Source organism: Pedobacter hiemivivus (assembly GCF_004331685.1).
GTDB classification, from domain to species: domain Bacteria; phylum Bacteroidota; class Bacteroidia; order Sphingobacteriales; family Sphingobacteriaceae; genus Pedobacter; species Pedobacter hiemivivus.
Genome location: NZ_SJSM01000009.1, coordinates 56,829 through 114,499, shown reverse-complemented (window position 1 = coordinate 114,499; position 57,671 = coordinate 56,829). Strand labels below are relative to the sequence as shown.

The following is a 57,671-nucleotide window of genomic DNA, read 5'->3' as shown; positions in this document are numbered from 1 at the left end:
GAAGAAACTTGACTTCAATAAATTGACCATTGGCGTTTATGCTCGTGATTTGTTTATCTGGTCTCCATGGCCAGCATTTGATCCGGAATTTGGTACCCTTGCAGGATCTGATATTGTTACCGGTTTTGAAACGGGTCAATTGCCATCTACCAGATCATTTGGATTTCGTTTAGTTGTAGGCCTTTAATTTGAAATGAAAATGAAAAATATTATAACCAAAATCAATTGTTTAATCCTGGTCGTATTGGGGACTTCACTCTCTTCATGCGACAAAGGTTTTGTAGAAACAAATACTGATCCAATTGGTGTAACTGAATCTACACCTAATCAACTACTGGCTCCGGCATTGGTGAATGTGTTGGCTGCGAATATGTCACGTAACCGCTCATTTAATAATGAATTGATGCAGGTTACTGTTGATATCAGTGATGCAGATGGTAAGATTTTTAGGTATGACGTTAGACGTAACTGGGCTGATTACCTATGGAATTCATGGTATCCGCCGTTGACCAATTTAATAGATATGGGTAAGATTGCCAGTAAACCAGAAAGTCTTAACAAATCTTACCAGGCCATCTCTCTGATTACACAAACATGGGTTTATTCTTTACTTACTGATACCTATGGTGATGTGCCTTATTCTCAGGCTAATAATGGTAAGGACGATGTGCTAGAGCCTGCTTATGATAGGCAAAAAGATATCTATCAGGGGATGTTTAAAAAATTGGAAGAAGCTAATACTTTGTTAAGCGAAGGTGTTGCTATCGTTTCTACAGGAGATCCGGTATTTCAAGGCGATGTGACTAAGTGGCGTAAATTCGGAAATTCACTTTATTTGAGGTTATTACTTCGTGTTTCGGGTAAGGCTGAAGTTTCGGCATCGGTGATTGCAAAGATTAAAGAAATGGTAGATACCAATCCGGCTAATTATCCAATTATGAATGACAATGATGATACGGCTAAAATATTATGGAATGGTACCAATAGTAGTTCGTCAGTGTATTCATCGCCTTTTATGGTGAGCATCAGACCTGTTGATTTTAGGACGCCTGCGATAACTAGTTTTTTTATCGACAATATCAGGAGTTGGAACTTTCCACCATTAAACCCTACTCTTGGCGTAGGTAATATTCCTAGATGGGGAATAGCTAAAGCTGTAGCAGGTTATGTAGGTGTACCTAGTGGTTTTGATGTTGGTGAGGGATTACTTAAGCAGTCTTATTTTTACTCTGATGATCAAAAGGTGACCACCTTGCAAACAGATAAATTTACTGGGATCATCATGAATTGTGCAGAAGTTAATTTTATTCTTGCAGAAGCAGCGGCTAAAGGTTGGATCGTTGGGTCGGCAGAAACGTATTACAATAAGGGTATATATTATGGTATCAATTATTGGCTTCCAAAATGGGCAACAGGCGTAACAGATGCCAAGTTTACCAGTTATATTACAGGCGCGGATATTGACTGGGATAACAATATGGCATTGGATGCTCCGGCAGGAAGGAGTAAAATGGAATTCATTCAATTGCAAAAGTATTATGCCATGTTCCTTGTGGATATGCAACAATGGTTTGAGTACCGCAGGACAGGACATCCGATTTTACCAAAAGGTTCTGGATTAGCAAATGGAGAAGTAATGCCTGCAAGATTGCAATACCCGGTAATTAGCCAGTCGGCCAATCCAAGCGGTTATAAAAATGCTGTAGCAGCACAGGGACCAGATGAAATTAGTACACAAATGTGGTGGCAGAAACCATAATTTAAAAAATTAAATATCAGCATCATGAGAAAAAATATAATTAGTTACTTGATATTAATTGCCGCTGTTAGTATTTGGACAGGGTGTAAACATACTGACACTTATGAAGGTGGAGAAATTAGCACCTTTATCTCTAATTTCGATTTGAGGAAAATATATAAGGGGGCTGAGGTAACATTAACTACTAAGAACATGAGAAGTGCGACCAGTCTTAGGGGCCTGGTCGTTTCAGACCATTCTGGTGGTAACATGCCGGTAGGTTTGTTGGTTATTCAAAATACCCGCCCGGTAGGGGTAATCGATTCAGTAAGGGGGATCTCGATTGCTATTGGTGCAGATGCAGCCAATTACGTTCCTGGAGATTCTGTACATGTTAAGATTGAAGGTGCTGTGCTCACAAGACGGGACGGTATTTTGCAAATAACGGGGGTGCCGAGTAGTGCTATAACCAAGGTGGCCGCCAATAGGCCTGTAATTTTAAGAGGTGCTACAAGTACCGCCATCATGGCACGACCGGAGGATTATGAGAGTACCTTAGTGACTATTGTAAAAGGCAGTTTTGAACCACTTTCTGTACCTACTGATACCTATGGCGGTGATAAAATGATCAACGACGGTTTTGATAATTTTTTAATGCGTACAGCGGCAACGGCTACCTTTGCAAATGCGACCGGAATTTACCAGAATGCAAATTACACCGGGGTAATTTTTAATAGCGTGGGTCAGGATGGAAGACTTACACCTTATACCCGTATACGGACTTTGCAAGATGTTCGCCAGAAAACCTTAACACCTGCTGCGATGGTTATCTCTGGTTATATGTCAGATGTGGAAGACGGTGATGGTAATTACGAGTACATTCAGTTTTTGGCAACAAAAGATATTAACTTTGCAACTACACCATTTTCTGTGGTAGTCAGCAATAATGCCGGTGCAACTCTTCCGCAGGGTTTTCCTACTCTAGGTTGGGCAACTGGTAGCTTGGTTACGACTGGAACCACCGTCTCGAAAACCTACAAAATGAATTTGACTTCTGGTACTGTAGTAAAGGGTCAGTACTTTTACGTTGGGGGTTCTAATAAATTTATAAATGGTTCAGGCTCTACAAGTACTTCTGCGTTAAAATGGATTAGATCATTCAATTATACAACAACGGCTGGTGATGGTTTTGGTATTAAGACTGGCGGTTTGATGGCTAATAGTGGTAATGGATGGGGGATTGCAGTTTTTACAGGGACCACGGTAACCGAAAATACGCTACCTATTGATGTTATATTTATTCACAATGGTGGGGATCTTTACAATCCTGGATCTACTCAAGGATATAGAGTAGCAAATAATGACTTTTATGATGCTGCAGATCCGATTACTGATGTACCGCAACCTTATTATTTAATGCTAGGGAATACCAAGAACTTAAAATATGCGCTACCTGCCGATGAGGGATTATGGAATATGTTAGGCGGTGTATATAATGATGTTTTAGGTAAATGGAGCAAAGCAAGGTTTCAAACTGATTTGGACTTTGAAAAAAACACCCCGGCTTCGGCACTCGAAAGTAAATGGATACGTGAATTCAAAGATGAAAATGGTGTTGTAGTTAAAACAGAAGAACTTTTTCCAACTAAGTTAAGATCGCAACTGTAATAAAACTTGTAGCCCTTTAGCCATTGTTATCGTAACAATGGCTAAAGGGTTATTTCATAATATTTATGAACCATAACCAAACCAAATTAAAAAGCTATTCTTTTTAATGATGCTAACTTATTACATCCCAGGACATGAATAGAAGATCCTTTATACAATCAATGGGCCTCATTACAGGAGGCGCATTTATCAGTTTACAAACCAATGCCTTCTCTAAACTAAGTAGAGGAAAAATCCTTATAGGTACAGTATCCGATGGCAAAAGAGGAATTGCAAATGTGGTGATCTCTGATGGCTATAGTGTTGTCGTAACAGATTCCAAAGGAAAGTATACCATTACCACCGATGATAGGGCTACCAATATCTTTATGAGTACACCTGCTGGTTACGAGTTTAAAACAGATTATAGCGTAGCCAGGCAATACGAAACCTTAGGTAGTCGCAATAGCTATGATTTTAAGCTTAAAGCCCTTAAAAGGAATGATAGTAAGCATAGCTTTATCATTTGGGCCGATCCACAGGTTAAATCTAAGAAAGATGTAAGAGAAATGATGGATACGGCTGTGCCAGATGTACAGCAATTGGTTAAATCAATGGGCCCTGATGCGCTGATCCATGGTATTTGTGTTGGAGATATTGTGTGGGATAATCATGCTTTGTTTCCAGATTACAACCAGGCGGTAGCTGATATGGGGATTCCATTTTTCCAAGCCTTGGGTAACCATGATATGGATTACAGAATGGGTGGCGATGAAACATCCGACAAAACCTTTAAAGAAGTATTTGGACCAACTTACTATTCATTTAACCGTGGTAAAGCACATTATGTCGTGTTAGATGATGTCCGTTATCTGGGCAGTGAACGTTTGTATGATGGTTATATTAGCGAAAATCAGTTATCATGGTTAGCTAAAGATCTTCAGTATGTTGCTAAAGATCAATTACTGGTGATCAATCTACATATTCCTGTACACAACTCAGTTAAAAATAATGCAGAACTGTACGCCTTGCTAGAAGGCTATAAAAATGTCCACATCATGTCTGGGCATACCCATTATAACCTCAATAAAATAACAAACGGTATATACGAGCACAATCATGGAACGGTATGCGGTGCATGGTGGACAGGGCCAATCTGCGAAGATGGTACTCCGCGTGGCTATGGTGTTTACGAGGTAAATGGAACCGACTTGAGTTGGTATTACAAATCAACAGGCTTTGATAAAGCCAAGCAGGTTAGCGTGTACGTAGAGGAGCTGACTGATCAAAAAAGGGTAATCGCCAATGTTTGGAACTGGGACCCGGAATGGAAGGTCGAGTACTTTTTAGACGATAAACCAATGGGCGCACTTGAGCAGCAGAAGGGCTTTGACCCACTGGCCGTGCAATTATATAAAGGTGATAAGATGCCAGTTACAAGATCGTTCGCAGAACCTAAAAAGATGGATCATTTATTTATGGCCCACTTTAGTCCCTCAGTAAAAAGTATTAAAGTGATTGCAACAGATCGCTTCGGCGAGAAATATACAACCACGCTTAATGCATAGGGATCATCTTAACATACAAGAACTAAATATAAATCAATGAAGAATGTAATTTGTGTAGCCGCTGCGGCTTTGTTAAGTTTGTCGGCCTGCAAAACCATGAAAAACTCCAATTCAACTGCTAACGCGAAATTTCCTGCATTTAGTACCGAAGGACACAGAGGTGGAAGAGGTATAGTGCCAGAAAATACGATCATCGCTATGCGCTACGCTATCGATTTAGGCATTACTACTTTGGAAATGGATACACACATTACCAAAGATGGCAAAGTTGTAGTTACACATGATGATTACTTGAGTCCTGCATTTATGCTAACCCCAGAGGGTAAAGAAATCCCAAAATCAGATGCTAAAAAGTATCCGGTATACCAGATGGACTATAGTACATTGAAACAATTTGATCTTGGCTCAAAACCGCACTTACTTTTTCCTGAGCAGAAAAAGATTAAGACCTATATCCCTTTACTAGCAGACTTAATTGATGATGTACAGCAGTACACCAAAGGGAAAAAACAGATGTTCTATAACATAGAAACCAAATGCAGTGCTAAGGGTGATGGTATTGTAAATCCAGGACCTGAGGAATTTGTGAAACTGTTGATGGATGTGATCACCGAAAAAGGAATTACTCCGTATGTAGTGATTCAGTCTTTCGATAAAAGAACATTACAAGTTCTACATAAAAAATATCCTAATGTGCGTACCTCTTACCTGGTGGATAATAAAAAAACTGTAGCACAAAATCTTGAAGATCTTGGTTTCAATCCTTTTATTTTAAGCCCGGCTTTTAAAATGGTAACTGCTGATCTGGTAAAGCAATGCCACGAGCGTAAGATTAAAGTGATCCCTTGGACAGCAAATACCAAGGAAGATATCGCGAATTTAAAGCAGTTAAATGTAGATGGCATCATTTCCGATTATCCAGGCCTGTTTGTCAACTAACTATAAAGGTATAACGCTCTTCAAGATAATAACCCTACTCAAACCAATACCATCAACTAACCAAAAACAATATCGACTAACCAATCTAAATGAGTATTAAATTATTTTCACCGGCTCCACATAAAGAGCTGTTACCTTTAAACAGGATAGATCCTGAATATAAAAAGCAACGTTTAAAAGTCTTTCTTGGGATATTTTTAGGTTATGCTGGTTACTACCTGGTACGTAAAAATTTTTCACTGGCTATGCCTGATCTTATTGATCAAGGATTTAGTAAAGCGCAGTTGGGCTTTGCACTTTCAGGCGTATCCATTGCTTATGGCTTAAGCAAGTTCTTAATGGGGAATGTTTCAGACCGAAGCAATGCCCGTAATTTCCTTACTGCCGGATTGGTGCTGTCTGCCTTTACCATGATTTTTATGGGGATGTTTCCTTTTGCAACTTCATCTATTGCTGTCATGTTTATCTTGTTATTCCTTAACGGATGGTTTCAAGGGATGGGATGGCCCCCATGCGGTAGGGTAGTGGTACACTGGTACTCTATAAAGGAGCGTGGTACCATGATGTCTATCTGGAACGTAGCGCATAATGTGGGTGGCGGTTTAGTAGGACCTATCGCTATTTTAGCTATAGAGATCTTTGCCGACTGGCACAGTAAGTTTTACTTCCCAGGCTTTATTGCGTTGTTTTTTGCAGTCATAGCCTATATTTTGGTTAGAGATACGCCACAATCTTGTGGATTACCGCCTATTGAGGAATACAAAAACGATTATCCAAAAAACTATTCTGCAGATCAGGAAAAGGAGTTTACTGCTAAGGAGATCTTTTTCAAATACGTATTTAACAACAGGATGTTATGGTACATCGCCTTTGCGAATGCTTTTGTATACCTGGTTAGATATGGAATTTTAGACTGGGCACCTACTTTTCTTGAAGAAGCCAAAGGTTTTTCTTTAAAAGAGTCAGGTATGGCCTATTTCTTTTACGAGTATGCAGGTATTCCAGGGACGCTACTTTGTGGTTTGATCAGTGATAAAGTATTTAAAGGACGCAGGGCTCCGGCAACGATCATATATATGGTGTTGGTACTGGTTGCCGTATTGGTATACTGGAAAAACCCACCTGGAAACATCTGGATTGACAATGCTGCATTGATTGCGATAGGCTTCTTGATTTATGGTCCTGTGATGCTTATTGGGGTGCAGGCACTAGATCTGGTACCTAAAAAAGCGGCGGGTACTGCGGCTGGATTGACTGGTCTTTTTGGTTACATGGGTGGTGCTTTATTTGCCAATATTGCCATCGGTCTAGTAGTAGATAAATGGGGCTGGGATGGAGGTTTCGAAGTGATAGTAGCCGCATGTGTCTTATCTATCTTCTTTACCGCATTAACCTGGAACAGAGAAAAAAGGAATTTAGCAGCGATGTAAATTTATTACTTTAGGAGCTTCATATAACCAAACATAAAATGAACCATTCATTTCACAAAATCATTGCAGGATTAAGTTTAATCCTGATGCTGGCCTCAGCAAGTACAAAGGCTCAGGTAGCAAAATGGGATAGCACTTACAGACCGGGTGCTTACCTTAAAAAGGTTGAAGCCTTTAAAACAGAAGGCATCAAAAAAAAGGATTACGTCTTTTTAGGGAACAGCATTACTGCCGGAACAGACTGGGGTAAATTATTGGATTTACCTAATGCTAAAAACAGGGGGATCTCTGGAGATATCACCTTTGGTGTTTTAGAGCGTCTGGATCAGGTAATAACTGGCAAACCTTCAAAAGTATTTGTATTGATAGGAATCAATGATGTGTCTAGAAATATTCCCGATAGCATCATCTTAAGGAATTATAAAAATATCATTGGCAGAATAAAAGCGGGTTCGAAAAAGACGAAGATCTATTTCTATACCCTGTTACCAGTAAACAGCTCATTTAATAAGTTCAAGAATCATTATGGTAAAGATGAGCACATTTTATGGCTCAATTCGGAGATCAGGAAGCTAGCTGATAAAAAGGTAACGATCATCGATCTGTACCCAGCGTTCTTAGATTCAGAAAGTCATTTAAAAGCTAATCTAACACACGATGGATTGCACCTGAAGCCAGAAGGTTATCAGGTTTGGGCAGAGGTGCTCAAAAAGGGTGACTATTTAAAATAGCACCCTTTATATCTTATTTTTTGCAAATGCCATAGCGGGCCTGTTCAGATATTGTTCAGGCCTGTTTATGTAAGGAGTCTCGTTATATGTTTCCTTTCCTAACCTTTTCAGCGTTTTATAATGAGACACTAAAGCTGCACTAAAAGTAGGACTCTCAATATAGCCAAGATTAAATTCGGCTGCGGTTTGTTTTACAATTGCACCGATAGCAGGGTAGTGGATATGACATACTTTTGGAAAAAGATGATGCTCAATCTGTCTATTTAGTCCCCCACATAAAAAGCCGGTCACCTTGCAGTCTACCGCAAAGTTTGCCGTAGTTTGCAGTTGATGTACGGCCCAGGCCTCTTCAATATTTCCTTCCTCATTAGGAAAAGGAAAGCTAGTACCCTCTACTACGTGTGCAAGTTGGAAAACCAGTCCCAATACAAGTCCTTGTGAAAATTGCATCACCAAAAAGCCAACTACAAATTGCCACCAGCTAATGTTCATCACCAATAATGGAAGCACAATAAAGAGGAAATAGTAAATTCCTTTATAGAAGAACAATTTAAAGTATTCTATTCTAGGGTGTGAAGAAACATGCTCTCCAATCTTTTTCTGAAAGAATTTTTTATAATCTTTCCTGAAAACCCAGGAAAGCATGGCGAAGCTGTACAGCACAAAGGCATAGTAATGTTGGTAGCTTTGTACCTTATTAACGGTTTCTGATTCTGAGAAACGAATTAATCCGGGGGCAACATCAATGTCCTCATCATGTCCTGCTATATTGGTATAAGTATGGTGAACAATATTATGACAGATGTTCCAAACATACGGACTGGCACCAATCAGGTTAAAAACAAAGCTGAAAAACTTGTTGATAGTCGGATTTGCAGAGTACGATTTGTGGATGGCATCATGGCATACGTTAAAGCCTACAAAAGCGCCAAACGTACCTAATATGGCACATAGTACAAGTGTAACCGCTGCATTAAAACCACCCAGAAGGACCATTAGATAAACAGCAACTAAACCCGTAAGGAAGAAGAGGGTTTTGAACCACATGGCCCGATTTGCATGTATTGAAATATTATTGTCCGTAAAATAAGCATCTACCCTTTTCCGCACTGTCACGTAAAATGTCGAATTATTGACATTCGTGAACCTAACCTTTTTTCTCATAAATTATTGTATTCCTCGGGCAGTGTTATGTCCCTTTTTTGATTCGGCTAATGTAACATAATTATAACGTACCCAAGATTAGCATATTGTTATTGTTTAGGTTCGTTATATGATTATTTAGCTGTTAAATCTAAATACGTTTGTATTTTCGATTATATTTACCCTAAATTAATAGTTCTCTATCAATAATTATCTAAACATAGATGCAGAACATCAATATTAAGCAGTTGGCCAAAGCGCTGAACCTGTCTACTTCAACAGTGTCCAGGGCTTTTAGGGATAATAGCGATATCAATAAGGAAACTAAGGAAAGAATACTTTCTAAGGCAAAGGAATTTAATTATCAGCCTAATCATTACGCAAGTAATCTTAGAGAGCAGCGGAGTAAAACGATTGCAGTGATTGTTCCGGAGCTGGGCAATAATTTTTTCTCGCAAGCAATACATGGTATTGAACGGGTTGCGCGTGAAAAGGGGTATCATATTCTGATCTATGCTACGGATGACGTGTATGAAAAGGAAGTTTCATTTATTCAACACCTCCATAATGGCCGTGCCGACGGGATCATCATGTCGGTATCGGGTGAGGCAAATGACCATAATTATTTGAACGAACTAACGCAAAAGCGTCTGCCACTGGTATTTTTCGATAGGGTTTATGAGGATATCATTACGCCAAGGGTAATTACCAATGATTATGATAGCAGCTTTTCTGCTACCCAGCACTTGATCAAGCAAGGCTGTAAGCGCATTGCTTACCTGGTTATTAATAAGAACCTCTCTATCGGTAAATTTAGGATGCAGGGCTATATAGATGCCTTGTTGAAATATAATATCCCCTATGATGACCGTCTTGTGGTTGATTGTACAAACAGCTACTCCAAAAATAACGGGATATTGAAGCAAATGCTGACGGAATTAAAACCAGATGGCGTATTTACTTCTGTGGAAAGGTTGGCCTTTGCTACTTATTATGCTTGTTACGATTTGAATATTTCTGTACCGGATCAACTAAAAGTAATCGGCTTTTCAAGTTTGGAGATTGCTCCCTTATTAAATCCTTCGCTAACAACAATTACCCAGCCTGCTACTAAGATCGGAATAGAAGCTGCAAACCTTCTATTTAAGATGCTGGAGAACCCAGAATCTGTAGATCCAAACGAGAAGATCGTGCTAAATTCTAAGTTGATTAAAAGACGGTCAACAGAGCTAAGTTAAGGGGCTAAAAAGACGTCTAAAATCTTTAAAATTTCGAGTCAAAAAAGAGGGCTTTTTTGGGCCTCAAAAACAGCCTGTTTTGAAAAAAAAATCTGAAGGTTTTGCGATTTCACGCAGAATTCTTCTCCCTTTTTCTTTGGACCCTATCAAAAAGTGTTGATAAGTCCGGGAACGATCCCGGGATCGTTCCCGGTAATTGAGAAAAAACACGCAACTGTAGCTAGTAGTGTAAGAAGGCTTATTTGGTTTGTATTTTATTGTATTTCAGCTTATTAGGTAATTTATAATCTATTTTTTCAGAAGATGGTATGCAAATTTTCATGCCCATTTTAGAGGTTTAGAAGTATAAAATATGGTGTTAAAAATAAATGTGATATAAAATTTTGAATTGTCGTTGCCGACTGTAAATTTACCATAAGTGTTACATACACTTAACGTTAACCAAATATTACACCCTAAAAACGAGTTTAAATATGAAAGTATTTTACCTAAAAAAGCATTACCTTTTGGTGCTTTTGGTTTTGATAGCACTTGGGGCAAATGCCCAGACCGGCTCGCTGGTTGGAAAGGTACTAGACGAAGCCGGACTACCCTTACCGGGAGCATCTGTACAGATCAAAAGTTTAAGTAGAAACACCCTTACCAATGCAGATGGTACTTACAAGATCGTTGGATTAAGTAATGGAACAGTATCGCTGTTGATCAGCTATGTTGGTTACCAGCCTAAACAAGAATCTGTAAAGATAAACGGCAGTACAGTTGCTAATTTTAGTTTGAAACCTGAAGACCAGAGTTTAAACGAAGTTGTGGTGGTGGGTTACGGTACACAAACCAGACGTGAAGTAACCGGCTCTATCTCTAAAGTAACTGGAGATAAACTAACGGCTATCCCCACCCCCAGTTTCGAAGCTGGTTTGCAAGGACAGGCTCCTGGTGTTCAGGTAACAACGGGTAGCGGATTGGCTGGTAGCGGTTCAATCATCAGGATCCGAGGCATTGGCTCAATTTCGGCTGGTGGAGACCCCTTGTATGTGATAGATGGTATTCCTATCACTTCCGACCCATTTATTGGTGGAAATCGTGGTGGTATGAATCAAAACCCATTGGCAACGATCAATGCGAACGATATTGAATCCGTAGAGGTATTGAAAGATGCCGGTGCTGCAGGTATATACGGTTCGCGTGGTGCAAATGGGGTAATTTTAGTAACTACAAAAAGAGGGAAGTTGGGTAGGCCAACCTTTAACTTATCGACTAAATACGGTGTAAGTACTTATGCCAACAAACCTAAGTTTGTTAATGGACCAGAATGGTTACAATTGCGTCAGGAAGCATGGACTAATGATGGAAATATTGGATTGGCGCCTTTACCAGGTGGTTTAACCTGGGCACAGGCTGAGCAAAATAATACAGATTGGTGGGGCTTAGTTACTCAAACTGGACATCTTAACGATCAGAGTGTTTCCTTTAGTCAGGGAACGGAGAAAATAAAAAGCTTTATCTCTGCTAATTATAGCAATAATGAAAGCTTTTTGAAAGGGAATGCTTACGAACGTTATGGTTTCCGCTCAAATTTTGATATTAAGCCTACTTCTTATTTTACAACAAGTATCAATGTTGGATACGATAGAGGAACCAACAAAAGGGTAAATGCTGCCTGGGGTGGTGGATTGGGAGAGGCCATGTCAACTGCTTTGCCTATTTATCCCGCTTTTAATCCAGATGGATCTTACTATAACAATGCAGCAAATCCTTTGAAAAATGTTGATCTGTTGGATTGGAAAACTGTGACTGATAGGTTAATCGCAGGGGTTACATTCGAATTGAAACCGGTTAAGAACTTAAGTATTAAAGCAATTGCCAATATGGATAACATGGATGTGAAGGAGAACCAATATCAGCCTGCTATCCTTAGAAACCAAAGCTCTGGTTATGCAAATGCATGGCCTGTAAAAGTATTGAACCACACATTTACCGGGACGGTAAATTATGATCTGGAATTCAGTAATAAACATAAATTGTCTTTCCTTGTTGGAGCAGAGAATCAAGAGAGCTATCGCAATTTATACAAAGACGGTATTTACGGTGATGCAAATGGCCCTTTTAATAAAGATACACAGAGTTACGATAAAGCATTGGCTGATCAAATCAAAGCTAATTCTTTGAACTATGTATTGGGGGCTGATAGAAACACTTTCGCTTCTTTATTTTCAAGAATCAACTATTCATACGACAATAAGTACTACTTACAAGTTCTAGCCAGAAGGGATGGATCTTCTAAATTTGGGCCAAACAATAAGTATGGATTTTTCCCTGCTGCCTCAGCTTCATGGTACATCAGTCAGGAAAACTTCTTAAGTGACAGTAAAGTGATCTCAAATTTAAAACTGAGAACAAGTTATGGTGTAGTAGGTAGTTCAAATTTCCCTTCCGGTCAATATTATTCTATTTTTTATCAGGGTAAATCATATAACGGAAATGGCACCGTGGCCCCGGACAACGTAGAAAATCCTGGATTAAAATGGGAAGAGGGGCGTAATTTTGATATAGGGCTTGATTTCGGCTTATTCAATAACAGAATTAGTGGGGAGTTTTCTTATTACCACAAAAAAACTAAAGGCGCGCTATTGGATGGCGGTATTTCGCCTTCAACTGGTTTCTTAAGGGGCTGGGTTAACGTTGGCGAAATCCTAAACGAAGGGGTAGAGCTGAGCTTGAATACGATAAATATTCAATCTGATAATTTTAAATGGATCACCAGATTAAATATTTCTAAAAATAGAAATGAAGTGGTTAGCCTTGGTGATTTTTCTGCTGATGCTGTACGCGGCGGAACAAATGATACCAGAATTTCCATTGGCTATCCATTGGGTGTAAACTATTTGGTGCGTTATAAAGGTGTTGATCCGGCTGACGGCTTACCAATCTGGTTAAACAAGGATGGTTATGAAACAAAAACTTTCTCATTAGACGATCGTATAAATACCGGTCAGGTATTGCCAGACTATGTAGGTGGCTTAACGAATACCTTTAGTTATAAAGGTTTTGAGCTAAACACGCTATTCACCTTCGCTATTGGTGGTAACCTTTATGATGGTTCTGCTAAACGCCAGTTAGGTATTGTAACTGACTGGAACATCCGTTCAGATATCTCTGATCGCTGGCAAAAACCTGGTGACATTGCTAAGTTTCCTCGTTTAACGATGAGCACGGGAACTTATCCTGGCTTATCAAGCGAATGGCAGTATAATTCGACCATGTTCCTGTACGATGCCACTTTTGTGAGGTTGAGAGAAGTGACACTCGCTTATAACCTACCAGCTAGCTTTGCTAATAAATTGAGGCTGCAAACTTTAAAGATTTTTGCGTCAGGCATGAACCTACTAACCTTTAGTAAATATCCAGGAGGTGACCCAGAGGTGGCCAGAGATTTTGAAAACAATCAGGATAGAAACATGAGTCCGAATGTAACATACCTGACTACACCACAGCAAAAAAGTGTGTCGGTTGGGTTATCTACTTCATTTTAATTGTTGACCATAATAGATAAGAAGATGAAATTCAATTATAAAAATATTTTAAAAACGGTTGCGATACTTGCTGTACTCGCAGGTACCGGAACAGGATGTAAGAAATATCTTGACGCACCACCACAGGATGCGTTAAATAAAGAGCAAGCTATAGGAGATGAAGCTGGGTTAACTCAGGTGATGAATTCTGCTTACCAGGTTGTAGGTGGAGATGCGATGTTTGGTGGGAAAATCCAAGCCGTGAATGAAATGATGGCAGACCAACTAAATGGCACCAATTTGAGTGGCGATTTTGGCGAGTTTTACGGGCGTAAATCATCCATTTTTGGTGACTATAAGCGGGATATGTATGTAGGAATGTATCAGGGTGTTTATCGCGCTAATTTAGTGTTGGAGAACTTAGATAAAGCTACAACCACTAAAGATAACATCGAAGGTCAGGCAAAATTTGTAAGAGCGCTTGTTCACTTTGAAGTGGTTAAGTTGTTTGCTCAGCCTTGGGGTTTTACCGCAGATAATTCTCACCTGGGTATTACAATTAGGTTAAGTACTGCAGTAGTTACCAAAAATAGGTCAACGGTCAAACAAGTTTATGATCAGATTATTACTGATTTAAAAGATGCAGAAAACAAACTGCCAGATGTAAATAATGGGTTGCCAACAAAATGGGCTGCTAAGGGTTTACTCGCAAAAGTATACTTTCAGATGAACGATTTTCAAAATGCTTACAATTACGCAAATCAGGTTATTGAAAGTAAGAAGTTTACGCTTGATGCAACTTATGCAGCTCGTTTCACTGAAACAGGATCAACAGAGAGTATATTTCAGATGATTAGTACCAGGGGAGCTTTTGAACCGGGCGCAGAATTAAGAAATCAATTCCGTTCAGACAATGGGCTACCAAATATGAGGTTTACAACTGCGTTTTATGCCATGGTAAACACGCCAAATGATGTTAGAAAAACACTATTTGATGTGGTTAAGTATCCAGGGAATATCGTGATTACGAAATACAACAAAGACAGGTTTAATGTTCCGGTGATTTACCTCACACAAATGAAGTTAATCAGAGCTGAGGCTGCGGCAGAAAACAATGCCAATCTACCAGTGGCCATTCAGGATATCAATGACATTATGAATAGGGCATATGCTGGTACCAAGAGTATCCCAGTTGGATCGACCCCTGCCTTTATCATTACTAATGCTCGCTTTGAACGCGGTTTGGAACTAGCTGGAGAGGGCAACAGACTTTCGGAGATTAAACGGATTGGAGCTAAGGGCGAGAATATTGATAAACGGGGTTCAGTTTGGAACTGTCCAGGCTTTATTCTCCAATTCCCTCAGGAAGAAATGGGTACGAATGTAAATTTCCAACGCAATCCTGAAGGCAACTGTTTTTAATCCTAAATTTTAAAAGATAAACGTATGAAACGTATTCAATATATTCTATTCGCCATCTGTATCTTCTCGATATGGAGCTGTAAACCGGAAGAGTTTCCACCGATAGGCGAACCACAAAATGTTGTGAAATCTATTCAAGGTACCTGGGGCTTAACTAAAGTGACACAAATTGATCAAGATGCTACCACAAAGGGCTTCCCTTACAAACAAATAGACATCACATCGGTGTACCCATATACCGACCTGGTTATTGCTTTTATGGGCGATGCACAAGGCAACCCATCTACTTTTACTATCACCTCAGGCAATTCACCCAAAATCGCTGACTTAACTTCAGGTAATTGGACGGTTGATGATGTAAAAGTGCCGACTACTATTTCGTTAAAAAATGGTACGGTAACTAACAGCTTAAGCATAGGTTCTTATGTAAGCCTGAAATCGGGTAAGCTATTGATAAAAAGAGATAAAAAGTTGAATGGGAAAGTAATCCTGTCTTATCAGTACGAATTCACTAAAAAGTAAGCAGATCATGAAAAAGATATTATTATTAATTATATGCTGTTTTGGTGCAATATGGGCATCTGGACAATCAAAAGTCACTTTTAGCCCTGCAACATTTACTTCCGAAGATGAGGTGACCATTACACTTGATGTAACTGGAAGTCCATTGGAGGGGGCTAATGATGTTTATATCTGGGCATTTTCTAATGATGGCGTAGGTGGCGGTAAGGATGCCAGTACAAATGGGCAATGGGGTGCTTCATCTCCAAATGCAAAAATGACTAAAACAGCGACCAATATATTCACCTTTAAGTTTACAGGGACTGTCCTTTTTGGTCAAAGTCCTGCTGAGCTGATTAATTTCGGCTTCCTTGGGAAAAGTGTAGATGGATCAAAACAAACACCCGATTATAAACCATTTAAGTTTGATCCACTCGTGTTTACGGCATCGCAGTTTAGACTATTCCCGGCAAAATTGGATAATACGGATATGGCTACAGTTTACTTTCATCAAAACCTGGCTACGGATATTAATCTGCAAAGGATGACTAACATAAAGGTGAATCTTAGCTTTTATAATGAGGCCAATAACGTAGTGGGGTCGAAACAAGGTATTGCAGCAGTAAAGGAGTCAACGATTCTATTCTCTTATTCTTTTATACCCGACAGAGTGATCACTGTTCCTGCCGGAACTAAGCTAGCTAAGTTTACTTATCAGTTTAGTGGCACTGTAAAAGATGCAGCGGGGCTCGATGTGTCAACTAGCGGCCCAGTAATAGAAGTGGTTTATACGGTGTTCAATTAATCTAAAGGCAATGAAATACAAAATATTATATACACTCCTTGTGCTTGTAGCATTTGCTTTTGGGTGTAAAGAAACAACTTTTGATGAGGCATCAAAGGGAGAGGCATTAGGTGCCTTTACTGCAACTGCACCAGCTAACAATACCATGTTGGTACTCAATTCGGCAACACCGGGTAAAACTATAGTAATTAGTTGGACAGCGGCCAAGCCAGGTGTAAATACTGCACCTACTTACAAATGGGTTGTTGCTTTAAAATCAGGCGCAATCGATCAACCGATCCTTGAATTTCCTTCAGATAATGGTGGCAAAGCGGCTACGCTTACTTTAACTCAGAAACAACTGGATGATGCATTGAAAGCAAAAGGTATAGCCGATGGAGCTAAGGCCGATTTGATTTGGCGGGTAATTGCCGATAATGGTTCCTTAAAAGTAAATGGAGAAACCTTTAATATTTCGGTAACCAGGTTTGGCGATGGGGTATCAAATTTTATACTATATGGCCCGGTTTCGAGTGCAAATGTGACTACTATCAATCCGATCTTAACCGCCCAGTCGTTGAATTTTAAATGGCAAAAATCTTTTGCAGGAAAAGTAGGTGCCAATGTCACTTATAAGGTGAAATTCATTAAGCCAGACGGTAGTTTTACAACTCCATTGTTTGAATTTACATCGAACAATAGCGGTCTGGATTCTAATTTATCCGTAAGCTATAAGGATTTTGATGCCAAGCTCACAGCTGCAGGCTTTGCAGATCAATCGGCTATTGCGACCTTAAAATGGAGTGTAGAGGCTAGTTCGGGTACATTTACTAAATTCTCTGATTATACAAATGACATTTCTGTACTGAGGGATGTGAGTTTGTTTATGGTTGGAGATGCTTCCGAGTTTGGCTGGGACAATGGTAACCCAACCCATATGTTCCGTGATGCGACCAATAGGGGAGCTTATATATATACTGGTTATTTGAATGTAGGCGACTTTAAATTTATTACTGTTGTTGGCAGTTGGGAGACCCAATATGGCAATAATGGAAGCAATGGTGTAGCGCTAAAAGCTAAAGGATCTGATCCTGATCCCGGAACTTATCATGTAGCAACGGCAGGCTTTTATACGGTGAAGATTGATATCAATGCCTTAACTTTTTCTATTGCTCCATATAGTGTTGCGGGTGCAACAACTTATGCTTCTATTGGAATTATAGGAAACTTTAATGATTGGGCTGATATCACAGCAATGAGCAAAAGTTCTTTTAACTCACATATCTGGGTAATTACGCAAACCATCGCTGCAAATACGGAGATGAAATTCAGGATTGCTTCCGGTTGGGATGTAAACTGGGGCGTAGCAGCAAATGCAGATGCTAAATATGGTAAGACAACTATAAACGCAGGCAACTTGAGTGTAAAGGCCGGGACTTATAAAATCCTATTCAACGATTTGACCGGAGATTATATATTCTATAACAAGTAAATTTTTAGCAGTTGCCAAAATGAGAAAATTATTTATTGCATTGTTTTTTAGTCTTTTGGCTTCCTGGTCACAAGCACAGCAGTTGGAGCGTATAGAACCCATGTTTTGGTGGGCTGGGATGAACAACCCTAAACTAAAACTGCTGGTGCACGGGATTGACATTTCTACAATGGATGTGCGGTTGGACTACCCAGGTGTTAAGTTGGTAAAGGTAAATAAGGTGGAGAACCCCAATTACCTTTTTATTGATCTTGAAATCGCTACGGATGTGAAGGCTGGCAAATTCCCGATTGTATTTGCAAATAAGCAGAAAAAGAAGCTGCAATATATCTATGAGCTTAAAAACAGAGAAACTGGGCCTTCCCGAATACAAGGGGTAAGCAACAAGGATTTGATTTACCTGCTGATGCCGGATCGCTTTGCAAATGGAGATGTCAAAAATGATGTGGTAAAGGGAATGCGGGAAACGAAATTGAACCGAGATTCGATGTACTATCGTCATGGAGGGGATATTCTGGGGTTGATCAATAAGCTTGATTATTTGAAGGATTTGGGTGTAACCGCAATATGGATGACTCCGGAAATTGAAAATGATATGCCATTGGTTTCTTATCATGGCTATGCCGCAACGGATCATTATAAGATTGATCCGCGTTATGGTACACTAGCACTTTATAAAACCTATGTAGATAAAGCCCATGAGAAGGGGTTAAAAATTGTAAAGGATATTGTGCACAATCACATGGGTACAGGGCATTGGCTCTATACGGATATGCCTATGAAAGATTGGGTAAATCAATGGCCTGCTTACACACAAACTAGCTATCGTGATGAGCCGGTAATGGATCCACATACTTCCGAAGCCGATAAAAAGAAAATGCTTGACGGCTGGTTTGTACCTAGTATGCCCGATTTTAATCAAAGAAATCCGTATGTACAGAATTACCTTACCCAAAATCACATTTGGTGGGTAGAATATGCCGGGATTGACGGATTGAGATTAGATACTTATCCTTACAATGATCCTGACTATATGAAAGACTGGGCGCAGAAGATTAAAGCCGAGTTTCCAACACTTTCCATTTTTGGCGAAACACTGGTACATACCGCTGCGGCGCAAGCCTTTTTTACCGGTGGAAATACCGTAAACCGTGGTTTTGATACGGAGTTGCCTGGTATTACCGATGCGGTTATCAAGAATGCCATTTATGAAGCTTTGAATGGAAAATCGGGTTGGACGGATGGTGTATTTAGATTGTATTCAACTGTTGCACAGGATTTCCTTTATCAAGATGCAGATCGAAATGTAGTGTTTTTAGATAATCACGACATGAGTAGGTTTTATTCCATGGTAAATGAGGATCTGAATAAGTTTAAGTCAGGTATGGCTTTGCTGTTGACCATGAGGGGCATCCCACAATTGTACTACGGTACGGAGATCCTGATGAAGAACTACTCTAATCCTGATGGTTTGGTACGCTCCGATTTTCCGGGAGGATGGGTAGGAGATCAATCGGATAAGTTTACTGCTGCCGGTCGAACGGCACAGGAAAATGACGCCTTCAACTTTGTTAAAACATTGGCGAATTACCGTAAAAATAATACAGCCCTACAAACCGGTAAGCTGATGCAATTTGTGCCAGAAAATGGCCTGTACACTTATTTCAGGTATCAAGCTGGGGGTAGCACGAGCGCTAATGGTGCTAAAACGGTAATGATAATTGTTAATGTCGATGATGCCGCCAAAAGCTTAGAGACTGCAAGGTTTGCAGAACGCATGGCAAATGCATCATCAGCAACTAATGTCATCACTGGCGAAAAATTAAATACGTTAAAAACGATCGCTGTACCGGCCAAAACAACGCTGGTACTTGAATTAAATTAAATGAAGAATACAACACAACATATTGCTTGCATATTTGATCTGGATGGGGTTCTGGTTGATACCGCCGTATACCATTATCAGGCTTGGAAGCAACTGGCAAACTCCTTAGGCTTTGATTTTGCCCATGCTCAAAATGAGCAATTGAAAGGTATAAGCCGGATGCATTCGCTCGATAAGATTCTTAAATGGGGCGGGGTAGAAAAGTCTGAAGCAGAAAAGGAAGCCTTGGCTACACTAAAAAATTCATGGTATGTAGCCATGATCAGTAAAATGACGGAGGCTGAAGTATTACCTGGCTCCTTAAAGCTATTGCAGGATTTAAAAGACCAGGGGATTAAAATAGCGTTGGGATCGGCCAGTAAAAACTCTGGGTTGATTTTGGAACGCACTAACCTGGCTCATTTTTTTGATGCTATTGTAGATGGGAATACAGTAAGCGCCTCTAAGCCAGATCCAGAAGTGTTTGTGAAAGCTGCGGAATTGTTGGGTGCCTTGAACAAAGACTGTGTAGTTTTTGAAGATGCTCAGGCTGGGGTGCAGGCTGCTATTGCCGCCGGAATGGCCATTGTAGGAATTGGTAATGCCGAAAATTTGCAAGGTGCACAGCTGGTTATTAATGACCTCTCGGAAATTACAATTGCCGAAATCTCGGCTTTGAAAAAATAAGGAATAGAAAAAGGATAATGTATGTAGCCGCTTTAGCGGTGCAATGCTAGAGCAGTATAAAGATGAAGAATTACATAAAAGCAGACGAGTGGAATATTATTGAGGAAGGTTTTGATCCTCACTTAAATAAAATATCGGAAAGTCTGTTCAGTATTGGCAATGGTCGTATAGGTCAGCGTGCTAATTTTGAAGAGGCATATACCGGAGAAACTTTACAGGGAAATTATGTAGCAGGTGTTTATTATCCCGATAAAACGCGTGTGGGTTGGTGGAAGAATGGCTATCCCGAGTACTTTGCTAAAGTATTGAATGCGACAAATTGGATAGGAATCGACATCGATATTGACGGTGAAAAGTTAGACCTGTTTAAATGTGAGGTGCTCGAATTTAAACGGGTATTGAACATGAAAGAAGGGACACTAAGCCGGACTTTTACGGCGAGGCTTAGCAGTGGAAAGGTAGTTAAAGTTGATGCTATTCGTTTTTGTAGCATCGCCGATGATGAGTTGGCAGCTTTACATTACAGCATAAGCGCGCTTAACTTTGAAGGTATAATCACCGTTACCTCTTTTATTGATGGTGATATAAAGAACCAGGATGCGAACTATGATGAGAAATTTTGGAATGAAGTAGCGCAGCATCAGGAAAATGACACTGATTACCTCACTTTGCAGACTAAAAAGACTGAGTTTGATGTTTGCACAGCAAGTCGTACAACCGTACTTTTTAATGGCGTAGCGCAAAGCTCGCAAGCTGTATTAGGCGATAAATATCTTGCACGGACAACCGTAATACCGGTTAAGCAAGGTGAAACTATTCATATTTATAAAATAGTAACCAACCTGTCTTCTCTCAATTACGATAAAAGTGATTTGTTGAGGCTTGCTAAGGTTAAAATAGAAACAGCAAGTACAAAGGGCTTTGATGAGTTGTTGAAAGATCATGCTGCGGCATGGGCTGCAAAATGGGAAGAAAGCGATATCATCGTTGAAGGGGATATTGCGGCTCAACAGGCCATTAGATTCAATATATTTCAGCTTAACCAAACTTATACAGGTAAGGATGCTCGTTTAAATATTGGACCAAAAGGCTTTACAGGAGAGAAATATGGAGGTTCTACCTATTGGGACACTGAGGCTTATTGTATTCCTTTTTATTTATCTACGGCCCCCGAGGAGGTGGCAAAGAACTTATTGGTTTATCGTTACAAACATTTGGATAAGGCAATTGAGAATGCTGAAAAGCTAGGCTTTAAAAATGGGGCTGCATTGTATCCAATGGTAACGATGAATGGTGAGGAATGCCATAACGAATGGGAAATTACTTTTGAGGAGATTCATAGAAACGGAGCGATAGCTTTTGCGATATTCAATTATATCAGATATACAGGGGACGAAAATTATCTGGCTCAATATGGTTTGGAGGTATTAATCGGAATTGCCCGCTTCTGGAAGCAACGCGTAAACTGGAGTGAGGATAAGCAGAAATATGTAATGTTGGGGGTAACCGGTCCCAATGAATACGAAAACAACATCAATAACAACTGGTATACGAATAAGCTAGCTGCATGGTGTTTAAAATATACCATTGAAGCTGCCGATATGGTAAAGCGTCTGGATCCGGAAAAGTATAAAACCATACAGAAAAAAACGAAACTGGTAGAAGCAAAGGAGTTTGGCGACTGGAAGACTGTTGCTGATCAAATGTATTATCCTTACCATGAAAAAGAAGGTGTATTTCTTCAGCAAGATGGTTTTATGGATAAGGAACAGATACTAGTGAAAGATTTGCCTGCTGAGGAGCGACCGTTGAACCAGAAGTGGAGTTGGGATAGGATCTTGCGCTCTGGCTTTATTAAGCAGGCAGATGTATTGCAAGGCATGTACTTTTTTGAAGATGAATATGATCTGGAGACATTGCGGAAGAACTTTAGTTTTTACGAAAGTAGGACCGTGCATGAGAGTTCTTTATCTCCCTGCGTACATAGTATTTTGGCGGCAAAGCTAAGCGATGAAGAGAAGGCATATGAATTTTATCTTCGTACAGCCCGTTTGGATTTAGATGATTATAACAACGATACCGAAGATGGATTGCACATTACTTCGATGGCAGGTACCTGGATGAGTATTGTTGAAGGTTTTGCAGGGATGCGGGTGTGCAATGGACAGCTGTGTTTTAATCCTTTTTTACCTAAAGCATGGGACTCTTTTTCTTTTAGTATCGGCTTTAGAGGTGTTCAATTAAAAGTAAAAATCAGTTCTAAGCAGATTTGGATTATAAATAATTCTGTGCAGACATTGGAAATAAGTATATTTAATCGGCTTCATACTGTCTTACCAGGTGAAAAGGCAATTACTTATCACGAGCAACTGGTATGATGACGCTATTAAAAAACATCCCTTTGATTGTATTGACTATTATTGGTGGCCAAACTATAAGTCAGGCCCAAAGTAAACCGATTATTTATCAATTATTGCCGCGGTTGTTTGGCAATAAACAAGAAACACAAATCCCTTATGGCACCATTCAATTAAATGGTAGCGGTAAGTTTAACGATATCAATTCAAAAGCGCTGGATGGAATTAAAGAGCTTGGGGTAACTCATGTTTGGTATACTGGGGTGATTGCTCATGCCAGCATGACGGACTATAGCGCTTTTGGTATTCTTGCTGGTGATGCTGATGTGGTAAAAGGTAGGGCGGGCTCGCCTTATGCCATCAGAGATTACTATGATGTAGACCCCGATCTGGCAGTGGATGTTAAGCACCGCATGGCAGAGTTCGAGGCACTAGTTGCTCGTACGCATGAAAAAGGAATGAAGGTGATCATTGATTTTGTACCCAATCATGTTGCCCGAAATTACCATTCTTTAGCTAAACCTAAAGGGGTAGTGGATTTTGGCGCCAGCGACGATGTTACACAGCGGTTTAGTGCTACTAACGACTATTATTATATTCCTGATGAACAGTTTATCGTTCCTGGACATATAGATAAAAACGATTCTTTATATACTTTAAAAGACTTCAAGTTTGCCGAAATGCCTGCTAAGGCTACTGGAAACAACGTGTTTTCTAAAGCTCCGTCTGAAAACGACTGGTATGAAACCATAAAATTAAATTATGGGGTAGATTATGTAAATGGAGAAAAAAAGTATTTTGATCCGATGCCTCCGGTGTGGTTAAAAATGCGTGATATTTTATTATACTGGGCCGCAAAGGGCGTAGATGGTTTCCGTTGTGATATGGCAGAAATGGTCCCCGTTGAGTTTTGGGAATGGGTAATTCCTGAAGTAAAGGCTAAATATCCAGCGCTTATATTTATAGGTGAGGCTTACAATTCGGCCGTATACGCAACATATTTAAATAAGGGACATTTTGATTATCTGTATGATAAGGTTGGTTTATATGATGGTTTAAAAAGGCTGATCAGAAATGAGCAAAATGCAGATGTGAAAGATATTAGTAAGGTTTGGCAAGTAGAAACGGCTGGTTTTCGCGACAGGATGTTGCGCTTTCTGGAAAATCATGATGAGGAGCGAATTGCCTCTGCTGGCTTTGCCGGTAACGCTTTTTATGCACTTCCGGCCATGGTGGTATCGGCTACTTTATCTGGTGGACCGGTGATGTTGTATTTTGGACAGGAGGTAGCTGAGCCCGGTAAAGGTGTAGAAGGTTTTGGTAGTGATGACAACCGGACAACAATATTTGATTATTGGGGTGTGCCCGAGCATCAGAAATGGATGAATCACGGTGCTTTTAACGGCGGCTTGTTGAGTAAAGAGCAGGTTGCTTTACGTGAGTACTACAAGAAACTAATGGGTATTGCCGCAACTTCTGATGCGATCAGGAACGGCCAGATTTATGAAGTTCCTGTTTCAGGAAATATGAATAACAGGATGTACGGTTATATCCGCTATAATGGTAACCAAAGGTTGCTGATTATGGTAAACTTCGACCGTAACCAAACTTTGGAAGGGCGTATAGAGATTCCGGAGGAGATTCTTAAGGTTAAATCCTGGGCACCAGTTACAGAATTGTTGACCAATCAGAAGTTGAATATCCCTGCTGGCCCAAGTATCCAAGTAAAAATAGCACCTGTTTCGGCACAGATTATAGAATTTTAAAACAAATAAATGAGCTTAAAAACATTAACCGAAAACCCGAAGCTAAGTTTAGTTCAGATCATTAATATGAGTGTCGGATTTTTCGGTATTCAATTTGGATGGGACTTACAACGCGCCAACATGGGACGTATTTATGAAAACCTGGGTGCTAATCCAGATCAGGTTCCATTGTTGTTTTTGGCGGCGCCCTTAACGGGGTTGCTTGTTCAGCCTATAATTGGCTATTTAAGCGATAGAACCTGGCATCCCAAATGGGGCAGAAGAAGGCCATATTTTATGGTGGGTGCCATCATTAGTTCTATTGCACTAATTTTTATGCCGCATAGCAGTGCCTTATGGATGGCTGCGGGATTACTCTGGATTTTAGATGTTGCAGGGAATGTAGCTATGGAGCCTTTTCGGGCCTTTGTTACCGATAAACTACCCGATTCGCAGGTGAACAGGGGCTTTATTATGCAGAGTATGATGATTGGGTTAGGGGGAAGTATTGCATCGGCCTTGCCCTGGCTAATGAACAATGTTTTTCATTTAAGCAATACAGCAGCACAAGGGAGTATCCCCGAAAATGTAAAGTTCTCTTTTTATATTGGTGCTTTCTTCTTTCTGGCAGCCGTCCTTTATACCGTTTTTACCACTAAAGAATATCCACCCGCCGATGTAGATTTTAAGGAAAAGGTTTTAGAAAGTAATAAGGGCTTTGGTGGAGGTGCAAAAGAGATTTGGCATTCTTTATTGAATATGCCTAAAAGGATGCAAATTGTATCGCTAGTGCAGTTTTTTACATGGCCAGGTTTGTTTTTAATGTGGTTTTATTATACTACTGCTGTTGCTGTAAATGTATTTGGCGGTAAAGATGCCAGTGACCCGGTGTATGCCCACGGTGCTGATTTTGGCAGTTTAACATTGGCTTATTATAGTGTGATTACCTTTTTATTTGCTTTGGTTTTGCCCAAAATAGCAGATAAACTGGGGCGTAAAACCACACATGCATTATGCCTGCTGTGTGGGGCAATGGGCTTAATCAGTGTTGCCTGGGTACATGATAAAAACATGCTTTATTTATGTATGACAGGGGTAGGCATAGCTTGGGCTAGTATTTTATCTATGCCGTATGCTATGCTCAGCGGATCATTACCAAAGGATAAAATAGGAATCTACATGGGGATCTTTAATTTCTTTATTGTACTGCCAGAGATCATTGCCTCATTGGGTTTTGGTTGGTTAATGCGGGAGGTGCTGTATAATGACAGGCTTTTGGCTGTGCAGTTGGGCGGCGGATTAATGGTAATTGCCGCTGTTATTTGTTATGTTTTTATCAGAGAACCCCGAAAAACCGATCAGGTTTTAGCGGATAAACTTGCTATAGAAGGACGAGATCAATAAAACTTAAACCATAAGCTTATGAAAAGGATTTATTTCCTGTTACTGATTTTATCGGTATTGGCCACTGCATGCAAAAAAGGAAAGGTTAGCCCCGAGCCAGTAGTCCCGGTTATACCAGTAATACCTGTTAATCCGGCTGATCCCGGTTTGCCCACTGCGGCAAAGGATGGTGTTGTATTTATCAACAATGGTACGTCGGCTATTGTAACCCTATATGCGCCATTTAAAAAATCGGTGGCTTTAATTGGTGAATTTAATGATTGGAAAGGCGCGGCTATGAAAAATACCCCGGATGGAAATATCTGGTGGCTGCAGTTAGATAATCTGAATCCTAATACTGAGTATGCTTACCAGTTTTTGGTGGATGATGATTTAAAAATTGCCGATCCATATTGCGAAAAGATTCTGGATCCGATTGATGATATTCATATTGATAACAACACTTATTCGGGTTTAAAGGCTTACCCTGTTGGTAAAACTACAGGTATTGTAAGTGTAATGCAGGCCAATCAACCAGTATATACCTGGAAAAACTCGGCAGGTTTTACCAGACCAACGAAAAATAACCTTGTGATTTATGAGTTGTTGATCAGGGATTTTACAGCAGAGCATAATTATGCTTCGACACTGCAAAAGCTAGATTATTTGGTCGGATTGGGTATAAATGCAATTGAGTTGATGCCTGTGAATGAGTTTGAAGGGAATTTGAGCTGGGGTTATAATCCTTCATTCTATTTTGCTCCGGATAAATATTATGGTACAAAAACAGCCCTTCAAGGTTTTATAGACGAATGTCATGGTCGGGGAGTAGCAGTTATTCTGGACATGGTGCTAAACCATTCTTTTGGACAGTCGCCCATGGTGCAACTTTATTTTGACAAGCCTTCGGGTAAGCCATTCGCTATCAGTCCATGGTTTAACACAAATTCCAACACTCATCCTTATAATGTAGGTTATGATTTTAACCATGAAAGCGCGGCCACAAAAACCTTTGCGAAAAATGTGATGAAGTTTTGGATGCAACAATATAAAATCGACGGGTTCCGTTTTGACTTATCGAAGGGCTTTACTCAAAAATTATCATCTGACGATGCCTCATTTAGTGCTTATGATGCGAGTAGGGTAGCGATATGGAAAGACTATAACAATTACATAAAAAGTATTGATGCCAATAACTTTTATGTGATACTAGAGCATTTTTCCGATGCAACGGAAGAAAAGGTTTTGGCTGATGATGGTATGATGCTTTGGAACGGTTTAAACGTAAATATGAATGAAGGTATGATGGGCTGGCTAGCCAATTCTGATTTCTCTTGGGCATTTTTTGCAAAACACGGTTTTGGGAAGTCAGAAAATCTGCTGAACTTTATTGAAAGCCACGATGAGGAACGCACCATGTTTAAAAATCTAGCTTTTGGCAATGCGTCTGGAAGTTATGATGTGAAAAACTTTGCTGTTGCACTGAAAAGGGAAGAAATGGCCGCAGCATTTCTCTTTGCAATACCAGGGCCCAAAATGATCTGGCAGTTTGAAGAATTAGGCTATGACATTAGTATAAACTATAATGGCAGAACGGGCAATAAACCTATCCATTGGGAGTATTTTCAGCAAACGGAACGCAAAGCATTGTATAATGCTTATGCAAAATTCATCAACCTGAAAAAGAAGAACGGTATTTTCAGTTCAGCCGATGCAACTTATAATTTGTCGGCCGGAGTTAAGTATATTAAGCTAATAGAGTCCAACAATACAGTTGTAGTTGTGGGAAATTTCGATGTGAGTAGCAAAGATGCTAATGTAGACTTTGGTGCTTCGGGCATATGGTATGATGCCGTAACCGGGACAACAATGACCTTAACAGGGAATACGTACAACAAAACGTTGGCACCGGGTGAGTACCACATCTACAGTAGAACAGCGCTGAACGCCGGTTGAAATAAATAACGTTTTTAAAATAAAATGTCTATTTTTACAGCCCGATTATGGAACAGATAAAAACATCATTTGATTTTGAAAAGCCTATTGCTGAGCTAGCCCAGCAAATTGAGAAGGTTAAACAAGTTGCCGATAAAACCAAAGTAGATATGTCTGCTACCTTAACTGAGCTTGAACAAAAGTTGGAGAAAACCCAGCAATCATTATATAGCAACCTTACAGGTTGGCAAAAAGTTCAAATGTCTCGTCACGCTGAGCGACCACAAACTTTGGATTATATCAGCATGATTTGCGATGATTTCATCGAGATGCATGGCGACAGAACAGTTAAAGATGATAAAGCGATTATAGGTGGTTTTGCAACAATTAATGGCGAGACTGTAATGATCATTGGTCATCAAAAAGGCAAGAACACTAAAGAAAGACAATACCGCAATTTTGGTATGGCCAATCCTGAAGGTTATAGAAAAGCGCTTCGCTTAATGCGTTTAGCAGAGAAATTCAATAAACCTGTGATTTCTTTCATCGATACCATGGGTGCTTACCCTGGCTTAGAGGCTGAAGAACGCGGACAAGGGGAAGCTATTGCACGTAATTTGCTTGAAATGTCTGTTCTAAGAGTTCCTATTCTTTGCTTTGTAGTGGGCGAAGGTGCATCTGGTGGTGCATTAGGAATTGGTATAGGTGATAAAGTATATATGTTGGAGCACACCTGGTATTCTGTGATCTCTCCTGAATCTTGCTCGTCTATTTTATGGCGTAGCTGGGATTTCAAAGAGCGTGCGGCAGAATGCTTAAAATTAACTTCTGATGATATGTTTAGAAATAAACTTATTGATGGAATTATTAAAGAACCGCTAGGTGGTGCACATCAAAACCCTGAGTTAATGGCACAGACTGTGAAAGATCAGATTATAAAGGATCTTGCAGTGCTTAAAAAAGAAAAGACAGACAAGATGATTGCTACAAGGATTGATAAATTCTGTGCAATGGGTGTTGTCAATGAAGGATAAAACTCGCATTCTGTTCTCCGTCTGCATTAATTTGCCCAGAAGAAGGGCAAACAAACGCTAGGCCGGTTCACAGAAAACTCGTTTTTACCGAACTATAGCATGATGCCAACAACAAATAGGCCTGCAATCAAATTGCAGGCCTATTTTGTTGTTGAGTATTTTTACTTTAGTTATTCAGTGCTTATAATTAAGCACTGAATAAAGTTGGGTTACATTATTGCCCAGCGGCAAAGTATGGCGAGAACCTTGCTTCAAGCCCTTCAAATTGATGGTTTAAGCTTTCGCTCAGTTTTGTTTGCTGGTGCTGTGTTGCTGTTTTAGACATCTGATTTAGGAACGATAGACCCAATTGGACATTCTGTCCGCCAACAAATTTACGTTTGCTCTCAGAAACATCAGCCAGGTAAGTAAGTTCCTTTTGAATGTATGCTGCAGACTTTTCAATTAAAGCATTTGCTCTTTTAGCATCGCCTAATAGGTATAGGTTTTCTGCCATGAAATAGGTGCCCATCATAGAACGCATTCCGTAGAAACGCTCGGGCATTACTTCAAAATAGCGGTTTACAACTTTCTTAGCATCTTCAGTTTTACCTTCTTTGATTAAGCCAGAGATGGTATTGTTGAATACGTTGGTGAAGATCGAGATGTCATCTGATGATTGAGGATCAAGGTACTTTGCATTCTTGATGTTGCCCCATACAAACTTATCCATTACGTTTTTGTAAAGAACAGGTGTGTTGATCAGCTCTGCTCTATTTTCCGATGTGTCCGCTTTTAATGGCAACAGACGCAAGGCTAAGCCTTCGTTGTATAAATAGTTGTCGAGGCCATTGTATTGATCTGAAGGCACTGTGCTAGCAAAATAAATAGGTCTTTTCCAGTTGTTGTGTACCAGGATATCAAAGAAAGCCAATGTGCCTTTAGTTACATAGTTTTTATTAAATGTCCACTCCAATGCAGGAGCAATTTTACTCGAATCAGCTGGGCTTACAACGCCATTTTTAATTACGTCGGCTTTATTTATTGTAAGTTTAAAATTCTTGGTAGGGATAAAGTTCTCTCTGGTTCCATCTTGTAGTGGAAGTTTATCTTCAGCATCATCTGATAAAAGGATAGCAAGAATATTACTTAACTCTACAGCACCAGCAACTTTATAATCCTGGTAATACATTACATCTCTAACACCTTGTACATATTGAGAAGGCTTCATGGTTATAGGCAGAGGTGCAGATTCGTTTTGCAATTTTCTTGTTCCATTGATATACCAGTCGGTGTCAAACAAACTTAAGTTAACCAGTTTAATATCCGGTCTGATGTTTTCTACCTCTTGTGCGTACCATAATGGGTAAGTATCGTTATCACCATAAGTAAATAGGATGGCGTTAGGTGCGCAGGATTGCAGGTAATCGACTGCAATGTCGTGAGCTACCATTTTGCTCGAACGATCGTGATCATCCCAGCCTTGGGCACCCATAATAACCGGTGCGGCAAATAAGCCCGTGATAGTCGCTAATACTGCTCCGGTTGCGGGTGTTAATTTTTTAAACAACCACTCGCGGATGGCCAAGACTCCTAGACCTATCCAAATGGCAAAGGCATAGAAGGACCCGGTATAGGCGTAATCTCTTTCACGAGGTTCAAGCGGCTTTTGATTCAGGTAAAGCACAATGGCCAGACCGGTGAAGAAAAACAACAAGGCAACAATACCTGCGTCTTTTTGATTTCTTTTAAAGTGCCATATCGCGCCCAGTAAACCCAATATTAGTGGAAGGAAGAAGAAGCGGTTGTAAGCATTACTTTCTACGATAGATGGTGGAAGGTTCTTCTGATCACCAAGCATCATGGCGTCAATAGGTTTAACACCACTTAACCATTGCCCTTCGTATAAACTTCCTTGTCCCTGATCGTCATTCTGACGGCCTACAAAGTTCCACATAAAGTAGCGCATATACATTTGGCCAACCTGGTATCTGAAAAGGAAACCAATGTTGTCAAATAAGCTTGGGAAACGCTCATCATCAAAACCCATCATGTCTTTATAATAAGAAACGTGGCGTTGCTCGTCGCTATACATCCTTGGGAAAGGAGTAGTTCTGTCGTATTCGTACTCAGTCTTTTTACCGGCAACTTCATACTTGTCATCACCTTTTCTATATAAGGTTTTACCTTGTGTAAGGTTAACTTTTTGTGAGTTGTAGTTAGGACCAAATAATAATGGTCTGTCGCCATATTGCTCCCTGTTTAAATAGCTTAGGAATGAAAAGGCATTTTCAGGATCACTGTTGTTTAGGTTAGGGCTAGCTTTTGCACGGATAACGATCATGGCAAACGAGCAATAACCAAATATGATGAGTACGGTTGATAGCAATGCTAAGTTTAAAACTTTTTTCTGGTGATTGATAGAGTAACGGATTCCCCATACTAAACCAGCTATTACTAATATGGCAAAGAATAGTACACCTGTTCCAAAACCCAATCCTAATGTGTTGACGAAGAATAAATCAAAATATGCACCGAATGAAACCAGGTATTGTATGATTCCATACTGTATAACGGCAAGGATAAGTATACCTATGACTCCTGTTTTAATAATTCCTGCAGTAGTAGGCTTATCTGTCTTTTTAAAGTAGTAAACAAAAGCGATGGCTGGAATGGTTAATAAGTTCAATAAGTGGATACCTATTGATAAACCCATAATGTAAGCTATAAATAGCAACCATCTGTCGGCACGTGGCTCATCTGCTACAGCTTCCCATTTTAAGATACCCCAGAAAACGATGGCTGTAAATAAAGATGATAAAGCATATACTTCAGATTCAACTGCAGAGAACCAGAAACTATCTGAGAAAGTATAGGCTAATGCACCAACTGCTCCAGCTCCCATAATGGATATCAAATTACCCTTAGAGATTTCTTCGTTTTCTTTAATCAGTACTTTCTTAGCTAAAGCTGTGATGGTCCAGAATAAGAATAATATGGTGGCGCCACTGGCAATGGCCGAGCCCACATTCATAAAATAAGCAACCTTCTCAACATCGCCAAAAGCGAAAAGAGAGAAGAATCTTTGAATCATTAAAAACAATGGAGCACCTGGTTGATGCACAACTTGCATTTTAAAAGCAGAAGCTATAAACTCGCCACAATCCCAAAAACTTACAGACGGTTCTAATGTTAAAATATAAGTTACAGTGGCAATAAGAAAGCAAAGCCAGCCAGTAAGATTATTAATTTTTGAATAATTCATTTTTTTATTGAATAGTTAATGTGTTATATGAGGCGATTAAAATGCAGCCGAAAATAAAGAATAAGATTGATAATAGCGCAAAGTCTGAAGGAGTTTAACATTTTTTAGTGATTTGTTGGCTTCATCATTGGGCACATGGAATTTGAATAGGGGCTAAGTTTGCTGAAACTGGAGGTCGGTTAAGGGCTTCTCCTCACATCATACACACATTCTACACACTTCCTTCACAAAAAGGTACCTGTTTGTGGGTTTGGTGTGAAGGAGGTGTGTAGAATGTGTGAAGAAACATGCTTCTTGTGAACAACCATGCTATATCTGTAGCTTCTTTGGTTATTGAGTAGATAATGTGAGCTACGGAAAAAAAATAATTATTTTTTTATGGCAAACAAATCGCTCATTTTTAAGTGGTTATTTTGGTGTTCCGACTTATGACTTAAAATATTTTATTTTTTTTTGGGTCATCTCTTGCAAAAAAGAAAAATCTGCGTACATTTGCATTCCCTTTCAAAGCAACTCTAATTAGAAGCTTTTAATCGGAAAGATTGCCCGATAGTATAAAGGTAGTACAACGGTTTTTGGTACCGTTTGTCTAGGTTCGAATCCTGGTCGGGCAACTAATAATATTCGGATTGTGGTTTAGTTCGCAATCCGATTTTTTTTTAACCAGCATTGATATACCTTCAATCATGCCATTGCAATTTAACCCCGTTAAACTTTTTGCCGGAACAGGTACAAAAGAATTAGCAAAAAGAATTGCCGAACAATACGGCAAACCACTAGGCGATGTAACTTTAAACAAGTTTAGCGACGGTGAGTTTCAGCCTTCTTACGATGAAACTGTACGTGGTTGTGATGTTTTTATCATACAATCTACTTACCAACCTTCTGATAATTTAATGGAATTGTTGTTAATGGTTGATGCTGCTAAAAGGGCTTCGGCACATTACATTACTGCAGTGGTTCCTTATTATGGTTTGGCAAGACAAGATAGAAAAGATAAACCAAGGGTAGCAATAGGTGCTAAATTGGTGGCTAATCTATTAAAATCTGCAGGTATTCACAGGATCATGACTATGGATCTTCATGCTGCACAGATACAGGGATTTTTTGATATTCCGGTTGATCACCTGGATGGTTCTGTCATCTTTGTTCCTTATATTAAAAGTTTGGGACTGGAAAACTTAATCATTGCTTCGCCAGATATGGGCGGTTCTTATCGCGCACGTACTTTTGCAAAGTTCTTTAATGCAGAGGTTGTAATTTGTGATAAGAGACGTAAGCGTGCAAATGAAATTGAGTCTATGTCTATCATCGGTGATGTAGTAGGACAGGATGTTGTTTTGATTGATGATATTTGCGATACGGCGGGTACTTTGGCAAAGGCAGCGGCTCTGATCATGGAAAAAGGTGCTAACAGTGTAAGAGCAGTTTGTACACATCCAGTGTTATCAGGAAAAGCTTATGAAACCATTGAAAACTCAATGTTAACTGAGCTGATTGTTACGGATACCATTCCTTTAAAACAGGAAAGTGCAAAAATAAGGGTACTGACTACAGCTCCATTGTTTGCAAAGGCAATTGCTAATGTAAACGAGCATGGGTCTATTAGTGACCTTTTTAATGTTTAAGAATTATAACAAATAAAATAAATAAAAATGAAAACAATCGCAATTAGCGGTTCTCCAAGAGAGAACGTAGGGAAACGCGATGCTAAAGAGCTTCGCTACGAAGGTAAAGTTCCTGCAGTATTGTATGGTGGTAAAGAGCAAGTTCACTTCGCTGTTTTAATCACTGATTTAAAGGATGCTATTTACACTCCAGAAGCAAATTTTGTTGAAATTGAAGTTAATGGTACTAAATTAAAAGCTATCATTAAAGAATTACAATTTCATCCATTAACAGAGGTGTTGATGCACGTAGATTTTCTTCAGTTATTTGATGACAAAGAGATCTTAATGGAAATCCCTGTTAAAATTACTGGTACTTCTCCAGGTGTTAAAATGGGTGGTAAATTGGTTCAAAAATTACGTAAACTTCGTGTTAAAGCATTCCCTAAAGATATGCCTCAAGCAATTGAAGTGAGCATCGCTAAAATGGAAGTTGGTAACTTGTTCCGTGTACGTGATCTTGCAAAAGGTAACTACGCTATCACTAATACTGGTGAAGATACTATCGTTTCTGTTGGTATGTCGAGAGCTTTAAAACAAGCAGAGCAAGCAGCTGGTAAAAAATAATTTTTGCTAAGCAATTGAAATATAAAAAGCAGTACCTAATCGGTGCTGCTTTTTTTGTGTTTACTATTATATTTGTGGTAAGATGAAATACTTAATTGTTGGTTTAGGGAACATTGGTCCTGAATATGCGCATACCCGCCATAATATTGGTTTTATGATTGCTGACGAGCTGGTAAAGCAGCAGGAGGGAACATTTACGAACACTCGCCTGGCTTATTATGCTGAAGTTGGTTTTAAAGGTAGAAGGCTGCATGTGATTAAACCAACTACTTATATGAATCTAAGTGGTAAGGCGGTAAACTATTATATGCAGGAATTGAAAATTCCGCTAGAGAATGTACTGGTGATCGTTGATGATCTGGCATTACCTTTGGGTAAACTGCGGCTGAAATTACAGGGGAGTAGTGCGGGACATAATGGTTTGAAGAGCATTGAGGGGCTTTGTGGTGGACAGGGTTATCCACGCTTACGCTTTGGTATCAGTGACAATTTTGGCAGGGGACAACAGGCTGATTACGTGCTGTCTCCCTTCGATAAAGATGAATTACCTGAGTTGCCTGCATTGATAGATAGAAGTGCCGAGCTGATCAAAAGCTTTGTTACCGTCGGCCCAGCTAAAACTATGACGGCCTTTAACCAATAGTTTTGGTATATTCTTGTATTTTTTTGTGTAATACTGCTGGTTCGAATGGTTTACTAATCACGTCATTGGCACCGGCAGCTATAGCGGTTGCTTTGTCCGTATCCATCACTGCTGCAGAAAAGGTAATAATGGGTATGTTTTCTTTCCCGCTTGCATAGCCTTCTCGAATCAGTTTGATCGCTTCTAGTCCATTCATGACCGGCATAAAGGTGTCCATTAGAATAAGGTGGTAATCGTTCTCTCTCAATTTCTCTAAAGCTTCTTTTCCATTTTCTACTACATCCATTTCAATCTGCCAGCTTTGCAGAATTTTAGTAATCAGGAATTTATTGATGGGGTTGTCTTCAGCAACAAGAATTCTGGTATTGCTAAGTGGTATTAGTTTTTCTTCTATAGGTTTTATATCCACGGTCGTTTCTTTAAATATTTCGTACCAGTTGGTAAAGCAAAAGGTACTTCCTTTAAACTCTTCACTTTGCACCTCGAGTAGGCCGCCTTTAAGTTTTGCAAGGTTTTTAACAATTGATAGTCCTAAACCAGTACCTCCAAATTTAATGGTTGTTTGTTCATCTGCCTGCTCAAAGGTTTCGAAAATCTTATCAATATTCTCTTTCGCTATGCCTATGCCCGAATCTATAATCGAAAATTTGAGTTTAACGTTGTTCCCTTTTCTGTCCAATATCTCCACCTTTAGGCTTACGGAGCCTTCATGCGTGAATTTAATGGCATTGCCAATGAGGTTCATCAAGATCTGATTTAAACGAAGGGAATCTGCATAAATCATTTTTGGCAATTCAGTATCAAGATTTATGGTTAGATCGAGTTTCTTTTCAACAGAAGGTATGCGCAGCAGGTCTATTACCGCCTCGCATATTTTAACAATGTCCGTAGGTGCTCTACTGATTTTAAATTTCCCCGATTCTATTTTCGACAGATCAAGGACATCGTTAATAACGCCAAGTAAGGAGTTTGAAGAAACCTCGAGTAGGTTAACCATTTCGAGTTGCTCATCGCTAAGGGGTGTTCTCTTTAAAAGTTGAGTAATTCCAATAATTCCATTAATTGGTGTGCGGATTTCATGGCTCATATTGGCCAAAAAGTTCTCTTTAATGCGTTTGCCTTGTTCGGCCAGGTCTTTTGCTTTGATCAGTTCTTTCTGATTGGCTTCGAGCTCCTTATTTTTAGCTTTTACTTCCCTTTGATTTCTAACAAATTGGATAAATGAATCAACTTTAGCAGAGGTGATATAGGGGTCTAAGGGTTTATATAAATAATCAACTGCACCAGTATTTAATCCTTTAACTGCATGCTTAGTTTCTTTGGATATGGCGGTCACAAATATGACCAGTATTTCTTTAGTTCTGGGGTTACTTTTTAAAATCTCTACCAATTCAAATCCATCCATCTCAGGCATTTGAACATCAATCAATGCAATGGCAATATCCATTTCCCATGATAACCTAAGTGCTTCATTGGGATTGGTGGTACTGATTATATTAATATCATTTCTTTGCAGAAGTGCTTCAAGGGCAATAATATTTTCGGGTCTGTCATCAACAATTAATATGTTAATTTTTTCCATGCTTTTTATTCTTAATTGAGCGGTTTTAATCGCTATGCTATTTTTTGGTAAATGTTGTTCTTTTTGTCTATGACTTTAAAGCGGCCCAGTTCACTACTCCTTAATGTCTCTTTAGAACCCAGGCATAAAAACCCAAAATTAGCCAAACTATTGTAAAATAGTTCTATGACCTTTTTTTGCAGTTCGATATTGAAATAAATCAGGACATTACGACAAGAAATTACCTGGAACTCATTAAATACCCCATCCGAAGCGAGGTTATGTACTGAGAACAGAATATTTTTTTTTAAGGAATGATGAATCGATGCCGCGTTATATTTCGCAGTATAATAGTTGGATAATGTGTTTGTTGTTTCAGTTTTCTGAAAATTTTCCGCGTATTGTTTCATCTTTTGCAAGTTGTAAATCCCATTTTTAGCTTCTGCCAACACATCGGAATTAATATCTGTACCGTAAAAAAAACAGCGGTCATATAAATTCTCTTCAGCGAACATGATGGCAAAAGAATAGAGCTCTTCTCCTGTCGAGCAGCCCGCATTCCATACTTTAATCCGCTGATAGGATTTTAAATAAGGGATGACATGAGTCGCAACTGACTTGTAAAAGGATGGATCTCTAAACATTTCAGTTACATTAACGGTTATTTCAATCAAAAATGATTCAAAATAATCCTGATCATTCGTTAATAAGGTACGTAAGTCGAACAAGCTTAGTTTTTGCAGCTCCATAATTCTGGTTACCCTTCTTTTTAAGGATGCAGCAGAATAATCGCCGAAATCAAAGCCATGAATATTTTTTATCAGGACAATGAGGTTATCGAGTTCTCCATAGTTTATGGTTTCAATGTCGTTATTCATCTTAGCTTAGCCAAACTCTTAACATTGAAAGTAGCTTATCCATATCGACTGGTTTTGATATATAATCATTAGCTCCGGCCTCAATACACTTTTCCTTATCATTTTTCATTGCTTTAGCGGTTAGGGCAATGATAGGTAACTTCGCGAAATCTTTTTTGCTTCTGATGATTTTCATGGCTTCATAGCCGTCCATTTCTGGCATCATGATGTCCATCAATACAAGATCGATCTGATTGGATTCGTCTAGCTTTTCTATGGCTTCACGTCCGTTATTTGCAATGACAATTTTTAGGTCGTAGGCCTGTAGTGCACTTGATAGCGCGAATATATTACGCATATCATCATCCGTGATTAAAATGGTTTTATCTTTTAAAACCTTTTCCATTGTAGACGAAGCTTTACCGCTATGATGTTTACTGATGGTAACAGAAGTTATAGGACCATCTTGTTTTAGTTTGTTCATAAACAAGCTCACCTCATCTATTAGCCTATCGTTAGATTTATTAGATTTTAGGACCATGGCCTCGGTATACTTCATGATGTGGGCCATTTTCTCTTCATCCAATTCCATCGCAGTATTGATGATTACAGGGATATGAGCGCACTCAGGACGTGCTTTGATGATATCTAGCAATTCGAATCCTGAAATGTCCGGAAGTTTGAGGTCTAGAATAATACAATCAAAAGTATGTTCCTCTAAAAGGGCTAGCGCTTCCTTGCCTGTAAAAGCTTGTTTTACTTCAACACCTTTGCCTGTTAATTGTTGTGTTAGGATAGTGCTATGCAGTTCCTGATCTTCAATAACAAGTACGGTATTTAGGTTATATTTTAAATGTGCAGCACTCAGTAGTTCGAATGCCTCGTCGAGTTGTTCTTTTTCTGTTGGTTTTTTCAAAAAGCCAATCGCACCTTCTTTTTTTGCTTTACCAACTTTTTCATTTCCTGCCGACATCATGTGTACTGGGATGTGTTTGGTTCTTGGATCAGCTTTGAGTTTTTTTAGGATAGTCCAGCCATCCATTACCGGTAGCATAACATCCAATACTATGGCGTCGGGAAGTTCGGAGAAGGCCATTTCAAGGGCGACATCACCACTGTGGGCAAGAATAGGGGCAAAGCCTTTTTCTTTTGCGTAATCATTAAGCAAATCCGCAAATGCCAGATCATCTTCAATTATTAGTAATTTTTGTTTTTCGTTTGGATGACTTGGGATGAATTTTGGGTCGGGAAGGATAGGAGTGATGGTTGGCTCTTCGATTTCAATTATCGTGTTCTGATGATGTTGATTATTTGCTTCATTGTTTTTTGGAATGAAGAAAGTGAATTTACTTCCTTGTCCTTGTTTACTTTTAACTTGAATTTCTCCACCCAAAATATGCGCTAGTTCTTTGCTAATAGATAAGCCCAATCCTGTGCCGCCATATTTTCTGCTAGTCGACCCATCTGCTTGTTGGAAGGCTTCAAATATGAGCTTTTGCTTGTCTGCAGGGATGCCAATTCCAGTGTCTTTTACTGTAATGGCAATGATATCTTCAGTAGTCGTTTTTAATTGACTGGAGAAAAAGACCGTATCCGGTTTTGCCTTATGGATTTCGAGTGTAATTTCTCCATGCTCTGGCGTGAATTTGAAAGCATTTGAAAGCATGTTTTTGATCACTTGTTTCACTCTTGATTGATCGGTAAGGATTGCCTTTGGTAATTCTTTGTCAAGTATAGTCTGGAAGTTGATTTTTTTACTTCTGGCCAATTCCATGAACAAGGCCTCCACATCTTGTTTGATGTCCGTTGGTTTTAATAGCGATATGTTCAGATCTAGTTTTCCGGATTCGATTTTAGAGAGGTCAAGAATGTCGTTGATTAATGTTAATAAATCTGTTCCTGCATTATGGATTACACCTGCATACTTTATCTGGTCTTCATTAAGATTTTCAGGACGGTTTTCTTTTAAGATACGGGCTAGAATTAAGATACTGTTTAAAGGTGTTCTTAATTCGTGACTCATATTGGCCAGGAACTCTGATTTATATTTACTGGAAATCTCTAATTCCTCTGCTTTTAAACTTATGGCTTCTTTAGCCTGGTTTACAGTGATGTTGCGCTCTTCAAGTTGCTGCGCTTTTTCTTCCAGTTCTGCATTGGTTTGGCGTAGCTCTTCCTGTTGAACTCTTAGTTCTTCTTCTGATGCTTGCAGTTGCTCCGATTTGTAAACCAGTTCCTCGTTCGTGGTACGCAATTCTTCCTGCTGGCTTTCCAGTTCTTCTGCCTGCTGTTGAGTTTGCTCAAATAATGCTCTTAGTTTTACGCGGGCCTTAGCACTGTTTACACCAACGCCTATGCTTTCTGCAACCGTATTTAACAGCAATTGGACGGTTGCATTAGGTTGCTCATTTAATCCTAATTCAATAACGGCAATGGATTCATCTTCAAAAACTATAGGCATTACGTAAATACAGTTGGGTGGGGCTTCCCCTAGTCCGGAATGCACTTTAATATAGTCTGCCGGTACATTCTCCAATAGCTTATTTTGTTTTTCGGTAGCAGCTTGGCCAATAAAACCTTCCCCAAAATGATATTCATGTCTGATGCTTTTTGTATTCTGCCAGGCATATCCTCCTTTAAATTTGATGGTGTTTTTAGTTTTATTAACGAGGAAGAAAGCACCAATAGGTGCATTGATGTAGTTGCAGATTTTAGTAATGATATTGGTAGCCAGTTCATCTAACTCCTGCTCGCCACGCATAGCTTCGTTGATTGTGGTAGTTCCTAACAGCAACCAGTTTTTTTGCTCGTTCTCAGCTGATATTTTTTCCAGTTGAAGGTTTGAATCTCTGATCTGGGCCTCTGTTTCTTTCTGCTGATCAAATGTTCGTCTGATGTAGGATAAGAGGAATAGGATTAGGAAAAATATGATTACAGAACTGAGTACAACCACAACTTCGCTTTGAAGGCTACTTTTATGAATGTTTGCTTTCCGTTTGACAAGTAATTCTTGTTCAGCTTGAATGATTTTGTCACTTATTTTGAGGATCTTATTTTTTAAAGCCTGTCCTGTGCCAGTCATTACCCGATCTGCTGCGGCATACTTGCCTTTTGCCTCATAAATGTGTAGAACTTCTTTCATTTCTTCTACTTTCTGATGGGCATAAAAATCAAGTGAATCAATGTAGACTTCCTGAGCGGAGTTGTCACTAACGGCATTTTTTAAATCTTGAATCGTATTTAAAATCTTGGTGGAGTTCTCTTTGTAGGGAATCAGATACTCTGGTTTTCCGGCCAAGATATAGCCCCTGAGCCCAGTTTCTGAGTTTAGAATTTGAAATTCTACATCTTTGACCAAGCTAATCACATCGTAGGTATGCCCCTGCCATTTTGTATCGGTGTTTAATTTATCAATGCTAAAATAAGAGGTTACTGCAGAGACCAGAACAAATGATAGGGAGACGATGAAGCCTGTTAATACTTGTTGTTTAAAATTTAGTTTAAACATGTGATATGTTGATGATTAAAATCAATAGGTATAATAATGGACAATATTAGTGATAATATTTAATTAGCTGTCTGCTGATACCTAATTTGTTCGGAAAATTAACTTAATTCTTGTATACTTTGTAAGTATGTAGCACCAATAGAGATCGATTTGTTTCCAATCCAGACCTGACCTCGATCAAATTTAGTTATCTTTTCTTTCGCGACTATGAAAGCACGATGTATGCGAATGAATTTTTTAGCGGGAAGGAGTTGCAACATCTCGTTGAGTGGAACTCTTGTGCTAAGTAGGTTGTTATCGTTGAGGTGTATTTGTGTGTAATTTCCGGAGGCTTCAATATAAAGAATGTCGTTAATTAATACCTTTATTTGTTCGTATCCATCTTTTATAAAGAGATGGAGTGTTTGTGTGTCTTCAGAATTATTTCTCAGGCTGTAAAGTTCTTGTGCTTTATTACAGGCTTTTAAGAATCGGGGGAGGGAAAAAGGTTTTAACAAATAATCAATGGCATCCAACTCAAAGCTTTTTACTGCATGCTCGGAATAAGCAGTCGTAAAAATCACCATTGGGGGAGTGCTTAGCGTGTTTAGAAAGTCAATGCCATTAATATCGGGCATCTTAATATCCAGGAAAATAAGATCAATTTTATTTTCCTGAAGAAAGATAATGGCATCGAAAGCATTTGTAAAGGTTGCAATAAGTTCTATATACGGAACTTTGGATGCGTGTGACCGTACTACATCCAAAGCTATGGGCTCATCATCTATCGCTATAGCAATCATTTTTTAAAGCTAGTCATTTCCTGAAAGCTGGAGCGTAAGGTGAATGAAAAATTCTTTTGCATTTTCCCGGATAATCAGTTCGTGTTGATTTGGATACAATAGGGCGAGCCTTTGTTTTACATTTTGGAGGCCTATTCCAGTTTGTAGTTTTTCAGGATCATTGTCTTGTTTTAAATGAATGCTGTTATGTACGTCAAAATATAGCGTATGTCCACTTGTTTGTAAGGTAATTTTAATATGAGAAGGCGATTGGAGACTGATGCCATGTTTAAATGCATTTTCAACGAAGGGGATGAGTAACATCGGAGAGATAAGAAGATCATTTATTTGTTCTTCAATCTGCGTTTCTATAATGATATCAGAGGAGGTTGAAGTCCTTAGCTTTTGAAGGGCAATGTAATTGTTTAGATAATCTAAATCTTTTGAAAGCATGATTTTATCTTCTATGTTTTCCTGTAACATAAAGCGCATCATATCTCCCAGTTTTTGAATCCCCTCTCCTGTACGTTCTGCTTTTTCCTGCAATGCGGTTCCATATAAGGTATTTAAGGCATTAAAAAGAAAATGTGGATTGATCTGGGATTTTAGGAAGTTGAGGTTGGCATCGGCCTTGCCAAGTTCTGTTTTTAGTGCAATGATCTCTTCTGCTTTTATGGCATTTCGGTCTTTGTAGATTCTCCAGGAAAGTGGGGTGATTAATAGCATTTGAGTTAAAAACGTGCCAAAGGCGGTCATTTTTATAAATTCTTCTCCGCGAACTAAGCTATATAGCAGTGTGAGTGAAATTGAGCTAAATGTTGATCGTATATGGATTGAATTGTTATAAATATTTCTGGAAGGAAGTAGAAGGCCAAAGATACCTGCAAGGATAAGACTTATAGTGGTGCTGATAAACAACATCTTGAAAAAATAGCTTGTAAGTTTCCATTTCTTATTCCACACCTTCGGAATGAGGTAATAGACGGCGTATAGGTACATCATTATTGCGATAGGCATTACCAATAAAAAATAGACCTTTATCAGATCATGGAGTGATAAAAAGAAAACGGTAGAAACCGTAAGTACCCATGTACTGGTTAAGAAACCCGATTCAATGTAAAAACCATTTTCTTTGTTTGCCCTATTGCATGTAAATAGAATAAACAATAGCTTAAGTGCAAGGAGTATTGCCCAATATATATTGATAATGTCTATTAATATTGCAGCTGTAATAAATAGGTATACAAATGCTACACTTCTGGCTGCGCGTCCTTCTTTTTTGTTTAGTTCGGGACTAACATGAAAGACAAGAAAAAGGTAGCATATATAAATGATGAGATAGTTGAAAAGAATTGGGATAAGGTTTTCGCCAATAATTGTGATATTGGATTTACTGATGCCATTTACCGTTGTCGCATGATTAAGACTGGCGCTTATGGGCATTAATGCCCTGTCTACAAGAGAGAACAAAAATGCAATAGTAATGCAGCCGGTGACGATCCATAGTTCTAGTTTTGCAATTTCCTTTGAGTTCATTTGATTTATATTTAGCGTACCTTATTTCCTTTATGATGCAATAATACAAACCCTATTGTTTTGAAATTTTAAAATGTGACGAAACCCTTTAAAAATGTGATGAATTAAATTTTAATTTTGTGGGTATGATCGTATACGGAATACCAAATTGCAATACTGTTAAAAAGGCCAGAACCTGGCTGGAAGAAAATGGGTTTAATCCTGAGTTTCATGATTTCAAGAAAAAGGGCATTACTGCTGAAAAGTTGAACGCCTGGTGTGATGCTTTTGGATGGGAAGCCGTTTTAAATAAAAAGGGAACGACCTGGAAAAAATTGAGTTCTGATGTACAGCAAATGGTAACAGATCAAAAAACTGCGATTGAGGTTTTGCTTCAAAATAATAGTGCCATAAAACGTCCGGTAGTTGAGGTTGATGGGAAGCCTATCTTAATTAGCTTTAACGAGGATCAATATAAGGTTGTTTTTAAATAATTACCATAAAACTTTTCCTGTTAAAGTTTGTTAAATTATATATTTGCCTAGTTAAACAGCCCTACATTTGATTATGCTTAAAAATCTGCTCTTGTTCCTTATGTTAGTTGTTCCATTTAAAATCATGGCGCAAGGTACCGTTTCTGGTACTGTCTATGATTTCGACAATAGGACTTTTCCATTGCAGAATGTTAAGGTGAGGAATCTGAGCACTAGCAGGGTTGAGGCAACTAAGGCTGCAGGACAGTTTACAATCCCAGCTAAAGTTGGTGATTTGATTGAGTTTTCGCTGGTAGGTTACCATACGGATACTTTGTTTTTAATTAACCTGGAGTCGAAAATTATATTCCTACCGGGCAATTCAACGACATTGAGAGAGGTTGAAATTATAAGTGCAAAAATGAATCCCTATATTTTAGCTCCCGATCCCTTGGCTAGACCTTATACGCGAGTCGCTACCGATGGTCTTCAGGGGAAGGGGAACAATGATAGAGCTGGAGGACTACTTTTTAACCTTGGTTATGGAAAGTACAGGAGACAGCAGGAAAAGATTAGACTACTAGAGGAAAGGGATCGGTTTCAAACGGAGATTAATGCTGTTTTTACGGAGGCTTATGTCTCCGACCTCGTAAAACTTAAAGGAGATGATCTGAAGAATTTCATGGCAATGTATAGGCCACCTGAAGAATTGGTGAAAAGTGAAAGACCTTTTAATTACGCTTACTATACGGTTAAAGCTTATCATAGTTGGTTAAAACTATCTCCGGAGGAAAGAAAGATATCCTCAATGCCTAAACTTAAGGCTGATTAATAATACCGTTACAATATAGGCGGATAGCATTTCGTTTTATACCTTTATTAAATTGTAACTAACAATTTAATATGATTCATAAATCCACTTTATTATGTGCTTTGCTATGTGTCTGGTGTCTCACTGGTTTGGCACAGCAAGGCAGTCCCCCTACAAGTAATTACGATCCTCATGCAGCTTTTAGCCCCTTGTTTTATACGCAAAATGGGAATGAATATCGTTCGGCAAGTGGTGCACCTGGTCCTAAGTACTGGCAGAATCGTGCAGATTATAGCATCACTGCAAATCTTGATGAAGTAAAAAATACCGTTTCTGGAATGGTTACTATCACTTATAAAAATAATAGTCCTGACCGTCTGCCTTTTTTATGGTTGCAATTGGATCAGAATTTATTTTCAACGGATTCTCGTGGTAATACTTTAATTGCTTCGGGTAGCCGTTATGGTTCGAGAGGAGAAAAGCTTGTGGGTGGCTATAAAATTGATGGGATTACCGTATCGCAAAAATTGAAGCCGGTAAAATTTACTACCCTAACCGAGGATACTCGGATGCAGATTCGCTTAGCAACGCCGATGGAGGCGACCGGTGATGTAATTGTTATCAAGATGAATTTCTCGTTTATTATTCCGGCGAATGGTTCGGATAGGATGGGACACTTGGCCACAAAGAATGGTGAGGTATTTACCATTGCACAGTGGTTTCCTAGAATGAGCGTTTATGATGATATCCTTGGATGGAATACTTTGCCTTATTGGGGCGCTGGTGAGTTTTACTGCGAGTATGGTGATGTGGATTTTTCGGTAACAGCACCGGCTAGTCATATTGTAATGGGTTCTGGTGAGTTGTTGAATCCGCAGGAAGTGTTGACAGCTGAACAGTTAAAACGTTGGAATGCGGCGAAACTGAGTGATAAAACAATAGCCATCAGGTCTGAGTTAGAGGTGACAGATGTTAAATCCCGTCCAGCAAAAGATAAACTTACCTGGAGATTTAAGATCAAAAATACCCGTGATGTGGCTTGGGCTTCTTCGAAGGCATTTGTACTTGATGCAGCGCGGATTAACTTGCCTAGTGGTAAAAAGTCGCTCGCGGTTTCGGCTCATCCGGTTGAAAGTAATGGCAAGGATGGCTACGGCAGAGCAGTGGAGTATGTGAAAGCTTCGATAGAGCATTATTCTGATAAATGGTTTGAATATCCTTATCCAATGGCGGTAAATGTGGCGTGTAATGTGGGAGGAATGGAGTATCCAGGTATTGTGTTTTGCGGCTGGACTGCCAAAGGTGCAAGTGCATGGGGGGTAATTGATCATGAATTTGGCCATACCTGGTTTCCTATGATTGTAGGAAGTAATGAGCGTAAGTTCGGCTGGATGGATGAAGGATTTAATACTTTTATTAATGGTTTATCAACTGAAGCCTTTAATAAAGGAGAATACAAAAGTCTGCCTGCGGATATGCATGCGATTGGTAAAAGTCTTGGCTCATCGGAACTGGAATACATTATGTTGACTCCAGATGCAATGAAAGAAAGGAATATTGGGATAAACTTATATTATAAACCGGGTTGGGGAATGGATATTTTAAGGGACCAAATCTTGGGGGCTGATCGTTTTGATTATGCTTTTAGAAACTATATCTCGCAATGGGCATACAAGCACCCAACACCTTTTGATTTCTTCCGCGCGATGGAGAATGGTGCTGGTGAAGATCTTTCCTGGTTCTGGAGAGGCTGGTTTTTAGAGAACTGGAAAATGGATCAAGCAATTACTGGTGTTAAAGAAGTTAAACAGGTAGGGGCTATTGCTGGCTATAATATTGTTGTGGCTAATTTGGAAAAAATGCCAATGCCTATCATTATGGAGGTTAAAACAAAAAATGGTAAGACTGATCTGATTAAAATTTCTGTAGATGTATGGATGAGAAATAAGACCTGGACGGTTTATTATCCGACGAATGATGAGGTTGTTTCGGTTGTTTTAGATCCAAAACGTGTTTTGCCGGATGTTGACGAGAGTAATAATGCTTGGCGTAAAAATTAAAAAGAGAAAATAAGAGTGAAAATAAGCCATTCTATTCTAAGGCTGGCATCTCTTAGGCTCCTGAAGGGGAGCAAAGAGCGCCTAGGCCTTTTCACAGAAGGCATATTTTCCTTAAAAGCATGAAGCTTATGAGATAGTGCAGATACATGATGCAAATAGCCGCTATGCTTAGTATAGCGGCTATTTTTGACCATTACTTAAAGAAGCTAGCCTTCAGCTTCTCTGCATCTATTACTGCTTCCGGTTCTTCCAATTTAATTAGCCAGCCTTTTTGTTTAAGCAGATCGATTTCTTCTTTGGCAACAGAAAGGTCTTTTCCTTTAATGTTTTTGTTGAAGACGATTGGAGACTTAGGCTCAACGTTTGCAGGTGTATTGGTTAAGATTTCTAATCTGAATTTAGGCCAGATCTGAATGTCACCCAGTTGGGCAGAGTAGATCTTTTTAGTCGTGTTAGGAGCAATGATGCCTGCAAATTCTCCTTTAAAAGTTTCTTGTCTTTCTGTGGTTAGGCTAATTAAGAGTTGGTAAGATGTTTCATTAACAAGGTGGAAATGTGCCACAGAATTGCTATGTTGATCGGTAACCAATCCGAGGTAAATACCCTCTTTTTTGAATTCGGCCTCCGGGACAACGATATTGGGTTTGTTGGTCACCACATCATTGTCGGTGATGTCGCCATGAACCAATGTTACTTGAGAAGCCAGGACAGGAATTTCAAAATCATTTGAGTCTGTTACACCAATGGTAGTTTTATCAATAATCCGGGTAATGTACCCTTCAATGTTTTCGTCTACAAAACGAACAAAGTCACCCAGTTTTAAATCCATATATTGTTGTGTTTGTTTTTATTATAATTAGGTATACCGTGTCGGCTTGTTTGATGTCTTTTGTTTTGAATCGGTAGAACCGGTATACAAATCTAGTTATTCTTATTATTTTTGCAGCATGGCAGTACAAGAACAGGTAAACAATCCACTACATGGCAAGACCCTTGAGTTTATATTGAAGCAATTGGTATGGCATTATGGTTGGGAGGAGATGGGGAAGTTGGTTAAGATTGCTTGTTTTAATAACAATCCGACACTTAAATCAAGTTTGACTTTTTTGCGTAAGACGGACTGGGCACGAAAAAAAGTAGAAAAATTATATTTGAATACTTTTCATTAATCTCCTATATTGTATGGTGAACTTTTTTTAAATGAGCTTGCCAAGATTCGCTAATTTATTTGCTTTTCTTTTCTTTTTAGGTTTCTTGGTATTTGCCGGTGATTTACGGGCCCAGGAGGTACAGTCTGTTCGAAACAGTATTGAGTTCTCTCCACAAGTTTCTTTAGCGGTGTTTACTGCTGATCATAAATTACGTGGTACAGCATATGGGGGTGAGTTGATTTACCATATGAATACTGTTGCCAGCCACAGACCGTGGATGAGGATGTTGAATTTGAACAGCCTTGATCTGGTTTTTAATTATAAGAATATGAGTGACATTGTAATGGTGTCAGATCCAAGACCAAATAGGTTTGGTGATTCATATGCATTAATCGCTGCACTTAATTTTTCGTTATTGAAGACTAAAGGTTCCGAATTGTTGCTTACGCCAGGATTTGGATTGGGTTATTTGGGGGAAACCTGGTTTACCAATGAAAATATACTTGTAGGTAGTCATATTAATTTTTCGTCGCGGATTGCATTAAAATTATCCACTCAAATTGGTCCATCAACAAAGCTTTTGGCTGGGGTAGATGTTCTCCATTTTTCTAATGCTGGGATAAGGGTGCCAAACAAGGGGATGAATGTGAGTAGCGTTAGTTTGGGTATTGCGCAGTCGTTGGGTGTAAAGAAGGTGGTTAATGATACGGCTTCATGGAGAAAGCCTGCGGAATATAAAATGCACAGTGTGGATGTTGGGGTTAATATAGGTCGGCGTGGAGTTTATAGGAGTAAAGATGGTTTGTATAAGACCGGTTTATATGCTGGATACAACTATCGGTTAGATGCTGTTCTCGGTTTGAGTGCAGGGTTAGATGCCGTTTATTATCATACTATTTATGACCCGCTGAAGAATGATCAAACTTATCAATCTAAAGCAAGTTCGTTTGATAGATGGAGAGTTGGTGTTGCTATTGGGCCTGACTTGTGGTTAGGTAGATTGGGGCTGATGACTAAATATGGTTATTATTTGCACTATCATAGTCTGACAAATATTAAGACCTATTGGACTACCGGATTGAAGTATCAAGTTGCGGAAGGGCTAGCTGTTCAAGCTAAAATGTATTTACATCAAAGTGAAGCCGATTTTGTGGGGTTTGGATTGATGGTTACACGTTGAAAAATCAAGAATAATTTATAGAAATATTTGGTATGTAATTATACTATTGTCTTTTAAGGGATTAATTTTATGTTAACCCCTTGATTTATAAAATGTATTGTCTTACCTTTGCAGTCCCTTATTGAGGGGTAAAGTTTTTAAACATTAATAGAAAAACAAAAAAAGAACAATGCCAACCATTCAACAATTAGTTAGAAAAGGTAGAGTAGCACTGGAGTTCAAGAGTAAGTCTCCGGCGTTGGACAGTTGTCCACAGCGAAGAGGTGTATGTACACGTGTATATACGACTACCCCTAAAAAACCAAACTCAGCAATGCGTAAAGTTGCGCGTGTACGTTTAACCAATGGTAAAGAGGTTAACGCTTACATCCCTGGAGAAGGTCACAACCTACAGGAGCACTCAATCGTATTGATCCGTGGTGGTCGTGTTAAAGATTTGCCAGGTGTACGTTATCACATCATCCGTGGAGCATTAGATACTTCAGGTGTTGCTGGTCGTAACCAACGTCGTTCAAAATACGGAACAAAACGCCCTAAGCCAGGACAAGTAGCTGCGGCACCAACAAAAGGTAAAAAGAAATAATTAGGAGGAAAACAAAATGAGAAAGTCAAAACCAAAAAAGAGAATCATTCTTCCTGATCCAAAATTTAACGATGTTCAGGTGACCCGTTTCGTAAACAATATGATGTTTGACGGAAAGAAATCTATCGCTTATTCAATTTTTTATGATGCTGTAGAATTAGCAGAGAAAAAAGTTGGTGAGAACGGATTAGAAATCTGGAAACGCGCTTTAACTAATGTAATGCCTGCAGTAGAGGTTAAGTCACGCCGTGTTGGTGGTGCTAACTTCCAGGTACCTACAGAGGTTAGACCTGACCGTAAGATTGCTTTAGGTATGAAATGGTTAATTTCATATGCACGCAAACGTGGTGAAAAAACAATGAAAGAGAAATTAGCAGGTGAAATCGTTTCAGCAGCTAAGGGTGAAGGTGCAGCAGTTAAGAAAAAAGAAGACACGCATAAAATGGCTGAAGCCAACAAAGCGTTCTCTCACTTCCGTTTCTAATTATATAGAATCATAAAATGTCAAGAGATTTAAAATACACAAGAAATATTGGAATCGCGGCTCACATTGATGCGGGTAAAACCACAACAACTGAGCGTATCCTTTATTATGCAGGTGTTAGTCACAAAATTGGTGAGGTGCACGAAGGTGCAGCTACAATGGACTGGATGGCACAGGAGCAAGAACGTGGTATCACTATTACTTCTGCTGCTACAACTGTTTTCTGGCCTTACCGTGGTAACAAATATCAGGTAAACGTTATCGATACTCCTGGACACGTGGATTTTACCGTAGAGGTAAATCGTTCATTGCGTGTTTTGGACGGATTGGTGTTTTTGTTTTCAGCTGTTGATGGTGTTGAGCCTCAATCTGAAACCAACTGGCGTTTAGCTAACAACTATGCGGTTCCTCGTATTGGTTTCGTTAACAAAATGGACCGTTCAGGAGCTGACTTCTTAAAAGTTGTTAAGCAGGTAAAAGATATGTTGGGCAGTCATGCTGTTCCATTGCAATTACCTATCGGTTCTGAAGATAACTTTACTGGTGTTGTTGATTTAATCAATAACAGAGGTATTGTTTGGAATGAGCATGATAAAGGTATGACCTTTACTGAGGTGCCTATTCCTGAAGATATGGTTGAAGAGGTTGCACAATGGAGAGAGAACTTATTAGAAGCTGTTGCTGATTATGATGAATCATTAATGGAGAAATTCTTTGATGATCCAAACTCAATCACTGAGCGTGAGATTCTTGATGCATTGCGTAAAGCAACTTTAGATGCTAAAATCGTTCCTATGGTTTGCGGTTCATCTTTCAAAAACAAAGGTGTTCAAACCATGTTGGATTTGGTAATGGAATTATTGCCTTCGCCAATGGATGTTGATGGTATCACTGGTACCAATCCTGAAACTGGTTTAGAAGTAACCCGTCAACCGGATGTAAATGAGCCTTTTGCAGCTTTAGCGTTTAAAATTGCAACAGATCCTTTTGTAGGTCGTTTATGTTTTATCCGTGTTTATTCAGGTAACTTAGATGCAGGTTCGTACGTTTATAACGCACGTTCTGAAAACAAAGAGCGTATTTCTCGTATCTTCCAAATGCATGCAAACAAGCAAAACCCAATCCCTAACGTAGGTGCCGGTGATATTGCTGCTGTAGTAGGATTTAAAGATATCAAAACTGGTGATACACTTTGTGATGAGAAACATCCAATTGTTCTTGAATCAATGGATTTTCCAGAGCCAGTTATCGGTTTAGCTATTGAGCCTAAAACTCAAGCTGATGTTGATAAATTGGGTATTGGTTTATCTAAATTAGCTGAAGAGGATCCTACATTTAGGGTTCAGACTGATCAGGAGACTGGACAGACTGTAATCTCTGGTATGGGTGAGCTTCACTTAGATATCTTGATTGACCGCTTAAAACGTGAGTTTAAAGTTGAGGTTAACCAAGGTGCACCACAGGTAGCTTACAAAGAAGCAATCAATGGAACAGTTCAACATCGTGAGACTTATAAAAAACAATCTGGTGGTCGTGGTAAATTTGCGGATATCCAAGTTGTTATTTCTCCTATCGATGCGGATTGGGAAAAAGGTGGCTTGCAGTTTGTAAATGAAATTTCTGGTGGTTCAATTCCTCGTGAATTTATTCCATCTGTTGAAAAAGGATTTGCAGCATCTATGGCTAATGGAGTATTGGCTGGTTATCCACTACCAGACATGAAAGTTCGTTTAATTGATGGTTCATTCCACGCAGTCGATTCAGATGCTTTATCATTTGAGCTTGCTGCTAAAATGGCTTACCGTGAAGCATTACCTAAATGTAACCCTGTATTGATGGAGCCTATCATGAAAATCGAAATCCTTACCCCTGAAGAAAACATGGGTGATGTAATCGGTGATATGAACCGTCGTCGTGGTCAACTTTTAGGAATGGATACACGTAATGGTGCTCAAGTAATTAAAGCAACTGTGCCTCTTTCTGAGATGTTTGGTTATGTAACTCAGTTACGTACCATTACTTCTGGTCGTGCAACTTCTACAATGGAATTTGATCACTACGAACCAGCTCCTAAAACTGTACAGGATGAAGTAATTGCTAAATCAAAAGGTAGAGTTAAATCTGCAGAATAATAAAATAAATCAGCAACCGGTTATTAATAGCTCTAACCGGTTGCTTTAATACATATATTATGAGCCAAAGAATTAGAATCAAATTAAAATCTTACGATTATAACTTGGTAGATAAATCTGCTGAGAAAATCGTGAAAACTGTTAAACCTACGGGTGCAGTGGTTAGCGGACCTATTCCGTTGCCTACAGAAAAGAAAATCTTCACTGTTTTGCGTTCACCACACGTGAACAAAAAAGCACGTGAGCAATTTCAATTATGTGCTTACAAGCGTTTGTTAGATATTTACAGCTCTAACTCAAAAACAGTTGATGCATTAATGAAACTTGAATTACCTAGCGGTGTTGAAGTAGAAATTAAAGTTTAACTATATTTGACAGTTAAATGGAAAAGCCTTCCCGAGATGATCGGGAAGGCTTTTCTATTTGTGGATGTTTACTAGCCGCGGCTTTTTAATTCGTCTATCTTGTTGCGTTCATCTTGAAGTTCTCTTGCTAGTTTTTTCTCTTTATCATTTGCTTTAGTTTTGTAGGACTGGTATTCCTGCGCGATTTCTTCATATAGGTTGCTGCGATATTTTGCTTCATGCATATACTTAGCAGATCTCAGTATGAGAAAGGCAAGGGCAGCAGCCAGTCCAATGATCAAGCTCCATACAATGGTGTTGTAGGTTGACTTGGCAAATGATATCCCCAGGAAATTGATTTCGTTTATTTTTGCATTTGTGCCAGCCAATGCACTTTCTTTTCCGCTGATTTGACTTTTTAAATCGGCGATATCCTTTTCTTGTGCTTTAAGTTTCTGGTTTGCATTCGTAAGTTGTTTGCGTGTTGTGGAGAGTGTGTCGCTAAGGTTTTTCCAGAAAGCGCTAATTCTACCAGGGTTTACAAGTTTATAGCCGTTTATGGTTTTGGACTTTGTAAGCAATAATTGGTATTGTCCTTTTAAACTTGGGTCAACTTTAGTAGAATCATTGGTTAACTGGCCCTGAGCGTTGAAGCTAAGTATTAAAGCCGAAATAATAGGGAGTATTATTTTTTTCATCATATGGGTATTGGTTTATCTCTAATTTAACTATGATATTTTAATTTTATTGTGTTCTGGCTGGAGATAGTATATTTGCAGCAATGTCGGTATTACTATTTACAATTATAGTTTTGATAGGGGCTTTTTTGGCCGGATTGGTGGGCTCGCTTACTGGGCTAGGTGGTGGAGTTATTATTATTCCATTGTTAACACTTGTACTTGGAGTAGATATTCATTATGCTATAGGTGCATCAATCATATCAGTAATTGCTACTTCATCGGGTTCGGCAGCAGCTTATGTTAAGGAAGGGATCACAAACATTCGGATAGGGATGTTTTTAGAGGTCGCTACCACCATAAGTGCAATAATTGGCGCGATAGTAACTGTCTTTATTAATCCAAGCTACATCGCTGTTATTTTTGGTTTAATCCTTTTGTTTTCTGCAGCGATGATGATTCGTAAGAAGGTAGATCATTCTGACAATGATACTTCTGGTAAGCTGGCAGTTTTCTTTAAACTGAATGGTACTTACCCTACTGAGGGTGGAATTAAGAAGTATGCGGTACACAATGTGATCGGAGGATTCTTGATGATGTTTGTTGCTGGTATTATCTCTGGTTTGCTGGGGATTGGTTCTGGAGCCTTGAAGGTAATTGCGATGGACAATATTATGCGGATTCCGTTTAAGGTGTCTACAACAACCAGTAACTTTATGATGGGGGTAACTGCTGCTGCAAGTGCCATTGTTTATCTTCATCGTGGGCAGATTGATCCTGGAATAGCTATGCCTGTAACTGTAGGGGTGTTGCTTGGGGCTACGATCGGTTCTAAAATATTGGTGAAGACAAAGACTGATAAGCTAAAAGTGGTGTTTGCTGTTGTGGTTACATTTTTAGCGATTCAAATGATTTACAATGGATTATCTGGTAACTTATGATTAAGGAGAGTAAGAATTTTTTTGCAGATAAGGATATACAGGTCATTTTGGGTACCCTATTGCGAGTTGGGGTGATTTCATCTATGACTGTTGTGTTTATTGGTGGACTTATCTATTTGTTCTTTAACTATGCAAACGTAGTTGATTATGATAAGTTTGATTCTGGAAAGTCTGGATTGTCTTCAGTTGGGGCAATTTTTGAAGGTTTAAAAACAATGGATGGCGCTGCTATTATCCAATTTGGCACATTGTTATTGATTTTTACACCTGTAGCCAGGGTTGTTTTCTCGGTGTTTAGCTTCTTGATTGAGCGTGATTACCTATATGTTTTGATCGGTTTGATGGTTTTGTCCATTATCTTATATAGTTTAAGCGATAAGTTGGTTGGTTAAAAACTAACTTTAATTGTATGCTATCCAGTGAAAACAAATTTTTAGCAATTATTTGAAAATATATTTAGCTAACTATTTGAAAATTAAGATTTCTTTCTTATTTTTGCCCTCCCTTAAGTGGGATGTGTATCCACCTTGAACGAAGCCCTACTGCTTCGATGGGTGTTAATTTAAAAAAAGAAAATGTCAGGTATTATTGGAAAAAAAGTAGGAATGACCAGCATATTCGACGCAGATGGTAAGAACATACCATGTACTGTGATCGAAGCTGGACCTTGTGTTGTAACACAGGTAAAGACCGAAGAGAAAGACGGTTACGTTTCAGTTCAGTTAGGTTTCGACGAAGCCAAAGAAAAGAACACTACCATGCCTCTTAAAGGCCACTTTGCGAAAGCAAGCACTACCCCAAAACGTAAATTGGTTGAATTTGAACCGTTTGAAGAGTCACTTAACTTAGGTGATACTGTAACGGTAAGCATCTTTAACGAAGGCGATTTTGTGGATGTAGTTGGTACGTCAAAAGGTAAAGGTTTCCAGGGTGTTGTAAAACGTCATGGTTTCGGTGGTGTTGGTGGACAAACTCACGGACAGCACAACAGGATGCGTGCTCCAGGTTCATTGGGTGCTGCTTCGTATCCTTCTCGTGTATTTAAAGGTATGCGTATGGCGGGTAGAATGGGTGGAGACAGAGTAAAAGTTCAGAACTTACAAGTTTTGAAAGTTTATGCTGATCAAAATCTAGTTGTAGTTAGTGGTTCCATTCCAGGAGCTAAGGGTTCTTACGTAATCTTAGATAAGTAAGCAGATGGAAGTTAAAGTATTAAACATTTCAGGAAAAGAGACAGGTGCCAAGGTGCAACTTCCTGAGTCGGTTTTTGGCATAACGCCTGTTGACCACGCAATTTATTTAGATGTTAAACAGTATTTGGCTAATCAACGTCAAGGTACTCACAAGTCTAAGCAACGTAATGAGATTGCTGGTTCAACCCGCAAACTATATAAGCAAAAAGGTACTGGTGGTGCTCGTGCCGGAAGTATTAAATCTCCATTGTTCAATGGTGGTGGTCGTGTATTTGGCCCTCAGCCACGTGACTATAGTTTCAAATTGAACAAAAAATTAAAATCATTAGCACGTAAGTCTGCTTTATCATACAAAGCTCAAGACAATAATGTTGTGGTTTTAGAAGATTTTACTTTTGATTCGATCAAAACTAAAAACTATATCAATTTGGTTAGCGCATTAAACTTGGCTAACGAAAAGACATTGTTGGTTTTACCTGCACAAAATAACAATATCTATTTATCAAGCAGAAACATTCAGAAAGTGAAAGTAATTACTGCAGATCAGTTAAATACTTATGATGTATTGAACTGTGGCAAACTTTTGTTAACTGCGGATTCTGTTAAAACAATCGAGGAGGCATTTGCCAAGTAATATGGAATTTTTAAAGAAACCAATATTAACAGAGAAAGCTTCTGCATTAACAGAAAAGTCTAACCGCTTTACTTTTAAAGTAGAACCCAAAGCAAATAAATTGCAGATTAAGGGAGCCATAGAAAAAATGTACGGCGTTCACATTTTAGCCATTAATACAATGGTTGTAAATGGGAAAGTTAAGTCCAGAAATACTAAGGGCGGATTAGTTACGGGACGTACCCCGAAATATAAAAAAGCTATTGTAACCCTGGCAGCAGGCGAAACAATTGATTATTACTCGAATATTTAATAAGAATTGAATAATTTATAACTATGGGCTTAAGAAAATTTAAACCAGTCACTCCGGGAACCCGCTTTAGAGTAGGTGCCAGTTTTTCGGAGATTACAGCAACCAAGCCCGAAAAATCATTGGTTGTATCTTCTAAGAAATCGGGAGGACGTAACAATACAGGAAAGATGACTATGCGCTACATGGGTGGTGGCCACAAAAAATCTTACCGTTTAATTGACTTTAAACGTGATAAGTTTGATATTCCTGCAACAGTAGCTACTGTTGAATACGATCCAAACCGTACTGCACGTATTGCATTATTACATTATGTAGACGGCGAGAAGCGTTATATTATTGCACCGGAAGGTTTGCAAGTAGGGCAGAAGGTAGTGTCGGGTGATACCGCAACTCCTGAGGTGGGAAATACTTTAAAATTGAGCAATATTCCTTTGGGATCTATTGTACACAACGTGGAGATCAATCCAGGTCGTGGTGCTCAGTTGGCACGTAGCGCTGGTGCTTATGCACAATTAGCTGCTCGTGATGGTAAATATGCTACATTGAAAATGCCTTCAGGTGAAGTAAGATCTATCTTAGTTACTTGTTTAGCAACAATCGGAGCTGTTTCCAATTCAGATCATGCAAATGAAGTGTTGGGTAAAGCTGGTCGTAAACGTTGGTTGGGCCGTCGTCCGAGAACACGTCCAGTTGCGATGAACCCGGTAGATCACCCTATGGGTGGTGGTGAGGGTCGCTCATCAGGAGGTCAGCCTCGCTCAAGGAACGGTGTATATTCTAAAGGATATAAAACTCGTTCACTTAAAAAATACTCAAATCGTTTCATCATAGAGAAAAGGAAGAAATAATGGCTCGTTCGATTAAAAAAGGACCTTATATTGACCATAACGTAGAGAAGAAAGTAGTCTCTATGAATGATTCAGGCAAAAAGTCTGTCATTAAAACTTGGTCTCGCAGATCAATGATCTCACCAGATTTTGTGGGTCATACATTTGCAGTGCATAACGGTAATAAATTTATACCGGTATACGTAACAGAAAACATGGTTGGTCATAAGCTGGGAGAGTTTGCTCCAACCAGAACATTTAGGGGTCACTCTGAAAAGAAAAAATAATTAGAAGATGGAAGCAGTAGCGAAATTAAACAATTGTCCAACCTCACCGCGTAAGATGCGTTTGGTTGTAGATCTTATCAGAGGTGAGCGTGTTGAGAAAGCTTTACATATTTTAAAGTTTACCAATAAAGA

General features: G+C 39.1%; 49 protein-coding genes and 1 tRNA gene (2 of these 50 cut by a window edge). 41 read left to right on the top strand and 9 right to left on the bottom strand.

The features are described 5' to 3' along the window. The 7 genes from EZ444_RS15335 to EZ444_RS15305 all read left to right on the top strand — a co-directional run. Positions 1 to 187 carry the 3' end of a SusC/RagA family TonB-linked outer membrane protein gene (locus tag EZ444_RS15335; protein WP_225874743.1) on the top strand. 3,047 nt of this gene lie to the left of the window's left edge, so 187 of the gene's 3,234 nt are visible here — the last part of the coding sequence; the start codon falls outside the window, past its left edge; its stop codon occupies positions 185 to 187. Positions 188 to 199: 12 nt separating this feature from the next. After that, entirely contained in the window at positions 200 to 1,759 is a 1,560-nt protein-coding gene (locus tag EZ444_RS15330) for a SusD/RagB family nutrient-binding outer membrane lipoprotein (protein ID WP_205945278.1), read from the top strand. Between the two features lie 24 nt (positions 1,760 to 1,783). Continuing rightward, positions 1,784 to 3,406, top strand: a complete 1,623-nt coding sequence (locus EZ444_RS15325) for a DUF5689 domain-containing protein (protein WP_131610029.1) — start codon at positions 1,784 to 1,786, stop codon at positions 3,404 to 3,406. Between the two features lie 134 nt (positions 3,407 to 3,540). After that, the gene (locus tag EZ444_RS15320; protein ID WP_131610028.1) at positions 3,541 to 4,953 is read left to right on the top strand and encodes a calcineurin-like phosphoesterase C-terminal domain-containing protein; all 1,413 of its coding nucleotides are present in this window, start codon (positions 3,541 to 3,543) and stop codon (positions 4,951 to 4,953) included. A gap of 36 nt (positions 4,954 to 4,989) precedes the next feature. Continuing rightward, on the top strand, positions 4,990 to 5,892 hold the full coding sequence (locus tag EZ444_RS15315) for a glycerophosphodiester phosphodiesterase family protein (protein WP_131610027.1): 903 nt from the start codon (positions 4,990 to 4,992) through the stop codon (positions 5,890 to 5,892). Positions 5,893 to 5,981: 89 nt separating this feature from the next. Then, on the top strand, positions 5,982 to 7,322 hold the full coding sequence (gene glpT, locus EZ444_RS15310; RefSeq protein ID WP_131610026.1) for a glycerol-3-phosphate transporter: 1,341 nt from the start codon (positions 5,982 to 5,984) through the stop codon (positions 7,320 to 7,322). A 38-nt stretch (positions 7,323 to 7,360) separates the two neighbouring features. Next, complete coding sequence (locus EZ444_RS15305) at positions 7,361 to 8,053, top strand: GDSL-type esterase/lipase family protein (protein WP_131610025.1); 693 nt, start codon at positions 7,361 to 7,363, stop codon at positions 8,051 to 8,053. A gap of 6 nt (positions 8,054 to 8,059) precedes the next feature. Here EZ444_RS15305 and EZ444_RS15300 read toward each other — a convergent pair whose 3' ends face one another. Next, positions 8,060 to 9,217 carry a fatty acid desaturase family protein gene (locus EZ444_RS15300; RefSeq protein ID WP_131610024.1) on the bottom strand — a complete coding sequence of 386 codons (1,158 nt, stop codon included), beginning with the start codon at positions 9,215 to 9,217 and terminating at the stop codon, positions 8,060 to 8,062. Positions 9,218 to 9,420: 203 nt separating this feature from the next. Here EZ444_RS15300 and EZ444_RS15295 point away from each other — a divergent pair, with 203 nt between their 5' ends. The 13 genes from EZ444_RS15295 to EZ444_RS15235 all read left to right on the top strand — a co-directional run bounded on the left by EZ444_RS15295 (position 9,421) and on the right by EZ444_RS15235 (position 29,147). After that, a complete protein-coding gene (locus EZ444_RS15295) occupies positions 9,421 to 10,434 on the top strand; it encodes a LacI family DNA-binding transcriptional regulator (RefSeq protein WP_131610023.1) in 1,014 nt (337 codons plus the stop codon). 473 nt (positions 10,435 to 10,907) lie between these two features. After that, entirely contained in the window at positions 10,908 to 13,964 is a 3,057-nt protein-coding gene (locus EZ444_RS15290) for a SusC/RagA family TonB-linked outer membrane protein (protein ID WP_131610022.1), read from the top strand. Positions 13,965 to 13,988: 24 nt separating this feature from the next. Further along, positions 13,989 to 15,365 carry a RagB/SusD family nutrient uptake outer membrane protein gene (locus tag EZ444_RS15285; RefSeq protein ID WP_131610021.1) on the top strand — a complete coding sequence of 459 codons (1,377 nt, stop codon included), beginning with the start codon at positions 13,989 to 13,991 and terminating at the stop codon, positions 15,363 to 15,365. 24 nt (positions 15,366 to 15,389) lie between these two features. Then, complete coding sequence (locus EZ444_RS15280) at positions 15,390 to 15,887, top strand: DUF5004 domain-containing protein (RefSeq protein ID WP_131610020.1); 498 nt, start codon at positions 15,390 to 15,392, stop codon at positions 15,885 to 15,887. Between the two features lie 7 nt (positions 15,888 to 15,894). Beyond that, positions 15,895 to 16,671 (top strand): hypothetical protein, encoded by a 777-nt coding sequence (locus tag EZ444_RS15275; RefSeq protein ID WP_131610019.1) that lies wholly within the window; start codon positions 15,895 to 15,897, stop codon positions 16,669 to 16,671. 10 nt (positions 16,672 to 16,681) lie between these two features. Then, on the top strand, positions 16,682 to 18,142 hold the full coding sequence (locus EZ444_RS15270; protein WP_131610018.1) for a SusF/SusE family outer membrane protein: 1,461 nt from the start codon (positions 16,682 to 16,684) through the stop codon (positions 18,140 to 18,142). 19 nt (positions 18,143 to 18,161) lie between these two features. Then, positions 18,162 to 20,027 carry a glycoside hydrolase family 13 protein gene (locus EZ444_RS15265; protein WP_131610017.1) on the top strand — a complete coding sequence of 622 codons (1,866 nt, stop codon included), beginning with the start codon at positions 18,162 to 18,164 and terminating at the stop codon, positions 20,025 to 20,027. After that, complete coding sequence (pgmB, locus tag EZ444_RS15260; RefSeq protein ID WP_131610016.1) at positions 20,028 to 20,693, top strand: beta-phosphoglucomutase; 666 nt, start codon at positions 20,028 to 20,030, stop codon at positions 20,691 to 20,693. It begins immediately after the preceding gene. A 62-nt stretch (positions 20,694 to 20,755) separates the two neighbouring features. Beyond that, entirely contained in the window at positions 20,756 to 23,071 is a 2,316-nt protein-coding gene (locus EZ444_RS15255) for a glycoside hydrolase family 65 protein (RefSeq protein ID WP_131610015.1), read from the top strand. Next, the gene (locus EZ444_RS15250; protein ID WP_131610014.1) at positions 23,068 to 24,816 is read left to right on the top strand and encodes an alpha-amylase family protein; all 1,749 of its coding nucleotides are present in this window, start codon (positions 23,068 to 23,070) and stop codon (positions 24,814 to 24,816) included. Before EZ444_RS15255 ends, EZ444_RS15250 begins: the two co-directional genes overlap by 4 nt. Before the next feature lie 9 nt (positions 24,817 to 24,825). Next, positions 24,826 to 26,199 carry an MFS transporter gene (locus EZ444_RS15245; protein WP_131610013.1) on the top strand — a complete coding sequence of 458 codons (1,374 nt, stop codon included), beginning with the start codon at positions 24,826 to 24,828 and terminating at the stop codon, positions 26,197 to 26,199. An 18-nt stretch (positions 26,200 to 26,217) separates the two neighbouring features. Further along, on the top strand, positions 26,218 to 28,134 hold the full coding sequence (locus tag EZ444_RS15240) for an alpha-amylase family glycosyl hydrolase (RefSeq protein WP_131610012.1): 1,917 nt from the start codon (positions 26,218 to 26,220) through the stop codon (positions 28,132 to 28,134). A gap of 47 nt (positions 28,135 to 28,181) precedes the next feature. Continuing rightward, positions 28,182 to 29,147 (top strand): acetyl-CoA carboxylase carboxyltransferase subunit alpha, encoded by a 966-nt coding sequence (locus tag EZ444_RS15235; RefSeq protein WP_131610011.1) that lies wholly within the window; start codon positions 28,182 to 28,184, stop codon positions 29,145 to 29,147. 214 nt (positions 29,148 to 29,361) lie between these two features. Here the strand turns inward: EZ444_RS15235 and EZ444_RS15230 are convergent, their stop codons facing one another. Further along, on the bottom strand, positions 29,362 to 32,391 hold the full coding sequence (locus EZ444_RS15230) for a glycosyltransferase family 117 protein (RefSeq protein WP_131610010.1): 3,030 nt from the start codon (positions 32,389 to 32,391) through the stop codon (positions 29,362 to 29,364). A 543-nt stretch (positions 32,392 to 32,934) separates the two neighbouring features. On the opposite strand from EZ444_RS15230, the gene EZ444_RS15225 reads away from it, so the two are divergent. From EZ444_RS15225 to pth, 4 genes are all read left to right on the top strand, one after another. Next, positions 32,935 to 33,005: transfer RNA gene (locus EZ444_RS15225), tRNA-Gln, on the top strand. 72 nt (positions 33,006 to 33,077) lie between these two features. After that, positions 33,078 to 34,019, top strand: a complete 942-nt coding sequence (locus tag EZ444_RS15220; protein WP_090777496.1) for a ribose-phosphate pyrophosphokinase — start codon at positions 33,078 to 33,080, stop codon at positions 34,017 to 34,019. A gap of 27 nt (positions 34,020 to 34,046) precedes the next feature. Then, complete coding sequence (locus tag EZ444_RS15215) at positions 34,047 to 34,625, top strand: 50S ribosomal protein L25/general stress protein Ctc (protein ID WP_131610009.1); 579 nt, start codon at positions 34,047 to 34,049, stop codon at positions 34,623 to 34,625. Positions 34,626 to 34,707: 82 nt separating this feature from the next. Further along, positions 34,708 to 35,268, top strand: a complete 561-nt coding sequence (pth, locus tag EZ444_RS15210) for an aminoacyl-tRNA hydrolase (protein ID WP_131610008.1) — start codon at positions 34,708 to 34,710, stop codon at positions 35,266 to 35,268. Here pth and EZ444_RS15205 read toward each other — a convergent pair. The 5 genes from EZ444_RS15205 to EZ444_RS15185 form a co-directional block, all read right to left on the bottom strand. Then, entirely contained in the window at positions 35,258 to 36,850 is a 1,593-nt protein-coding gene (locus tag EZ444_RS15205; RefSeq protein ID WP_131610007.1) for a response regulator, read from the bottom strand. The genes pth and EZ444_RS15205 overlap by 11 nt on opposite strands. Before the next feature lie 32 nt (positions 36,851 to 36,882). Further along, positions 36,883 to 37,707 (bottom strand): CheR family methyltransferase, encoded by an 825-nt coding sequence (locus tag EZ444_RS15200; protein ID WP_131610006.1) that lies wholly within the window; start codon positions 37,705 to 37,707, stop codon positions 36,883 to 36,885. A 1-nt stretch (position 37,708) separates the two neighbouring features. Beyond that, positions 37,709 to 41,194 (bottom strand): response regulator, encoded by a 3,486-nt coding sequence (locus tag EZ444_RS15195; RefSeq protein WP_131610005.1) that lies wholly within the window; start codon positions 41,192 to 41,194, stop codon positions 37,709 to 37,711. A 98-nt stretch (positions 41,195 to 41,292) separates the two neighbouring features. Further along, the gene (locus tag EZ444_RS15190) at positions 41,293 to 41,976 is read right to left on the bottom strand and encodes a LytR/AlgR family response regulator transcription factor (protein ID WP_131610004.1); all 684 of its coding nucleotides are present in this window, start codon (positions 41,974 to 41,976) and stop codon (positions 41,293 to 41,295) included. A 9-nt stretch (positions 41,977 to 41,985) separates the two neighbouring features. Continuing rightward, positions 41,986 to 43,491 carry a sensor histidine kinase gene (locus tag EZ444_RS15185; protein ID WP_205945277.1) on the bottom strand — a complete coding sequence of 502 codons (1,506 nt, stop codon included), beginning with the start codon at positions 43,489 to 43,491 and terminating at the stop codon, positions 41,986 to 41,988. A 125-nt stretch (positions 43,492 to 43,616) separates the two neighbouring features. Between EZ444_RS15185 and EZ444_RS15180 the strand changes: the two genes are divergently transcribed. From EZ444_RS15180 to EZ444_RS15170, 3 genes are all read left to right on the top strand, one after another. Beyond that, entirely contained in the window at positions 43,617 to 43,964 is a 348-nt protein-coding gene (locus EZ444_RS15180) for an arsenate reductase (protein ID WP_131610003.1), read from the top strand. A gap of 124 nt (positions 43,965 to 44,088) precedes the next feature. Continuing rightward, the gene (locus EZ444_RS15175) at positions 44,089 to 44,775 is read left to right on the top strand and encodes a carboxypeptidase-like regulatory domain-containing protein (RefSeq protein WP_131610002.1); all 687 of its coding nucleotides are present in this window, start codon (positions 44,089 to 44,091) and stop codon (positions 44,773 to 44,775) included. 71 nt (positions 44,776 to 44,846) lie between these two features. After that, positions 44,847 to 46,814 (top strand): M1 family metallopeptidase, encoded by a 1,968-nt coding sequence (locus tag EZ444_RS15170; RefSeq protein ID WP_165503625.1) that lies wholly within the window; start codon positions 44,847 to 44,849, stop codon positions 46,812 to 46,814. A 193-nt stretch (positions 46,815 to 47,007) separates the two neighbouring features. Here EZ444_RS15170 and EZ444_RS15165 read toward each other — a convergent pair whose 3' ends face one another. Beyond that, positions 47,008 to 47,643, bottom strand: coding sequence for a hypothetical protein (locus EZ444_RS15165; protein WP_131610001.1), 636 nt, complete (start codon positions 47,641 to 47,643; stop codon positions 47,008 to 47,010). A gap of 118 nt (positions 47,644 to 47,761) precedes the next feature. Between EZ444_RS15165 and EZ444_RS15160 the strand changes: the two genes are divergently transcribed. The 6 genes from EZ444_RS15160 (at position 47,762) to rpsJ (ending at position 52,709) form a co-directional block, all read left to right on the top strand. Further along, positions 47,762 to 47,983, top strand: coding sequence for a VF530 family protein (locus EZ444_RS15160; RefSeq protein WP_131610000.1), 222 nt, complete (start codon positions 47,762 to 47,764; stop codon positions 47,981 to 47,983). Positions 47,984 to 48,014: 31 nt separating this feature from the next. After that, positions 48,015 to 49,145 carry an acyloxyacyl hydrolase gene (locus EZ444_RS15155; RefSeq protein WP_131609999.1) on the top strand — a complete coding sequence of 377 codons (1,131 nt, stop codon included), beginning with the start codon at positions 48,015 to 48,017 and terminating at the stop codon, positions 49,143 to 49,145. 169 nt (positions 49,146 to 49,314) lie between these two features. Beyond that, entirely contained in the window at positions 49,315 to 49,728 is a 414-nt protein-coding gene (rpsL, locus tag EZ444_RS15150) for a 30S ribosomal protein S12 (protein WP_008244597.1), read from the top strand. A 16-nt stretch (positions 49,729 to 49,744) separates the two neighbouring features. After that, positions 49,745 to 50,212, top strand: coding sequence for a 30S ribosomal protein S7 (rpsG, locus tag EZ444_RS15145; RefSeq protein WP_090777471.1), 468 nt, complete (start codon positions 49,745 to 49,747; stop codon positions 50,210 to 50,212). 17 nt (positions 50,213 to 50,229) lie between these two features. After that, positions 50,230 to 52,344 carry an elongation factor G gene (gene fusA, locus EZ444_RS15140; RefSeq protein WP_131609998.1) on the top strand — a complete coding sequence of 705 codons (2,115 nt, stop codon included), beginning with the start codon at positions 50,230 to 50,232 and terminating at the stop codon, positions 52,342 to 52,344. A gap of 59 nt (positions 52,345 to 52,403) precedes the next feature. Further along, positions 52,404 to 52,709: a 30S ribosomal protein S10 gene (rpsJ, locus tag EZ444_RS15135; protein WP_008244591.1), complete on the top strand. Its 306-nt coding sequence runs from the start codon at positions 52,404 to 52,406 to the stop codon at positions 52,707 to 52,709. Between the two features lie 71 nt (positions 52,710 to 52,780). Here rpsJ and EZ444_RS15130 read toward each other — a convergent pair whose 3' ends face one another. After that, positions 52,781 to 53,389, bottom strand: a complete 609-nt coding sequence (locus EZ444_RS15130) for a hypothetical protein (protein ID WP_225874742.1) — start codon at positions 53,387 to 53,389, stop codon at positions 52,781 to 52,783. Positions 53,390 to 53,469: 80 nt separating this feature from the next. On the opposite strand from EZ444_RS15130, the gene EZ444_RS15125 reads away from it, so the two are divergent. The 8 genes from EZ444_RS15125 to rplV form a co-directional block, all read left to right on the top strand. Then, on the top strand, positions 53,470 to 54,306 hold the full coding sequence (locus EZ444_RS15125; RefSeq protein WP_131609997.1) for a sulfite exporter TauE/SafE family protein: 837 nt from the start codon (positions 53,470 to 53,472) through the stop codon (positions 54,304 to 54,306). Then, a complete protein-coding gene (locus tag EZ444_RS15120; RefSeq protein WP_131609996.1) occupies positions 54,303 to 54,698 on the top strand; it encodes a DUF1634 domain-containing protein in 396 nt (131 codons plus the stop codon). Before EZ444_RS15125 ends, EZ444_RS15120 begins: the two co-directional genes overlap by 4 nt. 183 nt (positions 54,699 to 54,881) lie before the next feature. Beyond that, the gene (rplC, locus tag EZ444_RS15115; protein WP_090777459.1) at positions 54,882 to 55,499 is read left to right on the top strand and encodes a 50S ribosomal protein L3; all 618 of its coding nucleotides are present in this window, start codon (positions 54,882 to 54,884) and stop codon (positions 55,497 to 55,499) included. 4 nt (positions 55,500 to 55,503) lie between these two features. Then, positions 55,504 to 56,133 (top strand): 50S ribosomal protein L4, encoded by a 630-nt coding sequence (gene rplD / locus EZ444_RS15110; protein WP_131609995.1) that lies wholly within the window; start codon positions 55,504 to 55,506, stop codon positions 56,131 to 56,133. A 1-nt stretch (position 56,134) separates the two neighbouring features. After that, positions 56,135 to 56,425, top strand: a complete 291-nt coding sequence (rplW, locus tag EZ444_RS15105; protein ID WP_090777455.1) for a 50S ribosomal protein L23 — start codon at positions 56,135 to 56,137, stop codon at positions 56,423 to 56,425. A 23-nt stretch (positions 56,426 to 56,448) separates the two neighbouring features. Beyond that, positions 56,449 to 57,273, top strand: coding sequence for a 50S ribosomal protein L2 (rplB, locus tag EZ444_RS15100; protein ID WP_131609994.1), 825 nt, complete (start codon positions 56,449 to 56,451; stop codon positions 57,271 to 57,273). Further along, positions 57,273 to 57,539 (top strand): 30S ribosomal protein S19, encoded by a 267-nt coding sequence (gene rpsS / locus EZ444_RS15095; RefSeq protein WP_008244581.1) that lies wholly within the window; start codon positions 57,273 to 57,275, stop codon positions 57,537 to 57,539. The genes rplB and rpsS overlap by 1 nt, the downstream gene beginning before the upstream one ends. A 7-nt stretch (positions 57,540 to 57,546) precedes the next feature. Further along, a protein-coding gene (gene rplV, locus EZ444_RS15090) for a 50S ribosomal protein L22 (protein ID WP_090777451.1) crosses the window boundary here: on the top strand, positions 57,547 to 57,671 show its 5' end (the start). Its footprint extends 238 nt past the window's final position; only the first 125 of its 363 coding nucleotides appear in the window; its start codon is at positions 57,547 to 57,549; the stop codon falls past the right edge of the window.

Excerpts from the sequence above, each read along its gene's own strand:
- EZ444_RS15330 (WP_205945278.1), top strand. The coding sequence starts at position 200 with ATGAAAAATATTATAACCAAAATCAATTGTTTAATCCTGGTCGTATTG.
- EZ444_RS15325 (WP_131610029.1), top strand. The coding sequence starts at position 1,784 with ATGAGAAAAAATATAATTAGTTACTTGATATTAATTGCCGCTGTTAGT.
- EZ444_RS15320 (WP_131610028.1), top strand. The coding sequence starts at position 3,541 with ATGAATAGAAGATCCTTTATACAATCAATGGGCCTCATTACAGGAGGC.
- EZ444_RS15315 (WP_131610027.1), top strand. The coding sequence starts at position 4,990 with ATGAAGAATGTAATTTGTGTAGCCGCTGCGGCTTTGTTAAGTTTGTCG.
- glpT (WP_131610026.1), top strand. The coding sequence starts at position 5,982 with ATGAGTATTAAATTATTTTCACCGGCTCCACATAAAGAGCTGTTACCT.
- EZ444_RS15305 (WP_131610025.1), top strand. The coding sequence starts at position 7,361 with ATGAACCATTCATTTCACAAAATCATTGCAGGATTAAGTTTAATCCTG.
- EZ444_RS15300 (WP_131610024.1), bottom strand. The coding sequence starts at position 9,217 with ATGAGAAAAAAGGTTAGGTTCACGAATGTCAATAATTCGACATTTTAC.
- EZ444_RS15295 (WP_131610023.1), top strand. The coding sequence starts at position 9,421 with ATGCAGAACATCAATATTAAGCAGTTGGCCAAAGCGCTGAACCTGTCT.
- EZ444_RS15290 (WP_131610022.1), top strand. The coding sequence starts at position 10,908 with ATGAAAGTATTTTACCTAAAAAAGCATTACCTTTTGGTGCTTTTGGTT.
- EZ444_RS15285 (WP_131610021.1), top strand. The coding sequence starts at position 13,989 with ATGAAATTCAATTATAAAAATATTTTAAAAACGGTTGCGATACTTGCT.
- EZ444_RS15280 (WP_131610020.1), top strand. The coding sequence starts at position 15,390 with ATGAAACGTATTCAATATATTCTATTCGCCATCTGTATCTTCTCGATA.
- EZ444_RS15275 (WP_131610019.1), top strand. The coding sequence starts at position 15,895 with ATGAAAAAGATATTATTATTAATTATATGCTGTTTTGGTGCAATATGG.
- EZ444_RS15270 (WP_131610018.1), top strand. The coding sequence starts at position 16,682 with ATGAAATACAAAATATTATATACACTCCTTGTGCTTGTAGCATTTGCT.
- EZ444_RS15265 (WP_131610017.1), top strand. The coding sequence starts at position 18,162 with ATGAGAAAATTATTTATTGCATTGTTTTTTAGTCTTTTGGCTTCCTGG.
- pgmB (WP_131610016.1), top strand. The coding sequence starts at position 20,028 with ATGAAGAATACAACACAACATATTGCTTGCATATTTGATCTGGATGGG.
- EZ444_RS15255 (WP_131610015.1), top strand. The coding sequence starts at position 20,756 with ATGAAGAATTACATAAAAGCAGACGAGTGGAATATTATTGAGGAAGGT.
- EZ444_RS15250 (WP_131610014.1), top strand. The coding sequence starts at position 23,068 with ATGATGACGCTATTAAAAAACATCCCTTTGATTGTATTGACTATTATT.
- EZ444_RS15245 (WP_131610013.1), top strand. The coding sequence starts at position 24,826 with ATGAGCTTAAAAACATTAACCGAAAACCCGAAGCTAAGTTTAGTTCAG.
- EZ444_RS15240 (WP_131610012.1), top strand. The coding sequence starts at position 26,218 with ATGAAAAGGATTTATTTCCTGTTACTGATTTTATCGGTATTGGCCACT.
- EZ444_RS15235 (WP_131610011.1), top strand. The coding sequence starts at position 28,182 with ATGGAACAGATAAAAACATCATTTGATTTTGAAAAGCCTATTGCTGAG.
- EZ444_RS15230 (WP_131610010.1), bottom strand. The coding sequence starts at position 32,391 with ATGAATTATTCAAAAATTAATAATCTTACTGGCTGGCTTTGCTTTCTT.
- EZ444_RS15220 (WP_090777496.1), top strand. The coding sequence starts at position 33,078 with ATGCCATTGCAATTTAACCCCGTTAAACTTTTTGCCGGAACAGGTACA.
- EZ444_RS15215 (WP_131610009.1), top strand. The coding sequence starts at position 34,047 with ATGAAAACAATCGCAATTAGCGGTTCTCCAAGAGAGAACGTAGGGAAA.
- pth (WP_131610008.1), top strand. The coding sequence starts at position 34,708 with ATGAAATACTTAATTGTTGGTTTAGGGAACATTGGTCCTGAATATGCG.
- EZ444_RS15205 (WP_131610007.1), bottom strand. The coding sequence starts at position 36,850 with ATGGAAAAAATTAACATATTAATTGTTGATGACAGACCCGAAAATATT.
- EZ444_RS15200 (WP_131610006.1), bottom strand. The coding sequence starts at position 37,707 with ATGAATAACGACATTGAAACCATAAACTATGGAGAACTCGATAACCTC.
- EZ444_RS15195 (WP_131610005.1), bottom strand. The coding sequence starts at position 41,194 with ATGTTTAAACTAAATTTTAAACAACAAGTATTAACAGGCTTCATCGTC.
- EZ444_RS15190 (WP_131610004.1), bottom strand. The coding sequence starts at position 41,976 with ATGATTGCTATAGCGATAGATGATGAGCCCATAGCTTTGGATGTAGTA.
- EZ444_RS15185 (WP_205945277.1), bottom strand. The coding sequence starts at position 43,491 with ATGAACTCAAAGGAAATTGCAAAACTAGAACTATGGATCGTCACCGGC.
- EZ444_RS15180 (WP_131610003.1), top strand. The coding sequence starts at position 43,617 with ATGATCGTATACGGAATACCAAATTGCAATACTGTTAAAAAGGCCAGA.
- EZ444_RS15175 (WP_131610002.1), top strand. The coding sequence starts at position 44,089 with ATGGCGCAAGGTACCGTTTCTGGTACTGTCTATGATTTCGACAATAGG.
- EZ444_RS15170 (WP_165503625.1), top strand. The coding sequence starts at position 44,847 with ATGATTCATAAATCCACTTTATTATGTGCTTTGCTATGTGTCTGGTGT.
- EZ444_RS15165 (WP_131610001.1), bottom strand. The coding sequence starts at position 47,643 with ATGGATTTAAAACTGGGTGACTTTGTTCGTTTTGTAGACGAAAACATT.
- EZ444_RS15160 (WP_131610000.1), top strand. The coding sequence starts at position 47,762 with ATGGCAGTACAAGAACAGGTAAACAATCCACTACATGGCAAGACCCTT.
- EZ444_RS15155 (WP_131609999.1), top strand. The coding sequence starts at position 48,015 with ATGAGCTTGCCAAGATTCGCTAATTTATTTGCTTTTCTTTTCTTTTTA.
- rpsL (WP_008244597.1), top strand. The coding sequence starts at position 49,315 with ATGCCAACCATTCAACAATTAGTTAGAAAAGGTAGAGTAGCACTGGAG.
- rpsG (WP_090777471.1), top strand. The coding sequence starts at position 49,745 with ATGAGAAAGTCAAAACCAAAAAAGAGAATCATTCTTCCTGATCCAAAA.
- fusA (WP_131609998.1), top strand. The coding sequence starts at position 50,230 with ATGTCAAGAGATTTAAAATACACAAGAAATATTGGAATCGCGGCTCAC.
- rpsJ (WP_008244591.1), top strand. The coding sequence starts at position 52,404 with ATGAGCCAAAGAATTAGAATCAAATTAAAATCTTACGATTATAACTTG.
- EZ444_RS15130 (WP_225874742.1), bottom strand. The coding sequence starts at position 53,389 with ATGATGAAAAAAATAATACTCCCTATTATTTCGGCTTTAATACTTAGC.
- EZ444_RS15125 (WP_131609997.1), top strand. The coding sequence starts at position 53,470 with ATGTCGGTATTACTATTTACAATTATAGTTTTGATAGGGGCTTTTTTG.
- EZ444_RS15120 (WP_131609996.1), top strand. The coding sequence starts at position 54,303 with ATGATTAAGGAGAGTAAGAATTTTTTTGCAGATAAGGATATACAGGTC.
- rplC (WP_090777459.1), top strand. The coding sequence starts at position 54,882 with ATGTCAGGTATTATTGGAAAAAAAGTAGGAATGACCAGCATATTCGAC.
- rplD (WP_131609995.1), top strand. The coding sequence starts at position 55,504 with ATGGAAGTTAAAGTATTAAACATTTCAGGAAAAGAGACAGGTGCCAAG.
- rplW (WP_090777455.1), top strand. The coding sequence starts at position 56,135 with ATGGAATTTTTAAAGAAACCAATATTAACAGAGAAAGCTTCTGCATTA.
- rplB (WP_131609994.1), top strand. The coding sequence starts at position 56,449 with ATGGGCTTAAGAAAATTTAAACCAGTCACTCCGGGAACCCGCTTTAGA.
- rpsS (WP_008244581.1), top strand. The coding sequence starts at position 57,273 with ATGGCTCGTTCGATTAAAAAAGGACCTTATATTGACCATAACGTAGAG.